Source organism: Caulobacter sp. GW821-FHT10F06 (assembly GCF_058809215.1).
Genome location: NZ_JBXASK010000004.1, coordinates 1 through 57,501 on the forward strand (window position 1 = coordinate 1; position 57,501 = coordinate 57,501).

Sequence of the window (57,501 nt, forward strand, 5' to 3'; positions counted from 1 at the left end):
CGGGCGGCGGCTTCGGCGGCCCCGGCGGGGGCGGCGCTTTCGGGGGTCCTGGCGGCGGCGGGTTTGGCGGCGGCGGCTTCGGCGGCGGTCGCGGCGGCTTCGGCGGCCCGCCGGCCGGCGGCACGACGTTCCAGATCGGCCTCTATCACACCGTCAAGTTCACCGACGAGATCGTCATCCGTCCGGGCCTGGCCCCGCTGGACCTGCTGGACGGCGCCTCGCTGGGCTCGGGCGGCGGCACGCCCAAGAACCAGATCGACCTGCAGTCCAACCTGTCGCGCAACGGCCTGGGCGCCAGCCTGAACGCCACCTGGAAGGAAGGCACCACCGTGCGCGGCTCCGGCTCGGCCGGCTCGCAGGACCTGGACTTCTCGTCGCTGACTACGGTCAACCTGCGCCTGTTCGCGGACCTTGGCCTGCAGCAGGCCCTGCGGAGCAAGCCGTTCTTCCGCGGCGCCCGGGTCAGCGCCTCGATCGACAACCTGTTCGACGCCAAGCAGAAGGTGCGCGCGCCCGACGGCACGACGCCGATCACCTATCAGGAAGACTATCTGGATCCGCGCGGTCGGGTGCTGCGGATCAGCTTCCGCAAGGTGTTCTTCCCGCCCCCGCCGGTGCGGACGGGCAATCCTCCAGCGGTGGCGCCGGGGTCGGTTCCGAACGCGCCTCGCCAGGAGGGGCAGCCGAGAACCTAGGCGTCTCGCGTTTGGACCTCGCCCTTCGACGAGCTCAGGGTGAGGTCCATTGCCGACGCATCAGTCGAAAACCTCATCCTGAGCCTGTCGAAGGACGAGGTTTTCGCCCCTACCGCCCCCCGCCCAGCGCGTGCAGCAGGAACGCCCGCACGTTGCGGGTCAGGATCAGCGACAGCGGACCCAGCACGCCCTGCATCTCCGGCGGCAGATGGTCGCCGGCCTCGGCGCCGTCGAACACGTAGTGGTCGAAGATCGCCCGCCAGGCCTGGCGCTGGGGCTCGGGCAGGTGCCGCAGGCTCATCATGGCGTGGATCAGCACCTCGAACGGCGAGCCGGCCTTGCCGGCCAGGTCGTTCCACCAGTAGTTCACCAGCACGTTCAGCGGCCCGGTCGAGCGCACATGGTGCCACCACAGGGTCGGGATGTAGATCGCGTCGCCGGGCTCCAGCTCGGCGCTGATCCCGTGCGGGATGGCGTCGGCGAACTTCGGATGCTTCTCGAGGTCCGGCGCGTCGAGATCGACGAAGCTGACCGGCTGGCCGGCGGGCGTGAAGTCCAGCGGGCCGACATAGAGGTTCCGGGTCTGGTCGGGCGGGAACAGCGTGAAGCGCCGGCGGCCGGCGCAGACCACGGCGATATTGTCCGACAGGTCGTAGTGCGGGGCGATGGTCGTCTCGCCGCCCACCCAGACGCGGGCCTCGATGTCGGGCGCCAGCAGGGGGTTGCGGTTGGCGGTCTGGAAGCCCGGCAGCGCCTGGGCGGCGGGGGTGGAGCCGACATAGATCGCCGCGCCATCCGTCGTCGCCAGGATCTGGTCGATGGCCGCCGACAGCCGGGTCTGCTGGCGCGCGAAGTTCACCGCCCGGCCCTGCGGGGCGTAGAAGAACTTCCCCGCGATCTGCGGCGGCCCGACGAAGGCCTGCACGGGCGCGCCGCTGTCGAGACCCTTCAGATAGGCGGCGACCTCCCCCGCCCGTCCCGCCGCCACCGCCGGCCAATCGGCCGCGAAGTCGCGCAGGACGATAGGCGCGTAGGCGGGGACGATCTCGCCGTGGAAGATCTCCGGCGTGACATCGGCGCGTTCGGGGATGGGAGGGAAGCTGGGGGTCATTGAACTCATCTACTACCTTGTCATCCCGGAAGCGCGTAGCGCTGTCCGGGACCCAGGGGCCAAGGCAATGCGGTGGCCCTGGGTCCCGGCTCTCCGCTGCGCTGCGGCCGGGATGACAAGCTATTTTACCGTCGCCGGCTCGAGATACCGCGCCGCGAAATCCAGGAAGTCCGGCCAGTTCGGACCCGCCGTGTGGCCGCCCTCGTGCTGGCGGAAGGCGAGATCCCCGGTCGCGACCAGCGTCCCCTGCGGCGGGAAGGCCGTCACGCCCAGGTCCTTGGCCCCCAGAAGCCGATAGACCGGACCAGCCGCCACCGCAGCCATGAACATCCCCCGGGCATCGACCCAGGCGTCGTCCTTGTCGTTGCCGGCGCTGATAAACAGCGGCCGGGGCGCGGCCAGGGCGATCAGCTCGTGGGCGTCGACCGGCAGATCGTCGGCGGTCAGCGGGCCGGCGTAGCGCAGGAAGTTTCCGGCCATCCAATGGTACTCGCCCGAGGCCGCCAGGTTCTCCAGCTGCTCGCCGCGCTTGCGCCGGAACAGCTTGGCTCCGCCCTCGCCGGACGAGGCGATGAAGCCGACCGCCAGGCGCGGCTCGTAGGCCATGGCCAGCAAGGCGGCCTTGCCGTAGCGCGACATGCCCTCGATCGCCACGCGCCTGGGATCGACGGAGGGATCCGTCTCAAAGCGGTCGATCACCCGCGACACGCCCCAGGCCCAGGCGCGCAGGGCGCCCCAGTCCTCGGGCGAGCGGGGCTTGCCCCGGTTCATCAGGCCGATGATCCCGCCGGTCAGGCCCTCGCCCTTGTCGGCCTGGATGCTGGTCGGATCGAGGATGGCGTAGGCCCAGCCCCTGGCGATCACCAGGTCGCGCCAATCCTGCACGGTGGGGGCTGGTCCAGGCGGAGCCGAACGCCCGCGCAGCCACGGCGCGCCGTCGGGGAAGCCCAGCTCCAGCACCACCGGGACCTTGGCGGCGTTTTCCGGCGTCACCAGCAGCAGGTCCAGCGTCACCGGGATCGACGGCGCCCGAGCGTTGTCGACCACACCCGACAGGCGCTTCTCGACCACCGCCACGCCGGCGCGGACAGCGCGGGTCTGGCTGACCACCGTCCAGGCGATGGCCGGCGTGCGGGCCGGGACATCGCCGTGGACCTCGTGGGCGAAGAGGTCGACCAGGCGCGGGCGTTGCACGGTCCACCACTCCTCGGCCCTGGTCACCGGCTTGCCGTCGGGCAGGACCAGCGGGTCGGGCAGCAGGCTGTAGGGCCCGGCCCTGGCCTCGTCATAGTTCACCGCGTTGGGCGCGGCGGGGTTCATGCCGTCGACGCCGGACCGCAGCGTCTTCAAGTGCAGGGCGTCCAGCATCCGCTGGTGATCGGCCGCCGTCGCCGGGCTGACCTGGGCCAGCGCGGGCGTCGCCGACAGCAAAGCGGTGGCCAGGGCGATCTTGGCGATTGATCTTACAATTTTCATGCGGTCATCTGACCACCGATGCGCACCCTGATCCAGACCCCCGCCCGCACCTTTCTCGCCGCCCTGTCGGCCGTCTTACTGTGCGCGCTGCCCGCCGCCGCCGAGGAGATCCCCCGCCTGACCCGCCACGGCGAGGCCACTCAGCTGCTGGTCGACGGCAAGCCGTTCCTGATCCTGGGCGGCGAGCTGGGCAATTCCACCGCCTCGAGCCCGCCCTATCTGCAAAAGCATTGGCAGGTCCTGAAGGCCCTGAATCTCAACACCGTGCTGGCCCCGGTGGAATGGGACCAGATCGAGCCGGTCGAGGGCCAGTTCGACTTCTCGGTCATCGACGGGGTGATCCAGCAGGCCCGCGCCCACGACACCCGGCTAGTGCTGCTGTGGTTCGGCAGCTGGAAGAACAGCATGTCGACCTATGTCCCGGCCTGGGTGAAGCGCGACGGCAAGCGCTTCCCGCTGGCGCGCTCGGCCGACGGCAAGGTCCAGGAGATCCTGTCGCCCGTCGCCCCGGCCACCATCGCCGCCGACGCCAAGGCCTTCGCCGCCCTGATGGCCCACCTGAAGGCCGTCGACGGCGAGCAGCGGACCGTCCTGATGATCCAGGTCGAAAACGAGATCGGCATGCTGCCCTCGGCCCGCGACCACTCGCCCCTGGCCGAGGCGGAGTTCCGCAAGCCCGTGCCGGCGGCGGTGCTGAAGGCGACCGGCAACACCGGTTCGGGAACCTGGGAGCAGGTGTTCGGCAAGGGCGAGGCCACCGACGAACTCTGGCAGGCCTGGGCGTTCGGCCGCTTCGTCGAGGCCGTCGCGTCGGCCGGACAAAAGGCCTATCCGCTGCCGATGTACGTCAACGCCGCGCTGAACAAGCCCGGCGCCGCGCCCGGCGGCTACCCCAGCGCCGGGCCCCTGCCCCATCTCTACGAGGTCTGGAAAGCGGCCGCGCCGTCGGTGTTCCAGGCCCCGGACATCTACTATCCCGACTTCACCCACTGGGCGGCGCAGTATGAGCGGCCGGGCAATCCGCTGTTCATTCCCGAAGCCGACCGCGCCGGCAAGGTCGAGGCCCCGGCCAACGCCTTCTGGGCGTTCGGCGAGCACGACGCCATCGGCTTCTCGCCCTTCTCGATCGAGAACGTCGACGACCCGGCCCGCAACCCGCTCTCGGGCGCCTACGCCCTGCTGCGCGACTTGGCGCCCGTGATCCTGGCCCACCAGGGCCAGGGCAGGATGCGCGGCTTCCGCCCGCCGGTGTCGTTCGACGGCGCCGTCGACGAGAAGCCCCAGACCCTGGCGGTGGGCGACTGGTCGGTGAAGGTGACCTTCGTCGATCCCTGGACCCCGAAGGACCAGCAGACCTTCGCCGCCCACGGCGGCCTGCTGATCCAGCTGTCGCCCGACGAGTTCCTGGTCGCCGGCTCCGGCGTCACCCTGACCTTCGGCGAGGGCGTGGGCCTGGAGAAGGTCGTCGAGGGCCATTACGTCGACGGGAAGTGGATCGAGGACCGCTGGCTCAACGGCGACCAGACCCACCAGGGTCGTCACGTACGGCTGGAGCCGGGGCGGTTCCAGGCGCAGCGAGTGAAGCTGTATCGGTATGGGTGAGGGCCGACGCCAAGGCTTACCGACGTCCAGCATTTCTCTTTATTTCGTCATTCCCGCCCTTGTGGCGGGAACCTCTTTATCCGCCGCAGGTGCGGGAGTGGCGGCGTGCTCAGCACGCCGCTTGCGGTTCACGTGACAGCTGAAAGAGGGGTTCCCGACACAAGGGCGGGAATGACGGAGCCATTGAGGGCTTTGACCGCCAACCGTCGCAATCAAAAACATATCGCGCGCGATTTATTTTCCGAGCTGCGCCTTGAAATCATATCGTGCACGATTAAATCGTTTCCATCATTCTTTCGCAATGGAGCGACCCCGATGACCATCCTCTACGAAGCCCGCGCCACCGTCGTTGGCGGCCGTGAAGGCCATGTGCGCAGCGACGACGGCCTGCTGGACCTGCAGCTGTCGATGCCCAAGGCGCTGGGCGGCAAGGAGACCGGCTCCAATCCCGAGCAGCTGTTCGCGGCCGGCTACGCCGCCTGCTTCCAGAGCGCCCTGGCCTTCGTGGCCGGCAAGCAGAAGATCGGCCTGACGGGCTCGCAGGTGACCGGCGTAGTCGGCCTTGCCCCGCAAGAGGTCGGCTTCAAGCTGGAAGTGGCGCTCGAGGTCGAAACCGAGGGTCTCTCGCAGGCCGACGCCGAAGCCCTGGTTGCGACGGCGCACCAGGTCTGTCCCTATTCGAACGCCACGCGCGGCAACGTCGATGTCGCCATCACCGTAAAGGCCAAATGAGCCAGTCCAAGGACATTCCCGTTTCGGCGCCGGTCGAGGTTCTCCGCCTCGACCGGCAACTGTGCTTCGCGCTCTACGGGGCGGCCCAGCGCGTCCAGCGCCTGTACCGTCCCCTGCTCGACGCCCTGGGCCTGACCTACCCGCAGTACCTGGCCATGCTGGCCCTGTGGGAGCGCAGCCCGCGCACCGTGGGCGAGATGGGCGACGCGCTGGACCTGGATTCCAGCACCCTGACCCCGCTGCTCAAGCGGCTGGAGGCCGGCGGCCTGCTGGCCCGCACCCGCGACCCGCGCGACGAGCGCCGGGTGATGGTGACCCTGACCGACGAAGGCCTGGCCCTCCGTGACAAGGCCCTGTCGATCCCCGAGCAGATCTTCTGCCAGGTCGGCCTGCCGTTCGACGAACTGATCGCCCTGCGCGACAAGCTCAAGACCGTGGCGGCTTAGGCGGCCACGGCCAGTGCCACGGCCGATAGGGCGCGGCCGGCGGCAGGTGGTCGATCAGCACGCGCGCCGTCAGGTCGACCTCGGCCGCGATCGGCGGCGGCTCGCCGAACACCGCTTCCCACAGGGCGGCCCATTCCCGGTCCTCACGATCGCTCACGACTCGGCTCCTTCGCCGAGTCAAATGTGTAATCCCGTCAAGGCGTTGCTGGTAAACGGCGCGGTAACCAAGCTTTCTTGTCAGGGCTGCCGGGCCAGGTCGTAGATCCGCTCGCAGGCCGTCCACTTCTCGCCCGGCGCCGCCCAGGGCAACGCCTTCTGGAAGGTCCACATCAGGGCCTCCCAGGCCTGGACCTCGGGATCGGTCGCGTCGGCCGCCGCCTTGGCCTCGGCGGAGAAGGTCTCGTCGACCTCCATGATCATGAAAAGCCGGTCGCCGGTGTTATAGATCTCCAGCGCCTGGATTCCCGCCGAGCGGATCGAGGCGTTGATCGCCGGCGGCGTCCGGCCGGGAGCGTGCCAGGCGCGATAGGCGGCGATGGTCTCGGGCTCGTCTTTCAGGTCCAGGGCGAAGCACAGACGGCGCATAACGGCTTCCTACTCGGTGTCGTTTTCATATTTGACGACGACATTCACATATGATGGGCTGCGAACACAAATACGGCCCGGCCAACGGGCGCGACGGTGAGGGAAACACCCATGCAAAGCGGCCGACAGCCGAAAACGGCGCTTCTGCCCCTGGTGCTGATCACGACGCTGTTCTTCCTGTGGGGCGTGGCCAACAACCTCAACGACGTGCTGATTCCGCAGTTCAAGAAGACCTTCATCCTCAACGACTGGCAATCGGGCCTGGTGCAGTCGGCCTTCTACATGGGCTATTTCGTGCTGGCCCTGCCGGCCGGGATGGTGATGCGGCGGTACGGCTACAAGCGCGCCGTCGTGTTGGGCCTGGTCCTCTACGGCGCCGGGGCGCTGCTGTTCTGGCCGGCCGCCCAGGCGCGGGAGTATTCCTGGTTCCTGGCGGCCCTGTTCGTGATCGCCAGCGGCCTGGCCTTCCTGGAGACCTCGGCCAACCCGCTGATGACGGTGCTGGGCGATCCGGATCGCGCCGAGCAGCGGCTGAACTTCGCCCAGGCCTTCAACCCGGCCGGCTCGATCGTCGGCGTGTTCATCGGCCGGCAGTTCATCCTGTCGGGGCATGAGCCCACCGCCGCCGACCTGGCGGCGATGTCCGACTGGGGCCGCGAGGAATTCCTGAGCCGCGAGGCCCTGGCCGTGCAGGGACCCTACCTGGCGCTGGCCGCGGTGGTGCTGGCCCTGGCCGCGATCGTCGCCCTCGTCCGCTTTCCCGTCCAGGCCGGCAAGCCGCCGGCCGACGCCGACCAGGGCTCGGTGCTGGGCGACTTTCCCCGGTTGCTGGCCCGCCCGCGCTTCGTGCTCGGGGTGGTCGCCCAGTTCTTCTATGTCGGGGCCCAGGTGGGGGTGTGGAGCTACATGATCCGCTACGCCCAGGCGGAAATCCCCGGCATGGGCGAGAAGGCCGCCGCCGCCGTGCTGATGGGCTCGCTATGGGCCCTGCTGGCCGGCCGCTTCATCGGCGCGGCCCTGATGAGCGCGGTCGCGCCGTGGAAGCTGATGGCGCTCTATGCGGCGACCAACGTCATCCTGGTCGGCGTCGGCGTCGCCGTCGGCGGGACCACCGGCCTCTACGCCCTGGCGGCGACCAGCTTCTTCATGTCGATCATGTTCCCGACCATCTTCGCCATCGCGGTCAAGGACCTGGGGCCGCTGACCAAGACCGGCTCGTCGTTCGTGGTCATGGCCATCATCGGCGGAGCGGTGATGACGCCGCTAATCGGCTGGGTGTCGCACCTGTCGTCGATGCGGATGGCGATGATCGTGCCGGGCGCCTGCTTCGCGGTGGTCGGGCTCTATGCGCTGTCGGCCGGCCGCACGGCCCTGGCCCGCCCCGTCGCCGCGACCGCACACTAGCCGATGCTGATCGACGCTCATCAGCATGTCTGGCGTCTCGGCCGCAACGACTGCCGCTGGCCCACGCCGGACCTGGCGGCCATTCATCGCGACTTCGACCTGGACGACCTGGAGGCCGCCGCCGCGCCCGTGGGGCTGACCGGCTCGGTGCTGGTGCAGTCCCAGCCCAGCGACGCCGACACCGACTGGCTCTTGGCCCTGGCCGAGACCTCGCCCCGGGTGCTGGGCGTCGTCGGCTGGGCCGATCTGGCCGCGCCGGACGCCCCCGCCCGCATCGCCGCCCTGGCCGCCCGTCCCAAGCTGAAGGGCCTGCGCCCGATGCTGCAGGACCTGGACGACGAGGCCTGGATTCTGCGCGACGCGCTGACGCCGGCGCTCACGGCCATGGTCGCCCACGGCCTGAGCCTGGACGCCCTGGTCCAGCCGCGCCACCTGCCCGCCCTGCGGATCCTGGCCCAACGCTGGCCGGGCCTGGCGATCGTCGTCGACCACGGCGCCAAGCCGCCGATCGCGGCGGGGGCGCTGGAGCCCTGGCGCGCCGACATCGCCGCCGTCGCCGAATGTCCCAACGTGTTCTGCAAGCTGTCGGGTCTGCTGACCGAGGCCGCGCCAGGGCAGTCGCCGGCCGCCCTGGAGCCCGTCGTCGCCCATCTGGTCACGGTCTTCGGACCCTCGCGGCTGATGTGGGGCAGCGACTGGCCGGTGCTGAATCTGGCCGGCGACTACGCGTCGTGGCGTCGCCTGGCGGAGACCTTGAGCAACCTTTCGCGCGCCGAAGACCTGGACGCACTGTTCAGCGAGACGGCGCGGCGATTCTATCGGTTATAAACGCCCATGGCCGAGTCCGAAGACGATCGCAAATATCGCGCGCCCGCCCTGGAAAAGGGCCTGGACGTGCTGGAGCTGCTGGCCTCCAGCGGCGAGCCCCTGACCCTGTCGCAGATTTCGGCGGCGCTGGACCGCTCGGTCAGCGAGCTGTTCCGCATGGTCCAGGTGCTGGAGTTCCGGGGCTATGTCGGCCCGGCCACGGCCGGCGACGGCCTGGTGCTGACCAACAAGCTGTTCGCCCTGGGCATCAGCCGCGCCCCGGCCAAGGCCCTGATGGAGGCGGCGATCCCCCGGATGCGCCAGCTCAGCGCCGCCATCGGCCAGTCGTGCCATCTGGCCGTGGCCAGCGGCGACCAGATGGTGGTGGTGGCCCGCATCGAGGCTCCGGCCGACCTGGGCTTCTCGGTCCGTGTCGGCTATCGCCGGCCGCTGGTCGAGGCGACCTCGGGCCTGGTGCTCTACGCCTTCCAACCCGAAGCCATCCGCGCCGAGTGGAAGGCCCGGCTAAAGCCCCTGGTCGGCGCCGAGCGCTGGAACGCTTTCGAGGCCCGCGCCAAGCAGGCCCGGGCCGCCGGCCACTTCAGCGCCGACAGCGCCGTGACCAAGCTGATCGTCGACCTGTCGGCCCCGGTCATGGCCCCCGACGGCGTCGCCGCGGCACTGACCAGCCCCTACCTCGAGAACCCCGCCGCCATCCCGATGGACCAGACGGTCGCCGCGATCCAGGCGACCGCGCGGGAGATCTCGGCGGAGCTGGGCGGGGCGGTTTAGAGGGCGGACGAGCCTCCCCCTACTCCACCACCAGCTCGAACGGCGTCGCCGGCAGGCGGTTCTGACCGTAGAGATTGAGGATCGGGCTCTCGGCCCAGGCGAAGCGCACCCGCGTCGGCGACAGCCCCGCCGGAACTGCGATCCGCACCGTCGCCCCCTCGACCAACGCCTCGACGAACCGGCAGGCCGCCGCGTCGCACAGCTCGAACCCGACCGGTCGCGCCGCGCCGAACACCGTCAGGGGCTGGTCGAAGGTCACGCTCACCGTCCCGCCCTGGCGACGGGCCGACAGCGGCGCGGGGCCGGCGGCGTTCAGGCTCGTCTCGCCATAGGCCAGCTTGCGGGCCAGCAGGGCCAGGCGCGCGCCGACCTGCTGCTTGTTGGTCGGGTGGATGTCGTAGATGTCGCCAAGATCGACCGCCGAAGCCATGCCGACCTTGGGATCGGCCGCCGCCGTGCGGCGCTGGACGTCGCGCAGGGCCGCCCAGCCGGACTCGGCCGGCATGGACTTGTAGGCTCCGAAACTGGCCAGTTGCACCAGCAGGAACGGCGCGTCGGGCGCGGCGAACGCGCGCCGCCAGTCGGCGATCAGGGTCGGCATGAGGCGAGCATATTCGGGCGCCTCGGTGACATTGGCCTCGCCCTGGTACCAGGCGAAACCCTTGACGCCATACGGCGCCAGCGGGGCGATCATGCCGTTGTGCAGAGTGGAAAGGCCGCTGGCTCCCAGCCATGGCGCATGCGGCGGCAGGCCGGTGGCGGCCAGATCGGTCGAGACCTTGTAGCGCCAGCTCGCGCCCAGCGGGACGAACGATCCGTCGTCCAGCTTCAGCCCCTTCTGCGCCGCCGGACCCCAGGCCCCGCCGCCGCCGCCGGTGTCGATGACCCGCACCGCCACGACATTGCGGCCGGCCTTCAGCGCGCCCCTGCCCAGGCGGTAGGCGCGCGGCGCGTCCCAGCCCTCTGTCGAGCCCACGGCCTTGCCGTTGACGAAGGTGGTGTCGATGTCGTCCACCGGGCCCAGGGCCAGGGTCGCGCCCTGCGTCGCCTGCTGGGCGGTGAGGGTGATCTCGGCGCGCAGCCAGATCACACCGTCGAAGGTCGCAAGGCCCGGCGCGGCTTCCCAGAAGTTCTCCGCCGGCAGGATGGCCCAGGCGCGATCGTCGAGGCCGGGGCTGGCCCAGCCCCTGGCGTGGGGCTCGACCCGCGCCGCCCAGCGATCCAGCATCGCGCCCCAGCGGGCCGCGCCGGCCTCGGGCGAGCGCGCGTAGTCGGCCAGCACCGACAGGCCCTCGTCATAGGTCTTCAGGGCGGTCAGGCCCTCGCGGCTGATCCAGTCCTGGATCACCGAGCCGCCCCAGGTGGCGTCGATCAGGCCGACGGGGACGCCGGTGGTCTTCTTGATGTCGCGGCCCATGAAGTAGCAGGCGGCGCTGAAATTGCCGGCCGTCTGCTGGGTGGCCACGCGCCAGACCGCGGCGTCGGCCAGGGTCGAGATCGGCGACGGCCGGCTGACCTTGCCGGTCTGCAGCAGGCGGATGTTCGGGTCGCTGGCGGCGGCCACCTCGTACTCGCCGCCCATGGTCCGGCGCAGCGGCAGCTCCATGTTCGACTGGCCCGAGCACAGCCAGACGTCGCCCATGACGAGGTCGGTCAGGGTCTGGGTCTCGTCGCCCGAGCGGGCGGTCAGGCTCAGCGGCGGGCCGGGCTCGCGGGCCGGCAGGGCGGCGGACCAGCGGCCCTGGGCGTCGGCGACGGCGCTCGCGCCCTGGCCGGAGAGGTCGAGGACGACGGCGGCGTTGGGCTGGGCCTGGCCCCAGACGCGGATCGGCTGGCCGCGTTGCAGGACGGCGTGGTCGGTGAACACCGGGGCCAGCAGCGGGGCGGCGCTGGCGGTGGCGGCCAGGGTCGACAGGGCGGCGGCGAGGAGGAGGCGCAGCATTATTCCAGCATCCCTTTGCTTGTCATCCCGGCCGCAGCGAAGCGGAGAGCCGGGACCCAGGGGCCACCGCACCGCCTTGGCCCCTGGGTCCCGGACAGCCTCTGCGAGGCTTCCGGGATGACAACGTGTTTTGAGCTTCGCTATTGACCCTTCGCCGGACATACGGCCCCAGCCGGATCGGTGGTCAGCTTCACGCCCTGCACGGTCACCGTCAGCGCCCCCGCCGTGCCCAGCAGGAACGGCTCGGCGACCTTGGTGACGTCGGTCCCGGCCGCCTGGAAGCACTTGAGCGGGACCTTCAGGCTGGTCCACGCCCCGACCGGCGCGGCGGTCAGGACCGGGGTGACGTCCAGCTTGCCCCAGCCGATCGACAGGCTGACCGGCGCGCTGGGCTTGGCGTCGAGGCGGTAGTCGACCAAGAGGGCGATGTCGGCATTGGTCTGGAACGACAGGTCGAGGGTCTCGTCGCCGGCGATGGCGGCCGTGGCCGGCCCGCCGCCCGGGAACACGATCTGGCGTCCGGCCTCCTGCACGCCCCCGGCGTCGACGGGGCGGATCTGCACCCCGGCCGAGGCCTTGAAGGTGAACGGCGCGGGCGTCTTGCCGGCCACGAAGTAGTTCGAGACGTTCAGCGACGCGGCCGTCACGCCCGAGACTTCCGACAGCTTTGGCAGTCGGACCTTGTCGCGATAGGTCAGGCCGTAGCCATAGGCGAACAGCGGGGCGTAGACCTTGTCGCCGCGATTGAGCGAGGTCTGGGCCGCCGACCTGGGCCAACTGAACGACAGCTTGCCGTGGAAGTCGGTGCGCGGCTTGCCGGTCTTGTCGCCGATGATGACGTCGGCGATCCCGCCCCCTTCCGAGCCCGGCAGCCAGGCGTCGACGAAGGCGTTGGAGGCGTTGAGTTCGGGGTTCACCCACAGCGGCCGGCCGGTCAGGAACACCGTCACCACCGGCACGCCGGCGGCCCTAAGGCGCTTGAGCAGGGCCAGGTCGGTCTTGTCGCCGGCCTGGTATTCCAGGGTCTTCAGGTCGCCGACGCCCTCGGCATAGGGAGTCTCGCCGATGACCACGATGGCGACGTCGGGCCTGGTCTCGAACCTGCCGTCGAGGTTCAGGGTCGCCTTGCCGCCGCCGGTCTCGACCGCCTCCTTCAGGCCCGACCAGATCGACTGGGCGTTGGGGAAGTCCGAATTCTTGTTGTCGGTGCCCTGCCACGACAGGGTCCAGCCGCCCGACTGGCGGCCGATGTCGTCGGCGCCCGAGCCGGCCACCAGCACGTTGGCGCTGCTCTTGATCGGCAGCACGCCGTCGTTCTTCAGCAGCACCAGCGACTTGCGCACCGCCTCGCGGGCCAGGGCGCGGTGCTCGGGGCTGCCCAGCACGCCGTCGCGGTCTTCCCACGGCCGGGCGGTCTTGAAGAGGCCCAGCCTGGCCTTGACCCGCAGGATGCGGCGCACCGCGTCGTCGACCCGGGCCTGCGGGATCTGGCCGGCCTTCACCTGGGCCACGGTGTTGTCGAACAGGCCCTTCCAGCTATCGGGGGCCATATACATGTCCAGACCCGCATTGGCGGCCTGCGGGCAGTTGGTCGGCACGCAGCCGGCCACCTGGCCGTGGCCGTTCCAGTCGCCGACCACGAAGCCGTCGAAGCCCATCCGCCCCTTCAGCACGTCGGTCAGCAGGCTCTGGTTGCCGTGCATCTTGACGCCGTTCCAGCTGTTGAACGAGGCCATGATGGTCAGGGTCCCGGCGTTGATGGCCGGCACATAGCCCTGGGCGTGCAGGCGCACGAGCTCGCCCTCGGACACCCGCGTGTCGCCCTGGTCGTGGCCCTCATGGGTGCCGCCGTCGCCCAGGAAGTGCTTGGCGCTGGCCGCGACATGGCCTTGCTGCAGCACCCCGCCCTGGCTGACCGCGCCCTGCAGGCCCAGGATCATCTGGCCGGCATATTGGCGGACGATCTCGGGATCTTCCGAATAGCCCTCGTAGGCCCGGCCCCAGCGGTCGTCGCGGGGCACGGTGAGGGTGGGTCCGAAGGCCCAGTCGAAACCTGACACCGCTGTCTCTTGGGCCGTGGCGATACCGATCCGGCGGATCAGATCAGGGTCCCGCGTCGCGCCCAGGGCGCTGTTGTGCGGGAAGAGGGTCGCGCCCACCACGTTGCCGTTGCCGTGCACGGCGTCGATTCCGAACATCAGCGGGATGTTGGTCCCGCCCCGCGTCGCGGCGGCCTCGCGGAAGGCCCGCACCGTGGCCACCCACGGTTCCTTGGGCGAGCGGTCGGGCGCGCCCAGCGGCGGCGAACTGCCCCCGGCCAGGATCGAGCCCAGCGGATAGGTCTTGACGTCTTCGGGCTTGATCGAGGCGGTGTCGGCCTGGATCATCTGGCCGACCTTCTCCTCCAGGGTCATCCTGGCGAGCAAACCGTCCACGAAGGCCTCGGTCGCCGGATCGACCAGCCCCTGGCTCTTGGCGACGGGCCAGGCGGCGGGGTGGGCGGTGGCCGCTCCGCTGGGAGCCAGGACCGGCTGGGCGGCGGCGAAACTGGTCGAAAGGGCGGTCGCCATCAGGGCGACACGGAGGGTCCTGGTGTTCATGCTCCCGTTTCTCTTCTTTCGACGGTTGTGCCGCCGTGTTGATGGTAGCGGTATCGCAAAGCTCGACGCCGATCCATACACGGTCTAATTAGTGCGACAAATAAAATGAAAATGGTTTCATGGGAGGAATCGATGGGGCGTTTCAGGCGGATCCTGCTGGCCGGCGCGGCGCTGGCGAGCCTGGCCGGCGGTCACGCCCTGGCCGCGGACCTGGTCCTGGCCTCGCCCGACGCGGATCTTTCCATCACCCTGTCGGACGCCGGCGGCCAGGCGCGCTACGCGGTGACCTACAAGGGCAAGGCCCTGCTGAAGCCCTCGCCCCTGGGTCTCGCGCTCGACAAGGGCGGGGCCCTGTCGCGGGGCCTGACGATCGCCGGCTCGAAGACCGCCAGCGTCGACCAGACCTATGACCTAGTGGTCGGCAAGACCCGCACCGTCCGCGACCGCTACAACGAACTGACCGTCGACTTCGCCGAGGCCGGGCCGACCGGGCGCAGGCTGCGGGTGATTGCCCGGGCCTATGACGACGGCGTGGCCTTCCGCTACGTGCTGCCCGACCAGCCGGGCCTGGCGGGCGTGGCCATTCGCGGCGAGGAGACCCGCTTCGACTTCGCGGGCGACGACGCCTGCTGGGCGCTCAATCTCGGCCGGTTCGGCACCTCGCACGAGGGGGAGTACGACCCCGTCCAGGCCTCGAAATTCCGCGCCTCGGCGCTCTACGAACTGCCGGTGGTGTGCCAGACGGCGGGCGGCGCGGCCTTCGCCTTGGCCGAGGCGGACCTTAAGGACTTTGCCGGCCTCTACCTGACGGGACGCGGCGACGGGGGCCTGGGCCTGCAGGCCCAGCTGTCGCCTCGGCTGGATGATCCGAAGATCGCCGTGAAGACCCGGATCGGGACCGACACCGTCTCGTCCTGGCGGGTGGTGATGGTCGGCGACAGCCCCGGCGATCTGGTCTCGTCAAACCTGATGACCAGCCTCAACCCGCCCACGGCCCTGGCCGACACCAGCTGGATCAAGCCCGGCAAGGCGGCGTGGGACTGGTGGAACGGCTCGGTCGCGGCGGGGGTCGACAAGCCCGGCATGGACACGGCGACGATGAAGGCCTTCATCGACTTCGCCGCCGCCCAGAAGCTGCAATACATGCTGATCGACGACGGCTGGTATGTCGGCTCGGGCCAGGCCCCGCAGGTGCTGCCGGGCACGGACGTCACCCGCCCGATCCCCGCGATCGACCTGCCCGCCCTGATCGCCTATGGCCGCGAGCGGGGCGTGGGCATCCTGATCTGGGTGCACTGGAAGGCGCTGGACGACCAGATGGACGCGGCCCTGGCGGCCTATGAAAAGTGGGGCGTGAAGGGGATCAAGGTCGACTTCATGGACCGCGACGACCAGCAGATCGTCGACTATTACCATCGCCTGCTGGAGAAGGCCGGGCAGCACCGCCTGATGGTCGATCTGCACGGCGCCTATCGGCCCACGGGCCTGGTGCGTCCCTATCCACACTTCGTCACCCAGGAGGGCGTGCTGGGAGCGGAGTACAACAAGTGGAGCGCGCGGATCACCGCCACCCACAACGTCACCCTGCCCTTCACGCGCATGCTGCTGGGGCCGATGGACTACACGCCGGGCGGGTTCAGGAACGTGCGGCCGGCGGACTTCGAGCACCAGTTCATCCTGCCCACGGTGCAGACTACGCGCGGCCAGGCCCTGGCGATGTACGTGGTCTATGACAGCCCGCTCAGCATGGTCTCCGACAGCCCGGTGACCTATGCCGCCTCGCCGGCGGGGCTGGACTTCATCAGCGCCGTCCCGACCAGCTGGGACGAGACCCGGGTGCTGTCCGGCGAGATCGGCCAGTCGATCGTCATGGCGCGCCGCAAGGGCGCGGACTGGTGGGTGGGGGCGATGACCAACGAGGCCGGGCGGACCGTGAAGGTCCCACTGGGCTTCCTGGGCGCGGGGGCGTTCAGCGCGGACATTCGGCAGGACGGAACGGAACCGACAGGGCTGGTGGCGACGTCGCGTGTGGTGTCGGCCAAGGACGCGATCACGCTGAAGCTGGCGCCGAGCGGTGGCGCGGTCGTGCGGATCAGTCCGAAATAGCCCTCCAACCTTGTCATCCCGGAAAGCCCGAAGGGCTTGTCCGGGACCCAGGGGTCGGCGCAGTGCGGTTGCCCCTGGGTCCCGGCTCTCCGCTGCGCTGCGGCCGGGATGACAAGCAAATTGCGTACTCATGAAGTTGGGCTCAGACCCGGGAAACGCTTCCTATGACCTTCACCCGACGCGACCTGATCGCCACGGGCGCCGCCCTGGCCGCCTCGCCTGCCCTGGCCGCCCAACGCTTCCAGCCAACCTGGAACTCCCTGACCGCCTACCAGACGCCCGACTGGTTCCGCGACGCCAAGCTCGGGATCTGGTCGCACTGGGGGCCGCAATGCGTGCCTGAGTTCGGCGACTGGTACGGCCGGCAGATGTACCAGCAGGGCAACCCCTTCTACGAACACCACCTGAAGACCTGGGGCCACCCGGCCGACTTCGGCTTCATGCAGTTCATCCCGCGCTGGAAGGCCGATCGCTGGGACCCCGAGGCGCTGATGAAGCGCTATGTGGCGGCCGGGGCAAAGTACTTCGTGTCGATGGCCAACCACCACGACAATCTCGACATGTTCGACAGCCGCCACCACGCCTGGAACACCACGCGCGTGGGGCCCCGGCGCGACATCGTCGGGACCTGGGAGAAGGTCGCCCGCGCCCATGGCCTGAGGTTCGGGGTCTCCAACCATGCCGCCCACGCCTGGCACTGGTGGCAGACGGCCTATGGCTATGACGCCGAGGGCCCGCGCAAGGGCCAGCGCTACGACGCCTTCCGGCTGACCAAGGCCGACGGCAAGGGCCAGTGGTGGCAGGGCCTGGATCCACAGCAGCTCTATGCCGGCCGCAACATGGTCATTCCCGACGGTATCGACACTATCAAGGCCGCCAACGCCTGGCACGACGCCCATGACGGCGAATGGCTGGAGACACCGCCGCCCAACAACCCGGCTTTCACCAGAAATTGGCTGCTGCGCCAGAACGACCTCGTAGACCGCTACAGGCCCGACCTCGTCTATTTCGACAATTACGGCCTGCCGCTGGGCCAGGCCGGGCTCGACGCCACGGCCCACTACTACAACGCCGCCGTCCGGCGCGGCGGCGCGACCGACGTGGTGGTGACCGGCAAGAAGCTGTCGGCCCTGCAACGCCAGGCCATCGTCGAGGACGTCGAGCGCGGCTTCTCGGACCGCCTGCGCGACCAGCCCTGGCAGACCGACACCTGCATCGGCAGCTGGCACTACGACCGGCCGCTGTACGAGCGCGGCGGCTACAAGAGCGGGCGTGAGGTGATTCAGCGGCTGATCGACGTGGTCAGCAAGAACGGCTGCCTGCTGCTGTCCATTCCCCAGCGCGGCGACGGCTCGATCGACGACAAGGAAGAGGCCGTGCTGGCCGACATGGCCGGCTGGATCGCGGTCAATGGCGCGGCGATCTACGCCAGCCGGCCCTGGCGGGTGTTCGGCGAGGGCCCGACCCGGCTGGTCGAGGGCATGCAGAACGAGGGCGGCGCCAAGCCGTTCGAGGCGGCCGACATCCGCTTCACGACGAAGGCGGGCGACCTCTACGCCCTGCCGATGGCCTGGCCGTCGGGACCGCTGACGATCACGAGCCTGGCGAGCGGCGTGGCGGGCGAGGTGGCGCGGGTAGAGCTGCTGGGCGGCGGCGATCCCCTGCCCTTCACGCGGACCGCTGACGGGCTGCAGGTGGACCTGCCGGAGCGGCGGCCGGCGTTCACCCCGGTGCTGAAGATCAGCGGGCGGGGGCTGGTTTAGACAAGGCCGAACGCCCCCTCCGTCGCGATGCGTATTCGCATCGCGCCACCTCCCCCGTTTCACGGGTGAGGAGAAGAGAGGCTTTCCTCCTCCCCTGCGCAGCGGGGGAGGTGGCGCGGCGCCGATAGGCGACGTGACGGAGGGGGCGTCCCAGCGCCAATCGCCCAAAGAAAAAGGGGACGGACACAAGGTCCGTCCCCTCTCAGGTCGCAGCCGTTGGCGCGTGCGGAACTCGAAGCGTTCCGCCGGTCCGGCTGTCGTCTTGGTTTAGCGGAACAGGCTCAGGATCGACGAGCTCGAGGAGTTCGCGATCGACAGGGCCTGGATGCCCAGCTGTTGCTTGGTTTGCAGCGACTGCAGCTTGGCGCTTTCCTTGGCCAGGTCGGCGTCCACCAGGTTGCCCACGCCGGCGTCGAGGCTGTCTTGCAGCTTGCCGACGAAGGTCAGGTGGGTGTCCAGGCCGGTCGAGTTGGTGCCCAGCGAGGCCAGCTTGTTGGTCGCGGTGCCCAGCGCGGTCGAGACCGTGGTGATCATGGTCTTGGCGGCGGCGGCGTCGGCGAAGGTCGACGACGACGACAGGCCGATGCCGGCCAGCGTCAGGGTCTGAGCGTTGACCGTGAAGCCCGAACCGTCCGAGTTGGCCAGGAAGGTCAGCTTGGCGGTCTTGCCGTCAGCGATGCTCACGCCGTTGAACTTGGCGTTGTCGGCGGCCTTGGTCACCTGATCGCGCAGGGATTCAAAGTCGGCCTTCAGAGCGTTGAAGCTGGCGGTGTTCAGCGAGGTGTCGGAAGCGGCCAGGGCCTTTTCCTTCATCTTGCCCAGCAGATCGGTGATCGTGTCGCCCGCGGCGAGAGCCACGTCGATGGTCGATTGACCGCGTTGCAGCGAATCCTTGACGGCGTTGATGCTGTTGGCGGTCGCCGACTGGTTCTTGGCCGTGGCCCAGATCGCGCCGTTGTCCTTGGCGCTGCCCACCTTCTTGCCGGTGGAGATGCGTTGTTGGACGGCGGCAGTTTCTTGATTGGTGGTGTTGAGGTTCTGCAGAGCGATCAGGGCGCCCTGGTTCGTGTTGATGCTGTTCAGCGCCATTACGAAGATTCCTTCTAGGAGGTCCCCGGCGTCGTTTTGACTACCGGCAGGCGTTTTGCCTACCGAACAGTATCAAGCAGCAGGATTTCTATTTCGTTTAAGACATAGTGTCGCATGCTTAATACATGCAAGATATTCGTTAATGCTAACAAGTCGAAAACCTGTCCCTCGAAGGGGCGATATGAGTCTAATTAGACTCATCGCAAAGCCCCGAACTGCGGGGACTCTGTCGACGGCATTAGGAATAGATTCACCAGAATCGACGGCTCAACTTGGCGCGCGGCAATGTTCAGAGATGAACGCCGCGTGGGTCGGCATTTGAGAAACCACGCGGGCGATGTGATTTTTCATTCCGGCCATGCGGCGCGCCACGTCGGCCGGATCGCGGGCGTCGGCCAGGGGCTCGTAGCCCGTCGGCGTCACCCCCTGCCCCAGCAGCACGGCGATCCAGCTGGCCTCGGCGAAGAGCTCGTCGGGCAGCTGCACCACCCGCCCGCGCGACCGGAAGACGGCCAGCTTGCGGTGCAGGCTTTCGGGGACCGACATCGCCCGGCAGGCCTCCCACAACGGCCCTGAACGGCCGTTGATGAAGTAGTGCAGGATGATGAAGTCGCGGATGTGCTCCATCTCCTGAACAGTCAGGCGGTTGTACTCATCGCGCGCGACGACGTCGTTCTGGTCCAGCGGCAGAAGATTGAGCAGACGGATGATCGCCGTCTGGATCAGGTGGATGCTGGTGCTCTCCAGCGGCTCCAGGAAACCGCTGGCCAGGCCCAGGGCCACGACGTTGCGGTTCCAGGGCTGCTTGCGCCGTCCGGTGGTGAAGCGCAGGAAGCGCGGATCGGCCTGGGCCTCGCCGTCCAGATTGGCCAGCAGCCGCGCGGCGGCGGCCTCGTCGTCGATATGACGGCTGGAATAGACATAGCCGTTGCCGATGCGGTGCTGCAGCGGGATCCGCCAGCGCCAGCCGGCCGCGTCGGCGGTCGAGCGGGTGTAGGGCGTGAAGTCCCCGCCGTTGGCGCAGGGCACGGCCACGGCGCGGTCGCAGGGCAGCCAGTGGGTCCAGTCGTCGTAACCGGTCTTAAGCGCGCCCTCGATCAACAGGCCCCGAAAGCCCGAGCAGTCGATGAAGAGGTCGCCCTCGACGCCTTGGCCGCTCTCCAGGGTGACGCCCGTGACGTCGCCGCTCGTCGCGTGCTGCTGGACCGAGGCGATCTTGCCCTCGACGCGGATGACGCCCCGCGCCTCGGCGTGGCCGCGCAGATGGCGAGCATAGAGGCCGGCGTCGAAATGGAAGGCGTAGCCGAAGGTGGAGAACACCGAGCGCGGATCGCCGTCGCCCCGGCTGAACCGCCCCTCGCGCGCCGCGACGGCGGCCACGCAGTAGTCGTCCAGATCGCTCGTGTCGCCCCGCGCCCTCTGGCTGAGCCAGTGCTGATGGAACGACAGGCCGTCGATCGACGCGCCATAGGTTCCGAACGGGTGCAGGTAGCGCCTGCCCTCGCCCGCCCAGCCGTCGAACTGGATGCCCAGCTTGAAGCTGCCTTGCGTGGCCTTCAGGAAGGCGTTCTCGTCGAGACCCAGGAGCTGGTTGAAGAAGCGGATCGGCGGCACGGTGGCCTCGCCCACGCCGACCGTGCCGATCTCCTCGGACTCGACCAGCGTGATGGGGCCGTAGGAGCCCTTCAGCAACGTGGCGAAGGCGGCGGCGGCCATCCAGCCGGCCGTGCCGCCGCCCACGATCACCACGCGACGCGGCGCGTCCTGGCCCATCCGATTCCCCCTCTGATCCCCGCGGCCATCAGGGGGCGGAGGACGGGGGCTGGCAAGAGGCTAGTAGCGCAGCAGGTGCGGGCGGCGCGAACCGAAGTGCTTGGCGATCAGGCGCAGGGTGAAGGCGAAGACCAGGAACTGCCAGAGTTGGGCGAAGGGATGATGGCGGCGGCGCATGACGCGCTCCTTTGGGACAGGATGAATGAGAAAGGGCCGACCGGCGCCCTGGGAGGAGACGCCGGTCGGCCCCGAGCGGCCGGTGGGAGGGGGAGACCCGGCCGTAAAGGCTTAGCCGTGCAGCTTGGTCGCGGTTTCGGCGATCTTGCGGCCTTGGTAGCGGGCGCCGGCCAGTTCGCCTTCCGACGGCTGACGCGAGCCGTCGCCGCCGGCGATGGTGGTGGCGCCGTACGGGCTGCCGCCGGTGACTTCGTCGATCTTCATCTGGTCGGCGTGACCGTAGTCCAGACCGACGATGACCATGCCGAAGTGCAGCAGGTTGGTGATCAGCGAGAACAGCGTGGTCTCCTGGCCGCCGTGCTGGGTGGCGGTCGAGGTGAAGGCGCCGCCGACCTTGCCGTTCAGCGCGCCACGGGCCCACAGGCCGCCGGCCTGGTCGAGGAACGCGGCCATCTGCGACGGCAGGCGGCCAAAGCGGGTGCCGGCGCCGATGATCACGGCGTCGTAGTTGGCCAGGTCCTCGACCGTGGCGACGGGCGCGGCTTGATCCAGCTTGAAGTGGGCGGCCTTGGCGACGGCTTCGGGCGCGGTCTCGGGAACGCGCTTGATGTCGACGGTCGCGCCGGCGTCGCGGGCGCCCTGGGCGACGGCCTGGGCCATCGTCTCGATGTGGCCGTACGAGGAGTAATAAAGAACCAGAACCTTGGCCACGATGGCCTCCTTGGAAGTGCGTGTCGCGGCCTCGCCGCGTTCGATGGCGCGGGTTTTCTCACCGACCGACCTCGCAAGATAGACGAATAAAATGTATCGTTATGTTCGATAAATTCGAACGATCGAGAGCACGATGTCCGAGCCCGGCACGCCCACCCTGGATCAGCTGAATGTCTTCGTGACCATCGTCGAGGCCGGCAGCTTCGCGGCGGCCGCCCGACGGCTGGGCCGGGCCGGGTCGGTGATCAGCTATACGATCGCCAATCTGGAAGCCCAGCTGGGCGTGTCGCTGTTCGACCGCGAGACCAGCAAGACCCCGCGACTGACCGAGGCCGGCCGCACGGTGCTGGCCGAGGCTCGCACCATCGCCGGCGGCGTCGGGGCCCTGCGCGCCAAGGTCAAGGGCCTGCTGCAGGGGCTGGAGGCGCAGGTCAACCTGGTGCTGGACGTCATGCTGCCCGCCGCCCGGGTGGTCGACGCCCTGAAGGCCTTCCGCGAGACCTATCCCACGGTCACCCTGCGGCTGAACGTCGAGGCGCTGGGGGCGGTGACCCAGATGGTGTTGGACGGCAGCGCCACCCTGGGGGTCAGCGGTCCGCTGGACGTGGTGGGCGGCGGCGACGCGCTGGACCGGATCGCCATCGGCTCCACCGAGCTGATCCCCGTCGCCGCCGCCAGCCATCCCCTGGCCCTGGCCGGCCGCAACCTGCCCGGCGCCGGCCGCGGCCACACCCAGCTGGTGCTCACCGACCGCTCGCGCCTGACCGAGGGCCACGACTTCGCGGTGCTCAGCGCCCACACCTGGCGGCTGGCCGACCTGGGCGCCAAGCACATGCTGCTGAAGGAAGGCATCGGCTGGGGCAACATGCCCGAGCCCATGGTCCGCGAGGACCTCGCCGCCGGTCGGCTGGTGCGACTGGACATGCCGGACCTCGTCGGCGCGACCTATCCGATGCAGGCGGTGTACCGGATGGACACCCCGCCGGGACCGGCGACGACGTTTTTGATCGAGCGGTTTCGGGGGCAGGCGGCTGTCTAGTTTCCCTCTCTCATAGAGAGAGGGAGGGGCCCACACGAAGTGTGGGAGGGTAAGAGGTTACACGCTCTCAGAATAAGGCGCTGTGGTCGTCAATTCGTTCGTGCAGACCCTTAGCGGACAAGACCCGGGGCTCGACGGCCAAAGGTGAAACCTCTCACCCTCCCACCGCTTCGCGGCGGGCCCCTCCCTCTCTCTATGAGAGAGGGGTTCCGTGCGCGCCGCCCCTACCGCTTGCGCGGCACCACCACCGGCTGGCCGGCGTATTCCACGCTGGCGTCGGCGACGTCGAAGTCGACCGGCTTCGCGCCGCCGCCGATGAACCGCACCTTGAACACCCGCTTGTCGACCATGCCGTTGAACGACCCCGAGCGCGCCCCGATCGTCACCCGGCCCGTCGCGTCGTCATAGGCGATCGGGATGCGGCTGTAGGCGCCGCGCTGGTAGCCGTAGGTCAGGCCGTCGTCCTCATAGAGCTCGAACTTGCCGTCCTTGCCCGTGTAGATGACCAGGGTGATCGGCGCGTCGGGCCTTTCGCCGATGTGCTGCTGCACCTCCGTCGTCGGCACGATCGAGCCGGCCTTCACATAGAGCGGCATGCGCGACAGCGGAGCCTCGGCCTTGATCGTCTGGCCGCCGGCGTGGGCCTTGCCGGTCTCGAAGTCGTACCAAGTGGCGCCGGCCGGCAGGTAGACCGAGCGCGAGCGCGCCTTGAACTCGGTGACCGGGGCCACGAGGAAGGCCGAGCCGTAGAGATACTCGTCGTCGACGTTGCGGGCCTTCAGGTCGCCGGGAAAGTCCATGACCAGGCCGCGCATGATGCTGGCGTCGCGGTGATAGACGTCGCCGGCCAGGGTCAGGGTGTAAGGCATCAGCCGGTAGCGAAGCTCGTCGTACCAGGCCAGGGCCTTGTAGACCTCGGTCCCCTCGTCGGCGAGGTTCCAGATCTCGCGGTACGGGAACTCGCCGTGGCTGCGGAACACCGGGCTGAAGGCGCCGAACTGGAACCAGCGCAGGTTCAGCTCCTGCCACTCGGCCCAGTGGGCGGGATCCTTGTTGGTGTAGCGGTCCTCGACCGAGAAGCCGCCGATGTCGGTGGTCCAGTTGGGCAGGCCCGACATGGAGAGGTTCACGCCGGCCGAGATCTGGTCGCGGAAGTCGTCCCAGCGCGCCACGACGTCGCCCGACCACACGCCCACGCCCTGGCGCTGGATGCCGCCGAAGGCCGAGCGCGAGAAGATGAACGAGCGCTTGTCCGGATGCTGCTCCCGCTCGCCGTCGAAGACGCTCTGAGTGTGCAGCAGCGGATATGAGTTGAAGAACGCCGCGCCCGGTCCCTGCGCCGTCGGCCCCATGCGCAGGGTGCGCTCGGGGATGTCGAGGTTGGAGTGCATGTCCGGCTCGTCGCTATCCATCCACCAGGCGTCGACGCCGATGCCGCCCAGCTTGTCCTTGACCTGGCGCCAGTAGATGTCGCGCGCGCCCTTGGAATAGGGGTCGTAGAACGAGTTCAGATAGCCCGGACCCACCCAGTCCAGCGCGCCCTGCTCGACATTGCGCCTGTACATGTAGCCCTTGGCGTCGAGCTCCTTGTAGTTGTCCGTGGTCGGATAGAACTTGGGCCAGATCGAGATCATGAAGTGGCCGTCCATCGCATGGATGTCGGCCAGCATCTTCTTGGGGTCGGAGAAGCGGGTGTCGTCGAAGACGTGGCTGCCCCAGCTGTCGTCCTTCCAGTAGCGCCAGTCCATCACGACGTTGTCGATCGGCAGCTTGCGAGCCCGGTACTCCTTGAGCACCCCGACGATCTGGTCCTGGGTCTCGTAGCGCTGGCGCGACTGCCAGAAGCCGTAGACCCACGAGGGCATGGCCAGGGCCTTGCCGGTCAGCTCGCGATAGCCGCCGACCACCTGGTCCAGATTGTCGCCGGCCACGAAATAGTAGTCGACCGCGTGGGCGACCTCGGAGGTCAGGGTCAGCGACTTCTGCTGGGCGGCCGGCAGCGGGTTGTTGTGCAGCAGGCCGATATAGCCGTCGTTGGGATCCCACTCGACGCGGATCTTGTGGCGCGTCCCGGCGGTCATCGGGGCGGTGAAGTTGTGGAACCACGGGTTCCAGTTCTGCCGCCAGCGGTCGATCTTCAGCTTTCCGTCGACAGAGAGCTTGGCGTAGCTGGACGAGTAGAGCTTGAACTTCTGCACGCCCGAGACCGACGGCTCGACCGCGCCTTCCCACACCACGGTGGCGCCGCGCAGCGGCTTCTTGTCCGGTCCCGTCAGCTCGGCCGGCCAGTTGGCCAGGTCCTTCAGGTAGCGGTAGTCGATGTCCTTCTCGACGCGGGTCAGCTTCAGCTCGCCCTTGACGTAGTATCTGGCGGTGAAGCCGCCGGGCTTGCCCGCAGCGTCGAAGATCTTCAGGTCGCGCGAGGCGACGTCATAGGGCGTGGGGTCGCCGAAGCGGGTGATGCCGTTGTTGTCCCACAGGACGCCGTAGTTGCGGCTGGACAGCAGGAAGGGGATGGCGATGTCGCGATTGTACTGCGCCAGCTCGACGTCCTGGCCATTGTAGTTCATCTGGCCGTTCTGGTGTTGGCCCAGGCCGTAGAAGGCCTCGTCCGTGTTCGGATTGAAGCGCTGGCTGATCCCGTAGAAGCCCTTGCCGTCCAGGGTCAGCGGCTTGAAGGCCTGGCGGGGCTGTTCGGCCAGCACGGTCTTGCCCGCCGCATCCTTGAACGACACCGCGCCGGTGGCCAGCACCACTTCCGCGCTCGCCTTGCCGGCCTTCAGCACCACCTTGCCGCCGGCCTGCTCGACCGTGAAGCCGGCCGCGCGCGGCTGGGCCACCACCATCAGGCTGGCGGGCGTGTCGAGGCTGTCGGTGGGCGTGGCGGTGACGTGAAAGGCGCGGTCGCTCATCACCTGCACCCGCACCTTCTTGGCGGGTCCCGAGGCGGGGGCGACGACGACGCCGTCGGCGGTCTTCTCGAACCCCGTCTCCAGCGCCAGGGCCGAGGTCGAGGCGGTCAGGGCCAGCGCCAGCCCAAGGGCCGTCGTCAGTCGGAATGCGCGCATCACTGGGTTTCCCGTGTTCTTGTCGTTGTGTTCAGTAGGTCGCCAGCTTGACCCGCAGGACCTGCGGGCCGCCGGCGAAGTTCAGGCCGTAGTCGATCTGGTCGCCGTTCCAGAGGCGCTCGAAGACCCACTTGCCGTCGTCGAAATGGCCTTCCTCGACCCGGGCCAGCAACATCGGCCTGCCGTCCCCCTTTCCATTGGGCGCGGCCCGGCCGAACTCGACGCGGGCGTTGTGGCCGGTGACCAGGAACTCGTCGGCCGACAGCTGGGCCACCACCGCCCCGCCGCTGGGACCCGTGGGGTCGACCGGGCGGTCTTTCAGGAAGGTCCAGTCCGAGCCGCCGAACTGCCACTTGCCGTAGCGCAGGGTGACCGACCAGGCGCCCATCGTCGTCGACTGGGGCGCGCGATCGTCCGGCTCGGCTCCGCCCCAGACGGGCTTGTCGAAGGCGATCCTGGCCCACTCGCGAGCCATGGGCGCGAAGATCCGATAGTTGGCGGCGAAGGCCTCGACCGTGGCCGGGTCCAGCTTCAGCGCGCCCAGCGGGTAGTTGGCGTAGCCGGTGAAATCCATGCCGAACGGCGAGAAGCCGATCCCGCCCTTGCCCAGGGTCGAGAACAGGTAGCGGGCATAGGGGATGGCGTTGCCGGTCTCGGCCACGAACAGCGCGTTGTCGGGGCGGCGATAGTGGTCCAGCACGGCGTCGTACTTGACCGACTCCGGCATGTAGATGTCCGGCGCGATCAGGTCGATCGACGGCGCGCCGGCCTTCCAGACGTCGAGCACATTGTGGGTGGGACCACCGGCCGAATAGGTCACCGGGTCCTGGTCCTTCAGCGGATCGCGCAGGGCGGCGTTGACGTACATCGGCAGGGGCTTGATCGCCTTGCCGGCCGCCGTCACCTGGTCGACGAAGCGCGAGATATACCAGGCGTGGAAGTACTCGTCGGCGTCCTTGCCGAAGGCCTGGCTCCACGTGCCGGGCCTGGCCTTCACGGCCTTGACCAGGGTGGCGGGCGCGGGGCTGTCGAACACCTTCTGGGCGGCGGGCGAGTAGTCGCGCACCGAGCCGTAGGTGCCGGTCTCGTTCTCGACCTGGATCATGATGACGGTGTTGTCGGGATCGGCCGACCTCAGGTGGGTCATCAGGGCGACGAAGGCCTTCTTGTCGGCCTCCAGCGTCGAGGTCGCCAGCGGCGACATCGAATAGGAGCGCGTCCCGTCCTTCTTCCACAGGCGCGGGAAGCGCTTGTCGTCCAGCTTGACCCATTCGGGCGCGTAGGACGGCGACGAATTCTTCCACGTGCCGAACCACAGCAGCACCAGCCGCACCCTGTTGTCGCGGGCCTGCTTCAGCAGCAGGTCGAGATAGGAAAAGTCGAACTTGCCCTCAGTGGGCTCGATCTGCTCCCAGGCGATCGGGACCTGCACGGTGTTGGCGCCCAGCTGCTGGATGGCCGGCCAGACCTTGTCCATCTGCGAGGGCCAGGCGCTGGAATTGTTGACCTGGCCGCCCAGGATCAGGAACGGCGCGCCGTCGACCAGCAGGGCGTGGCGACCGTCCTTCTCGACCAGCTTCGGAAGCTCGGCGGCCTGGGCCACACCGCCCACCAGCAGGGCGGCCGCGAGCGCGCAGCCGAGGGAGATCAACCGGGTCATCGTCTCGTCCCTAAAGGCCTGGAGGTCGCCCGACACGGTCGGTCGAACGCCACGCCATTGTTATCGCTACCAGTTTTATTTGTATGATGATTCAACGATCGCTCGCCGCAGGTCGACGGCGCGGATCGAAGGGGCCTTGTCCGGTGGCTCAAAAAATCCGCGCATCGCCGCAGGTGACGATGCGCGGGGAGACTATCGCGTATTCTCGGGGAGAGTGAGCCCACGCGAGCCGAACCTGAAACCGGCGCGAACGCCGCCGAGGCCTGTCCATTTATAATCATATGAATGGAGCCGCCAAGCGAAATTGACAGCGCTATCGAAACCATCTCAGGCCGCATCCTGAGCGGCCTGGCAGGTGGCCGCGATGAAGGCCTCGTGGGTCGGCAGACGCGAGGCCAGACGGTGGATCACCTCGCCGATGCCCCGCACCTTGGCGGCGACGTCGGCCAGGGGCGCGACGTCGGCGAGGTGGTCGTAGTCGCGCGGCTCGATCCCCTGCCCCAGGAACACCGACAGCCAGCTAGGCTCGGCGAACAGCTGGTCGTCGAAGCGGGCGATCTTGGCGCGGCTGCGGAAGAGCTCGATCTTGTGGGCCAGGCTGTCAGGGATGGCCATGTTGCGGCAGTAGGCCCACAGCGGTTCGTCGCGCTGGTTGGCGTGGTAGTGAAGCACCAGGAAGTCGCGGATCTGCTCGTATTCGATGTGGGTCAGGCGGTTGTATTCGTCGATCGAGGCCGGGTCGCAGTCGGTCAGCGGCAGCAGCGACAGCAGACGGAAGGCGCCGGTCTGGACCATGTGGATGCTGGTGCTCTCCAGCGGCTCCATGAAGCCGCCGGCCAGGCCCAGGGCGATGACGTTCTTGTTCCAGGCCTTCTTGCGGCGGCCGGTGGTGAAGCGCAGCGGGCGCGGATCGGCCTGGGGCTTGCCGTCCAGATTGGCCAGCAGGGTTTCGGCGGCCGCGTCGTCGTCGATGAAGCCGCTGGAATAGACATAGCCGTTGCCGATGCGGTGCTGCAGCGGGATGCGCCACTGCCAGCCGGCCGCCCTGGCCGTCGCGCGGGTGAAGGGCGTCAGGGGCGAGGCGCTGTCGCAGGGCGCGGCCAGGGCGCGATCGCACGGCAGCCAGTGTGACCAGTCCTCGTAGCCGGTCTTCAGCGCGCCCTCGATCAGCAGGCCCCGGAAGCCCGAGCAGTCGATGAAGACGTCGCCCTCGATCCGCCGGCCGTCCTCCAGCTCCAGCGCCTCGACGAAGCCGTCCTCGCCGCGCAGCCTGACCTGGGCGATCTTGCCCTCGGTGCGCGTGACGCCCCGCGCCTCGGAATAGGCCCGCAGGTACTGGGCGTAGAGGGCGGCGTCGAAGTGGTAGGCGTAGCCCAGGCCTGGCACACCGGGCGGCAGCTCCTTGGGCGGCACGGCGAACTTGCCCAGGCGCGCGGCGACGGCGGCCATCGAATAGTCGTCCAGCCGGCCGCCCTGCCCGTGCTCGCGCAGCCGCATCCAGTAGTGGTGGAAGGCCACCCCGTCGATCGACGTGCCGTGCGGACCGAAGGGGTGGAGATATTCCGAGCCCTCGCGGGTCCAGCCCCGGAACTGGATGCCCAGCTTGAAGGTCGCCTGGGTCTTGCGGATGAAGTCGAACTCGTCGATCCCCAGCAGGCTGTTGAGGAACTGGATCGGCGGGATCGTGGCCTCGCCGACCCCGACCGTGCCGATCGCCTCGGACTCGACCAGCTCGACCGAGGCCACCTTGCCCTTGACCGCCTGGATCAGCACCGCCGCCGCCATCCAGCCGGCCGTGCCGCCGCCGACCACGACGAATTTTCGGAGAGGTTGCTCGGCCATGGCTGTCTCGTCGTTCAAGAGCGAACCTTAGAAATCCCTGTCATCCCGGCCAAGCGCGCAGCGCGCCGAGCCGGGACCGCCGGAAGCGCATGAGCTTGCCGTGGTCCCGGCTCTCCGCCTCGCTGCGGCCGGGATGACAGGTTGGGAGCGTCCGCGCCCGCAGCTTAGAACGTCCCCCGCAGCACGATCGAATACCGCCGGTCGGCGTCGACCCAGTTGTGGGCCGTCAGGCCTTCCTCGGGCTTGCCGGGATAGCTGACCAGGATCTTGGTGCGGGTGTTGGTCAGGTTCACCGCTTGCAGACCCACCTTCAGCTGTTCGGAGAAGCTGTAGAAGATCGAGGCGTCCAGCTGGCCGTAGTCGTCGTACCAGGCGGGGATGTTGATATTGGCCGCCGTGGTGGTCAGCAGGTAGCGCTCACGCCAGTTGTAGGCCAGGCGCGCCGAAACCTTGCCCAGGTCGTAGAGCGCCGCGACATTGTAGCTGGTCTTCGACATGCCCTCGAGCGGCAGCGACCCCGTGGCGACATTGGCCAGTTGCGTGGTGTCGTACGGATTGACCGCCGCGTTCCGCGCGCCCTTGCTGTCGATATAGGTGAAGTTGGCTTGCGCCCCGAGGCCTTTGAACAGGCCCGGCAGGAAGTCGTAGTACTGGTTGTAGCCGACCTCGAAGCCCTTCACCGTGCCGTGGCCGCCGTTGTAGGGCTGGGTCACCTCGACCATGCGGGTCACGCCGTTGTTGGTGAACTGGACGTTCTGCGTGCCGTTGGTGACGAAGTCGTAGATGTCCTTGTGGAACACCGCCGCCGTCAGGCTGCCGGTCGGGGCGAAGTACCACTCGACCGAGGCGTCGAACTGGGTCGAGCGCACCGGCTTCAGGTTCGGGTTCCCGGACGTCGCCGTGTACTTGTAGACGCAGTTGGCCTGCAGGCCGGTCGGCACGCTGTTGGCGCAGGTCGCCGTGCTGCTCGTCTGATAACCCACCGTCTGCGAGATGGCGAAGATCGGCTCCATCTGGACCAGGTCCGGACGGACGATCGACTTGGCCGCCGCGAAGCGGACGAACAGATCCGGCGTCACCTTGAGGCGCACGTTCAGGCTGGGCAGGACGTTGGTGTAGTCACGCCCGCCGATGAAGTCGCTGCGCGCGCCGTTGGAGAACTTCAGGTCGTCGGCCGGCACGCTGGGCGAACCCGCCGGGTTGAACAGCTGCAGGCCGCGGGCCTCGGTCTTGGTCTTGACCACGCGCAGGCCGATATTGCCGTCCAGCTCGCGGTCCTCGCCGCCGATCGTCACGTCGTGGCCGAAGCGCAGCAGACCGTAGACCGCCTGGGTCTTCTCCTTCTGGCGGTTGATGCCGCCATTGCCGCCGCCGCCCGTGAAGCCGTCGTAGTTCTGGTTGAACTGCGCCCACCAGCCGCCGTACTTCGTGGCCATCTGGGCGATGGTGGGGGCCCACTTGCCGTAGTCCTGCACCAGCTCCTCGCCCGGCATCACGAAGGTGGCCGGCAGCTGCACGTCGCCGCGGAAGAAATTGTCGAAGGTGTAGAGGCCGTAGTGGCCTGAATATTCCGGCAGCTTGTCGATCGTCGGCGCCGACCAGCTGGGGGCCACGGCCGCCCAGTTGTAGTTGGTCTCGCGGGTGGTGGCCTCGCGGAAGGTGTTGCGCACCCCGAACCGGAACGACTTCAGCCAGCTTCCGTCATCGAAGGTGTAGGCGCCGTCCAGACGCTCGGCCCACTCGCGCGCCTCGTTGCGGTCGTGGTGGTCCATGGCCGCGATCAGGTAGTAGCTGGCCGGGTTGGACGTATAGGCCTTGTCGTTGTTCATCGTGATCACCGGCGTGCTGCCGGTGACGTCCAGGCTGGCCGGCGAGGCGTCGCCGCTCAGCGCGTTGAACAGGGTGAAGTCGACGGTCTTGGTCTTGGCGTAGACGTGCTGGACGTCGGCGCTGAACGACCACTTGTCGCTGGGATTGTACTTCAGATTGAAGGCGTAGTCCGAGGTCACCGAGCTGCGCTCGGCATAGCGGGTGTCGATCGTCGACGAGCCCAGGCTGGTCCCGCCCGGCGAGCCCGCCAGCGTGCCCTTCAGGAAGTGGCCGCCGGTGTCATAGGTGAAGGTGGTGCCCGCCGCCGGGCCGTTACTGGAGCCCGGATTGAAGCCCACCGCGTGTTCGGTCGAGGCCTGCGAGGCCGATGAGCGCAGGAACTGCAAGCTGGCTTCCAGCTTGTCATTGGCCCGCCACTGCACGGCGCCGGCGATGCCCTTGCGCTCGCGATCGAAGTCCAGGCTGCGATAGCCGAAGCCGCCGGGGACATAGACCGTCTTGCCGGGCACGAGATCGGTGCGGGCGTAATAGGGATCGACCGAGATGGTGTCGGTGCGGCTCTTGAGCTTGGAGTCCGACAGGTCGACCAGGAAGCCCAGCTCGCCGATCGGGGTCTCCCAGCGGTCGCTGTAGAGCACCGAGCCGCTCGGCTTCCATTCCTTGGCGAGATCGCCGTACGAGCCGTCGATCGAATAGGCCAGGATGCGCTTGGCGCTGTCGAACGGCAGGCGGGTGCGCAGGTTGACCGTGCCGCCCAGGCCGCCCTCGACGATGTCGGCCGAGGGGTTCTTGTAGACGTCGATGCCGGCCATCAGCTCGGGCGGGATGTCTTCGAAGGACAGCGAGCGACCGCTCTTGGCCGAGAAGTTGTCGCGGCCGTTCAGTTCGCCGCGCACCCAGCTCAAGCCGCGCACCTGCACGCCCGAGCCCTCGACCGACAGGCGGTCGGCGTCGCGGCCGTCCGAGGTCCGGCCGATGGTCACGCCGGTGACACGCTGCAGGGCTTCCGTCACCGACCGGTCCGGCAGGGCGCCGATGTCGGTGGCGGTGATCGAGTCGACCAGCTGTTCGGCGTTCTGCTTGAGCTTCTGCGAGGACTGGATCGAGGCCCGCTGGCCCGTGACGACCACCTCCTCGACGGTGGTGTCCTTGACCGCCTCTTGCGCGAAGGCCGACGGCGCGGCCGCGCAGACGACCAGCGCCGAAGCGCCCGCCAGCATGAGCTTACGATACGACTGAGTGTGGCTTTGCATGCCTGTTTCCTTCCCCCGTTTCCTCGATCCGCCCCGGCCTTCTATTGCGCCGGTGACGTGCCCTTCCCGCTCGGGGAGGCACGATCTGTCGTTGTGTATAATCGTATAATTAGCGCCTTCAAGCGGAACTTGATAGCGCTATCATTTCATGGGTGAACGAGCTTTCTATGTCACAGGCGCTAAACCCAATGGGACCGGTCACATGGTCGGACCGAGATCAAATCCCCGCCCTGTCTCGGATTTGCGCTGATCCAAATAATATTATAAATGGCCGGCAAGGCGTTCAAAGGCCGGATCCAGCCGGCGATAGGGATGGTTATGAGTGACGGAAACGCGGGCAAGCGCCTGCGCAGCGGCGGGACCTACGGCAAGCTGGATCGTGACGGCTTCATCCATCGCAGCTGGATGAAGAGCCAGGGCCTCCCCGACGACGTCTTTGACGGCCGCCCGGTGATCGGCATCTGCAACACCTGGTCCGAGATCACCCCCTGCAACGCCGGCCTGCGCGACATCGCCGAGCACGTGAAGCGCGGCGTCTGGGAAGCCGGCGGCCTGCCGCTGGAATTCCCGGCCATCTCGCTGGGCGAGACCCAGATGCGGCCGACGGCGATGCTGTTCCGCAACCTGCTGGCCATGGACGTCGAGGAGTCCATTCGCGGCAATCCGATCGACGGCGTCGTGCTGCTGGGCGGCTGCGACAAGACCACGCCGGGCCAGATGATGGGCGCGGCCAGCGTCGACCTGCCCACCATCGTCGTCTCGTCGGGTCCGATGCTGAACGGCAAGTTCCGGGGCAAGGACATCGGCTCGGGCACCGACGTGTGGAAGTTCTCCGAGGCCGTCCGCGCCGGCGAGATGAGCCTGCCCGACTTCATGTCGGCCGAGAGCGGCATGAGCCGTTCGCCCGGCACCTGCATGACCATGGGCACCGCCTCGACCATGGCCGCCATCGTCGAAGCCATGGGCATGAGCCTGCCCTACAACGCCTCGATCCCCGCCGTGGACGCCCGCCGCGCGGCCATGGCCCACCAGACCGGCCGGACGATCGTCAAGATGGTCCACGACGGCCTCGTCATGTCGAAGGTCGCCACCCGCGCCGCCTTCGAGAACGCCCTGCGCGTCCACGCCGCCATCGGCGGGTCGACCAACGCCGTCGTCCACCTGCTGGCCCTGGCCGGTCGCCTGGGCGTCGAGCTGTCCCTGGAAGATTTCGACCACCTGTCGCGCGACGTCCCGCTGCTGGTCGACCTGCAGCCTTCGGGCCGCTTCCTGATGGAAGACCTGCACTATGCCGGCGGGCTGCCGGCGGTGATGAAGTCGATGGAAGCCTTCCTGACCCCCTCGGCCCTGACCGTCAGCGGCGTCCCGATCGGCGAACAGTACGACAAGGCGGAAGTCTGGAACGCCGAGGTGATCCGCACCCTGGAAAACCCCGTGAAGCCCGACAGCGGCATCTGGGTGCTGCGCGGCAACCTCGCGCCCGGCGGCGCGGTGATGAAGCCCAGCGCGGCCAGCCCCGAACTCTGCTCGCACACCGGCAAGGCCGTGGTGTTCGAGACCATCGAGGACTTCCGCGCCCGCATCGACGACCCCGAACTCGACGTCGACGAGACCTCGATCCTGGTCCTCAAGGGCTGCGGTCCCAAGGGCTATCCGGGCATGCCCGAAGTCGGCAACATGCCGCTTCCCCGCAAGATCCTGGAGAAGGGCGTGAAAGACATGGTCCGCATCAGCGACGCGCGGATGAGCGGCACGGCGTTCGGCACCGTCATCCTGCACGTCTCGCCCGAGTCTGACGCTGGCGGTCCGCTGGCCATCGTGCGCAACGGCGACCTGATCACGCTGGACGGCCCGACCCGTTCCCTGAGCCTCGCCATCTCCGACGAAGAGATGGAGACCCGCCTGGCCGCCTGGCGCGCCGATCCGCCGGCGCCCAAGGCCACGCGCGGCTATGCCAAGCTCTACATCGATCACGTGCTGGGCGCCGACAAGGGCGCGGACCTGGACTTCCTGGTCGGGTCGTCCGGCTCGGTCGTCACCCGCGAAAGCCACTGATGGACCAGGACGTCGTCATCGTCGGGGACTGGGGCACCTCGCGCCTGCGCCTGTGGCTGCGCCAGGGCAAGAGCGTCATCCATCGCCGCGACGGCCCGGGAGTCTCGGCCCTAGCCGACACGCCGGAGAAGACCTTCCTGGACCTGATCGGCGACTGGCGCGAGGCCAAGCCGGCCGGCGCGCTGCTGTGCGGCATGGTCGGCTCGCGGATCGGCTGGCGCGAAGCGCCCTACGCCGCCTGTCCGGCCGGCCCCGCCGACGTGGCCGACAAGGCCCTGCGCTTTGACGCCGTGGGCCTGCCGGTGACCCTGGTCCCGGGCCTGTCCTGCGTGAACCCGCTGGGCGGCCCGGACGTGATGCGCGGCGAGGAGACCCAGATCTTCGGCGCCCTGGCCTTGGACGGGACCTTGCGCGTCGGCCGCCACCTGCTGGTCCTGCCCGGCACCCACAACAAGTGGACGGTGGTCGAGGACGGCCGGATCATGGGTTTCGTCACCGCGCCGGTCGGCGAGACCTTCGCCCTGCTCAAGCAGCACTCCACCCTCGCGGCGGGCGGCGGCGCTCAGGCCGACGGCTCGCCGGAAGGCTTCGCGACGGGCCTGTCGCGCATCGCCGAGCACGGCGCGGCGCGCCTGCCCCACCTGATGTTCGAGACCCGGTCGCGACAGCTGCTCGACGGCCTCAGCCCCGCCGACGCCATGGGCTATCTGTCGGGCCTGCTGATCGGCGCGGACGTCGCCTCGGCCCGCGACTGGTTCGGCCCGATGGACGCCGTCACCGTGATCGGCGCGGGGGCCCTCAGCGATCTCTATGTCGAGGCCCTGGCCAAGATCGGCGTCGGCGCGTCCGTCGTCGATGGCGACGCGGCCGTTCTCGCCGGACTTTCGGCGATCTCCAGATCCCAGGAACAGTAGCTTATGACCCACGCCGCCCCTCCTCCCATCGTGGCCATCCTGCGGGGCGTGAAGCCCGACGAGATCGTCGCCATCGCCCAGGCCCTGGTCGACGCCGGGATCCGCGCCATCGAGGTGCCGCTGAACTCGCCCGAGCCGCTGGAGAGCATCCGCCGCCTGTGCGAGGCGTTCGGCGACACGGCCCTGTGCGGGGCCGGCACCGTGCTGACGCCCCAGGCGGTCGACGACGTCGCCGCGGCCGGCGGCAAGCTGATCGTCACCCCCAACACCGACCCGGAAGTGATCGCCCGCGCCGTGGAATTGGGCCTGACCGTCATGCCCGGCTTCGCTACGCCGTCGGAGGCCTTCGCCGCCGTGAAGGCCGGCGCCAAGGCGCTGAAACTCTATCCGGCCAGCAGCTTTGGCCCCAGCCACATCAAGGCGGTCAAGGACGTGCTGCCCAAGGACATCCTGGTCTACGCCGTCGGCGGCGTGGGCGCGGCCAATCTGGAGCCCTGGCTGAAGGCCGGCGTGGCCGGGATCGGCGTGGGCGGCGAACTCTATCGTCCGGGCTACACCGCCGAGCAGGTCGGCGAGAAGGCCGCCGCCCTGATCGCCGCCTGGACTTCGCAGACCTGATCGCGATGCGAAAACCTCGTCCTCGACAAGCTCAGGCTGAGGTTTTCGACTGACGCGGTCTTTCAGCGGACCTCACCCTGAGCCTGTCGAAGGGCGAGGTCCGAACAACAACAGTCCCTCGGGGGGAAACACGTGCAGACCATCGATTTCGTCATCCTGGCGATCTACGCCGTCGCCATCTTCGGCCTGGCCCAGTGGGTTTCCCGCGACAAGGGCGGCAAGCAGAAGGATTCCAACGACTACTTCCTGGCCGGCAAGGCCCTGCCCTGGTGGGCGATCGGCGCCTCGCTGATCGCCGCCAACATCTCGGCCGAGCAGATCATCGGCATGAGCGGCTCGGGCTACGCCCTGGGCCTGGCCATCGCGTCCTATGAGTGGATGGCGGCGCTGACCCTGTTGATCGTCGGCAAGTTCTTCCTGCCGATCTTCCTGAAGAACAACATCAGCACCATGCCGCAGTTCCTGGAGCAGCGGTACGGGCCCAGCGTCCGCAACGTGATGGCGGTGTTCTGGCTGATCCTCTACGTGTTCGTGAACCTGACCTCGATCCTGTGGCTGGGCTCGATCGCCATCCACACCGTGGCCGGCATCGACCAGATGACCGCCCTGGTGATCATCGGCGTCTTCGCCCTGGCCTATCAGCTGTGGGGCGGTCTGAAGGCCGTGGCCCTGACCGACATCGTCCAGGTGGCCCTGCTGATCACCGGCGGCCTGATCATCGTCTTCCTGTCGCTGACCAAGATCGGCCACGGCGACCTGATGGCCGGCTTCCACCAGCTGACCACCCAGTTCCCCGACAAGTTCGACATGATCCTGTCGCGCGACAATCCGCACTACAAGGACCTGCCCGGCCTGTCCGTGCTGTTCGGCGGCCTGTGGGTGATGAACGTCAGCTACTGGGGCTTCAACCAGTACATCATCCAGCGCGCCCTCGGCGCCAAGGACATCGCCGAGGCCCAGAAGGGCATCGCGCTCGCCGCTTATCTCAAGCTGTTGATGCCGGTGATCGTTGTGCTGCCGGGCATCGCCGCCCTGGTGCTGGTCCCTGGCCTGGCCAAGCCTGACCAAGCCTATCCGGAGATGATGAAGCTCCTGCCGCCCGGCCTGCTGGGCCTGGTGTTCGCCGCCCTGGTGGCCGCGATCGTCGCGTCGCTGGCCGCCAAGATCAACTCGATCGCCACCATCTTCACGCTCGACATCTACGCCAAGGTCAAGACCGGCTCGACCGAGCAGCACCTGGTCACCGTCGGCCGCATCACCGCCGTGGTCGCCGTGATCATCGGCATCCTGATGGCCAAGCCGCTGCTGGGCAAGGCCGAGCAGGCCTTCCAGTTCATCCAGGACTTCACCGGCTTCTTCACCCCGGGCATCGTGGTGATCTTCATGCTGGGCCTGTTCTGGAAGCGCGCCACCACCGCCTCGGCCCTGGTCGCGGCCATCGGCGGCGCGGCCCTGTCGGGCGCCTTCTTCGTGGCCGACAAGCTGGGCGTGTTCGTGATCCCGTTCATGAACCGCGTGGGCCTGGTGTTCCTGCTGACCCTGGCCGCCGCGGTCCTGGTCTCGCTGGTCGCGCCGCAGAAGAAAGAGGTCAATGTCGTGAGCCTGGAGGGGGTCAGCTACAAGACCACGGGCGGCTTCAACATCGCCGGTCTCGGCGTGATCGTGATCCTGGTCGCCCTCTACGCCGTCTGGTGGTGATCAAGCCGAAGGCCGGTCGCGAAGCTCGCGGCCGGCCGTCTGGTCAGCCGCCTTTTCCGCGACGGCCGAATATGCGCCAGCGGTTCCGGGTCAAGGCGAACCGCGCTACACAAGACGACAAGAGCGATTCAAGCTGCGCCGATTGCCGAGGAAAGAAGACTTGCGGATGCGCACCCAGCCCGGCCTCAGTTTGACCTACGGGCTTGTCGAGGCGCTGGGTCAGGCCATTGTCACCGGCGAGTACGTCCAGATCGGCTTCCCCACCGAGGGTGAGCTTTCCAAGCAGTTCGGCGCCAGCCGCACCGTCACCCGCGAGGCGGTCAAGATGCTGACCGCCAAGGGCCTGCTCAGCGCTCGCCCCCGCCACGGCACCGTGGTCGAGCCCGAGGCCGAGTGGAACCTGCTGGACCCCGACGTCCTGCGCTGGCTGCTGGAGCGCAAGTTCTCCTTACGCCTGCTGGCCGAGTTCACCGAGATGCGGCTGGGGATCGAGCCCGCCGCCGCGGCTCTCGCCGCCCGCAACGCCGACGAGGCCGGGCTGGAGGAGATCCGCAAGGGCCTGCGCCGGATGAAGGCCGCCGCCCAGGGCGAGGACGACGCCCTGTCGGCCGACATCGCCTTCCACATCGCCATCCTCAACGCGACCAAGAACCCGTTCTATCGCGAGCTGCACGAGCTGGTGAACACCGCCCTGCGCATCTCGATCCGCTTCACCAACCGCATCAAGGGCCGCACGGCGTCCATCCCCTCGCACGAGGACGTGGCCGAGGCGATCATCGCTCGCGACGCCGACAAGGCCTCCAAGGCCATGCGCGAGATCATCGTCGACGTGCTGGAACTGATCCGCGCCGCCTCGCCGTCGACGGAGAGCGAAGCGGCCCGCCGCGAGGCGTGATCCGTGGTCCGAGACCCTCGTCCTTCGACAAGCTCAGGATGAGGATCTCGACTAGACGCCGAAATAGCCCTCATCCTGAGCTTGTCGAAGGACGAGGGCGGTCCGCTTTGCACAGCCAGGAGCCCCCTCCATGCAGCCGCCCTACGTCGCCGCCGCCGATCGCTACGCCGCCATGCCCTACCGCCGCAGCGGCCGCAGCGGGCTGGACCTGCCGGCGATCTCGCTGGGCCTGTGGCAGAACTTCGGGGGCGAGGACGTGTTCGAGACCGGGCGCGCCATCCTGCGCCGGGCCTTCGACCTGGGCGTCACCCACTTCGACCTGGCCAACAATTACGGCCCGCCCTACGGCTCGGCGGAGGAGAACTTCGGCAAGGTGATGGCTGGCGACTTCAAGGCCCATCGCGACGAGCTGGTGATCTCCACCAAGGCCGGCTGGGACATGTGGCCGGGCCCCTATGGCGGCGTCGGCGGCTCGCGGAAGTACCTGATCGCCAGCTGCGACCAGAGCCTCAAGCGCATGGGCCTGGACTATGTCGACATCTTCTACTCGCACCGCGTCGATCCCAAGACGCCGCTGGAAGAGACCATGGGCGCGCTGGCCCGGCTGCATCGGCAGGGCAAGGCGCTGTACGTCGGCATCTCGTCCTACTCGCCCGAGCTGACCCGCCAGGCCCACGCGATCCTCAAGAGCGAGGGCGTGCCGCTGCTGATCCACCAGCCGTCCTATTCGATGCTCAACCGCTGGATCGAGGACGCCCTGCTGGCCGAGCTGGAGACCCTGGGCGTCGGCTGCATCGCCTTCTCGCCCCTGGCCCAGGGCCTGCTGAGCAACAAGTACCTGAACGGCGTGCCCAGCGACTCTCGGGTGGCCAAGGAAGGCTCGTTCGGCGGCCACCTGCTGAGCGCCGACAACCTGGAGCGCATCAAGGCCCTGAACGCCATCGCCCAGGCCCGCGGCCAGACCCTGGCCCAGATGGCGATCGCCTGGGTGTTGCGCGATCCGCGCGTGACGTCCGCCCTGATCGGCGCGCGCACCGTGGCCCAGCTGGAAGACTCGCTGGCGGCGCTGGACAATCTGGCCTTCTCGGCCGAGGAGCTGGCCCAGATCGACCGCCATGCCTCCGAAGGCGGCGTGGATCTGTGGAAGGTGTCTTCGGGTTTGGAGTCCGTCGGCTAATCGACGGACCGTTCGGTCACTTCTCTTGCTCAGCTTCTCGCCTCGCCTAAGATCGTAACCATGGACAATCAGGCGGGCCATCCGGCCAAGACGTCCACCGGCCTTGATCGTCTCACCGAGCGTGAGCGCGAATGCCTCCGCCTTGTCGATCGTCACCTCAGCTCCAAGGAGATCGCCCGTGAGCTGGGCCTCTCCAAGCACACCGTCGACTGGCACCTCGACAAGGCCCGCAAGCGGCTGGGCGCGCCTGATCGCTACGCCGCCGCGCGGCTGGCCTTCGACCGCGCCGACGCCCTGGCCCCCTCCGACGACAGGGGCCTCTCCCCCCCTCCGATCGGATCGGGGTCCGACGCGGCCCGGCTAGGCGCGCCCTCATCCTCGCGGTCACCTGACCGTGTTGATGAAGGAGCGTTTGGTGACCGAGTTGAACCCAAGCCAGAAGGACGCGATCGGCCGGGCGGCCTCCCTGCAGGAGGACGTCCAGAGGTTCCAGCGCGACTGGCCGACGCTGAGCTCGATCCACGACCAGCTTCCCCAGTTCACCTGGAGCCAGGTGGAGCGCCAGCTGATCAGCCTGTCGGCGACGCCGGCGGCGGCGGCGCTCGTCCGCGACCTGGTGAGCGCGACCCGCAAGCAGGCGCCGTTCAAGCCGACGGAGATGCTGCTGCGGGAGATCCTGTGCATCGCCAGCGCGGTGATGGACGAGACCTTCCCGGGGACCTCGGATCCCGAGGAATCCTCCTGTTCGGATTCGGAGGAGGGCCCAATGCGCTAAGCCCCCTCCAACGTCTGGTCTTCATCGTGGCCGTGATGCTGCTGACCGCCTTCGCGTTCGGTTCGATCCTGGCCGGGCTGCAAGCCCTGGAAGACCTCTTCCCCTCAAGACCCTAGGCCCGTTCAGGGCCTCTCACCCGACAATCCGAACACAGCAACGCCCCGACTCCGTCGGCGCGAGGAGACCGCTCATGCTCAAGCAACGCCGCCAAGCCGCCGACACCGTGGCCGAAGCCCTGTTCGCCGCCGAAAAGGCGATCGACGCCGCCATCTCCACCACCGCCAACCTGGCCGGCCTGATGCCCTCGACCCGCCAGGACGCCAAGCTCTCGGCGATGATCGGCCAGGACGCCCTGATGGCCGCGATCCAGACGATGCACGCCCTGGGCCAGGCCCGCGAGGGCATCGTCGACACCCACAAGCGCCTGACCGTCGCCCAGCGCGACATCGGCCTGTCGACGGTCTCGTTCGGCGGCGGCGGCGACAAGCCCCCGAGCCCCGAGGAAGTCACGCGCGGCTTCTCGATCGCCGCCGTGGCCCGCGACGCGGCCTGACCGGACGGGTCTCCGCCGACGCTCCGGCGGAGACCCTTTGCTTTTGGAGATCGGTGGCGTCACCTTGGGCGCGATGATCTTCCACTCGCTCTACCAATGGGCCAGCCTGATCGCCCTGGTGCTGGCGACCGGCGCCGGCCTCTGGCGCGGCCGCTGGCCCGAGCGCGCCGCCGCCGTGGCCATGATCGTCGCGTGGATGGCCACGGCCCTGTTCCTGAACGGCATGCAGCTGCTGGGCGTGCAGACCGGCGTCCTGATCATCGACACCCTGCTGCTGCTGACCCTGCTGACCATCGCCCTGACCTCCGACCGCTGGTGGCCGATGTGGGCCTGCGGCTTCCACGCCCTCAGCGTGATCCTCAACGTCGCCATGGTGGCCGATCCGGAGATCTGGACCCGGGCCTATTTCATCGCCGGCAACACCTTCAGCTACATGACCATGGCCGCCCTGTTCGTGGGGGCGATGAGCGCCCGCCGCGCGCCTCGCCCCGCCTGACGCCGCGTCACGGCAGACAGGCCGCGGGATTTCTGGTCCGCTCGGGGCATGCTGACCCTCCATCACTGCCGCGACGCCCGCTCGTTTCGCCCGCTGTGGGCGCTGGAGGAGCTGGGCCTGGCCTACGAGCTGAAGCTGCTGCCGTTCCCGCCGCGCTTCCTGGCCCGCGAGTTCCTGGACGAGAACCCGCTGGGCACCATCCCGCTGCTGGTCGACGGCGACACGCGGATGACCGAGTCCGCGGCGATGATCGAATATCTGTCGATGCGCCATGGCGGCGGCGCGCTGTCTGTGCGGCCCGACGAGCCCGGCTACGGCGCCTATCTGAACGGCCTGCTGTTCGGCGAGGCCACCCTGACCTTTCCCCAGACCCTGGTGCTGCGCTATGCGCGGCTCGAGCCCGAGGAACGCCGCCAGCCGCAAGTGGCCGCCGACTACGCCCGCTGGTTCCTGTCGCGGCTGAAGGGCCTGGACCTGATCCTGCGCGACCACGACTTCGCCGCCGCCGACCGCTTCACCGGCGCCGACATCTCGATCGCCTACGCCCTGCTGCTGGCCACCTCGCTGGGCCTGGCCAGCGACTTCCCGCCCGCCGTCGCCGCCTACTGGGCGCGGATGCGCGAGCGCGAGGGCTTCCAGCGCGCCCAGGCCGCCCAGGCCGATGGTCAGCCATCGCTCTGATAAGGCGGCGCTTTATCGTCTTACGATGATTTAACTCAGCGACCGCGGGTTTGTCGTCTAGAAGGCCCAATAGGGCTTTCAGGGACAACGGGGACAGTCGTGAACAACGGGATCATCAAGAAGCGCATCTTGCGTTCGAGCGCGGTATTGGTGGTTCTGAGCGTCGGCGCGATCGCCCTCGCCGGCTGCCAGGGCGGCGCGAAGAAGGCCAAGAAGGCCAAGAAGCCCGCCGGCGCCGTGGCCGCCCAGACGGTCGGCGTCGCCGTGGTCGCCTCCCAGGCCGTGCCCCGTCAGATCAACGCCACCGGCACCATCTCGCCCTGGGAAGAGGTCGTGGTCGGCGCCGAGACCGGCGGCCTGACCGCCGTGGGCGTCAGCGCCGAGGAAGGCCAGACCGTCCAGGCCGGCCAGGTTCTGGTCAAGCTCAACGACACCCTGCTCTCGGCCCAGCTGCGCCAGCAGGACGCCAGCGTCGCCAGCGCCAAGGCCACCCTGGCCGAGGCCGAGGCCGCCCTGCGCCGTTCGCGCGAGCTGCAAGCCAAGGGCTATCTGTCGCAAGCCTCGCTCGACACCAGCCTGGCGCGCCAACAGACCGCCTCGGCCCAGGTGGCCGCCGCTCAGGCCGCCCGCGGCGAGACCGCAGCCCGCCTGGCCCAGACCGCCATCCGCGCGCCCGTCGGCGGGCTGATCAGCCGTCGCAACGTCACCAAGGGCCAGATCGTCAGCACCGGCGCGGAGGTCTTCCGCATCGTCCGCGACAGCCGTCTGGAGCTGGACGCAGAGATCCCCGAGACCGACCTGCTGCTGGTCAAGCCGGGCATGCCGGCCACGATCGTCTCCGACAAGGTGGGCCAGGCTCAGGGCCGCGTCCGCATCGTCACCCCCGAGGTCAATGGCCAGACCCGCCTGGGCGTGGCCCGCGTGGCCCTGTCGACCATGGGAGGCTTCCGCCCGGGGATGTTCGCCCGCGCCACCATCCAGGCCGGCGACCAGCCCGCCCTGACCGTGCCCGCCGCCTCGGTGCTGTACCGCGAGAACCGCCCCGGCGTGTTCGTGGTCGACGCCAAGAACCACGTCCACTTCCGCCGCATCGCCATCCTGGCCAACACCGCCGACAGCATCGCCGCCAGCGGCCTGACCGCCGGCGAGCGCGTGGTGGTCGAGGGGGCCGGCTTCCTGGGCGAAGGCGACGCCGTGCGGATCGGCGCCGCCGCCCGCCAAGGCGCCGCCCAATGAACGGCATGTCTTCCTGGGCGATCAAGAACCCGATCCCCGTCATCCTGCTGTTCGTCCTGCTGACCATCGCGGGTCTGCAGGGCTTCGCCAGCATGCGGATCAACAACCGACCGGACGTCGATCTTCCCCTGGTGGTGGTGTCGGCCGCGCGCCCCGGCGCCGCGCCCAGCGAGCTTGAGACCCAGGTCACCCGCCTGATCGAGGACTCGGTCGCGGGCCTGGGCCAGGTGCGCCACATCAACTCCACCGTCACCGACGGCGTCTCCACGACCCTGATCGAATTCGAGCTGGGCGTCGACCTGGAGCAGGTGACCAACGACGTTCGCAACGCCATGTCCGGCCTGCGCGGCTCGCTGCCCCAGGACATGCAGGAGCCCAACGTCCAGCGCATCGACATCTCGGGCGATCCGCTGATCACCTATGTCGTCCGCGCGCCGACCCTGACGCCGGAGCAGCGCAGCTGGTTCGTCGACAACGACGTCAGCCGCGCGCTGCTGGCCCTCAAGGGCGTCGGCGAGGTCAATCGCCGAGGCGGCGTCAATCGCGAGATCGAGGTCGCGCTCGACCCCGATCGCCTGGCCGCGCGCGGCGTCACCGCCGCCGCCGTCAGCCAGGCCCTGGTGTCGTCCAACGCCGACCTGCCCGGCGGCCGCGTGACCATTTCCGGCTCCGAGCGCGCCATCCGCACCCTGGGCGCGGCCGGCTCGATCGAACAGTTGCGCGAGACCCGCATCCCCCTGGGTTCGGGCCAGAGCGTACGCCTGGGCGACCTGGGCGCCGTGACGGATCGCTGGGCCGAGCCGCGCTCACGGGCCCGCTACGACGGCCAGGAAGTCGTGACCTTCAGCATGGTCCGTTCGCGCGGGGCCAGCGAGGTCAAGACCGCCGAGAAGGTGCGCAAGGCCGTCGAGGCCCTCGACAAGGCCCACCCCGAGGTGACCATCGAGGAAATCACCTCCAGCGTCCGCTATGTCGAGGACAGCTACGTGGCCTCGATGGAGGCCCTGGTGCTGGGCGCGGTGCTGGCGGTGCTGGTGGTGCTGCTGTTCCTGCGCGACTGGCGCGCCACCCTGCTGGCGGCGGTGGCCATCCCGCTGTCGCTGTTCCCGACCTTCGCCGTCATGGCGCCGTTGGGCCAGTCGCTGAACGGCATCACCTTGCTGGCCCTGTCGCTGACCGTCGGCATCCTGGTCGACGACGCCATCGTCGAGATCGAGAACATCGTGCGCCACATGCGCGGCGGCAAGACGCCCTACGCCGCCGCCATGGAGGCCGCCGACGAGATCGGCCTGGCCGTGGTGGCCACCACCTTCACCATCGTGGCGGTGTTCGCGCCCGTCGGCTTCATGCCCGGCATCATCGGCCAGTTCTTCAAGGCCTTCGCCCTGGCCGCCTGCGTCTCGGTGCTGTTCTCGCTGGTCGTGGCCCGCCTGCTGACGCCGCTGATGGGCGCCTACATGCTCAAGTCGCACGGCGTGGAGGACAAGGATCCGGCCTGGATGCCGCCCTATCTGCGCAGCCTGAACTGGGCGCTGAACAATCGCTGGAAGGTCCTGTGGCTGGGCCTGCCGCTGTTCGTCGTCTCCATCCTGCTGGCCCGCGCCATTCCGTTCGAGTTCCAGCCCGCGGCCGATCGCGGCCAGGCGCCGTTCTCGGTGTCGTTGCCGCCCGGCGCGACGCTGGACGAGACCGACGCCATCGTCCAACGCATGACCAAGACCCTGCTTGCCCGCAAGGAAGTGGTCGGCGTCTACGCGTCGGTGGGCAGCGGCGGCGCGGTCAATACCGCCAGCCTCACGGCCGACCTGATCGACAAGCGCGAGCGCATGGGCCAGCAAGCCTTCAGCCGCATGATGGTCGACCAGTTCTCGGCCATTCCCGGCGCGCGTATCGGCGCGGGTTCGAACGGCGGCGGCGGTCCCAGCGACGGCAGCAGCTACACCCTGCGCCTGCTCAGCGACAACGGCCCCGCCCTCGAGGCCGCCGCCCGCAAGGTGGAAGCCGAGATGCGCAACGTCCCGGGCTTGGCGCACGTGGTCAACACCGCCGCCATCGCCCGGCCGGAGATCGTGGTCTCGCCGCGTCCCGACCAGGCCGCCCGCGCGGGCGTCTCGGCCGGCGCTATCTCGCAGGCGGTCCGCGTGGCCACCATCGGCGACGTCGACCAATCCCTGCCCAAGTACAATCTGGGCGACCGCCAGGTGCCGATCCGCCTGCGCCTGACCCAGGACGCGCGCCAGGACATGGCCGTGCTGCAGACCCTGAAGGTGCCCAGCGCCAGCGGGGCCGTGCCGCTGAACGCCGTGGCCGACGTGCGCTTCGGCGCCGGTCCCTCGCAGATCAGCCGCCAGGAACGCTCGCGCGTCGCCACCATCACCGCCGAGCTCGACGGCATCGTGGTGGGCGAGGCCAGCAAGCGCGTCCACGCCCTGCCGTCGGTCAAGAACCTGCCCGCCGGCGTCAAGGAAGTGCCGGCCGGCGACGCCGAGTTCATCAAGGAGATGGTCAGCGGTTTCGCGGGCGCCCTGATCACCGGCATCCTGCTGATGTACATGGTGCTGGTGCTGCTGTTCCGCAGCTTCGCCCACCCGATCACCATCATGGTGGCCTTGCCGCTGGCCATCGGCGGGGCGTTCGCCCTGCTGGTGCTGGCCAAGTCCAGCTTCTCGATCTCGACCTTGATCGGCATCCTGATGCTGATGGGCATCGCGGCCAAGAACTCGATCCTGCTGGTCGAGTACGCGATCATGGCCATGAAGAACGGCATGACCAAGCGCGAGGCGATCCTGGACGCCGCCCACAAGCGGGCGCGGCCCATCCTGATGACCACCGTCGCCATGGGCGCGGGGATGCTCCCCGTCGCGGTCGGGTTCGGCGGCGACGTCGAGTTCCGGGGACCGATGGCCATCGCCGTCATCGGCGGCCTGATCACCTCGACCCTGCTGTCGCTGCTCTACATCCCGGTGGTGTTCGTGCTGATGGACGGCCTGCGCACCCGCCTGCACAAGCGGATGGGCCGCAAGCCCGAGCATGGCCACGCCACGCCGACGCCGGCGACCTCCGCGCCGCTGATCGACGGGTAAGGCCATCCAAAAGCTGTCATCCCGGGCGAAGACCCGGGACCGCAGGACGCTCAGCGCTTGCCGCGGTCCCGGGTCTTCGCTTCGCTACGCCCGGGATGACAGCTTTCCGCGCTCAGGCCATCGTCCGCAACGCCGTGACCACGGTGGGCGCCAGGCGCTCGGCGACGATCCTGGCCCCGGCCGCGTTGGGGTGGATGCCGTCGCGCTGCATCAGCCGCGCCACGCCGACCACGCCGGTGACGAAGTCGGGGTGATAGGTCACGCCCATCTCGCGGGCCAGGTCCGGATAAAGGTTGGTGAATTCGCGTGCATAGGACGCGCCGATCAGCGGCGGAGCCCGTACGCCGGCCAGGACCACGCGGATCTTGCGGGCCTTCAGCTTGTCGATGATCCGGCGCAGATTGGCCTTGGTGGTCTTCGGATCGGCGCCCTGCAGCAAGTCGTTGCCGCCCAGGGCCACCACGCAGACGGTGGTGTCGGGCGAGACGCTGAAGTCGACGCGGGCCAGGCCGCCGCCGGTGGTGTCGCCCGAGACGCCCGCCCCGCGCACGCTCGCCTTGACGCCCAGACGCTCGAGCGCCGCCTGAAGTTGGGCGGGCAGGGCGTCGCGCGCCGGCAGGCCGAGGCCGGCGGTGATCGAGTCGCCCAGCACCGTGACGACCGGCGGCTTTGCCAGCGGCGGCGGCGGCTTTTGGGCCGACCACGCGCTGGAGGCGAACGCGCCCGCGCAAAATCCGAGAATAAGACCGCGTCTGTGCGGTCGCCGTTCTTTGATCGCCGTCATGGGTCTCTATCTAGGGATTGGGGCTGCAAGCTTAACGCACGAAACAAGGAAACTTCATGTCCGACGCCATCGCGCCGCTCGCCCTGTCGTCGGTGACCCTGACGCTGCCGTCAACGGCAGGTCCCGTGAACATCCTGCGCGGGGTCGACCTGGAGGTTTCCGCCGGTGAGCGCGTGGCGATCATCGGCCCGTCGGGCTCGGGCAAGTCGTCGCTGATCTCGGTCGCCGCCGGGCTGGAGCGGCCGACCTCGGGCGTGGTCAGCCTGTTTGGCCAAGACCTTTCCAAGCTGGACGAGGACGGCCGGGCCCGCCTGCGCCGAGGCCGCGCGGCGCTGGTGTTCCAGAGCTTCCACCTGCTGCCCAACATGACGGCGGAAGAGAACGTCTCGGCCCCGCTGGAGATCGCCCGCGCGCCCAACGCCCTGCCGACCGCTCGCGACTGGCTGGGCAAGGTGGGGCTGTCGGCTCGCCTGACCCACTATCCGCACCAGCTGTCGGGCGGCGAGCAGCAACGGGTGGCGCTTGCGCGCGCTCTGGCCGCGCGGCCCACCCTGCTGTTCGCCGACGAACCCACCGGTAATCTCGACAGCCGCAACGCCGGCTCCGTCGTCGACCTGATGTTCGACCTGCTGGCCGAGTGCGGCGCGGCCCTGGTGATGGTCACCCACGATCCCATCCTGGCCGAACGCGCCGACCGCATCGTGCGCATGGCCGACGGCAAGGTGGTCGAAAGCGTGGTGGGGGCGTGAGCGCGCTTTCCTTCCGCCTGGCCGCCCGCGAGCTGCGCTCGGGCATCCGGGGCTTCGGCATCTTCCTGGCCTGTCTGGCCCTGGGCGTCGCGGCCATTGCGGCGGCCAGCTCGACGGCGGAAGCCTTCCGCCGGGGCCTGGCCTCGCAGGCCCGCGAGATCCTGGGCGGCGACCTGTCGGTCTCGATCGAGAACCGCGCCTTCAGCCCCGAGGAGCGCGCCGCCTTCGCCAAGCTGGGCCAGGTGTCCTACACCGCCCGCGTGCGGGTGATGGCCCAGGCGCCGTCGGGCGACCGACGGCTGGTGGACCTGCGCGGCGCCGACGCGCTCTATCCCCTGGCCGGCAAGGTCGAGCTGCAGGGCGCGGCCTCCCTCGCTGACGCCCTGGCTACGCGCGACGGCCTGCCCGGCGCGGCGGTCGAGCCGGCCCTGCTGGACCGCCTGGGCCTGAAGATCGGCGACCGCATCGAGGCCGGGCCCCTGACCCTGGTCGTTCGCGCCGCCATGATCCGCCAGCCTGACAGCGTGGCGCGCGGCTTCGTGCTGGGTCCGCGCGTGCTGGTGCGTCGCGAGTTGTTGGATCAAGCGGGACTTCTGACGCACGGCCTGCCTTCGGCCCAGACCGCCCGCATCGCCCTGCCCCCGGGCCAGGACCCGGCCGCGGCCGGCAAGGCGCTCAAGACGCGCTTCGGCGAGCTCTATGTCCGCGACCGCTCCGACGCCGCGCCCGGCGCGCGCAAGCTGATCGACCAGCTGGAATACTTCCTGGGCTTCATCGGCCTGGCCTCGCTGGTGGCCGGCGGCCTGGGCGTGGCCGGCGCGGTGTCGGCCTATCTGGCGACGCGCGAGCCCTCGATCGCGGTGTTGAAGGCGCTGGGCGCGGACGGCGCGCTGATCCGCAACACCTACCTGATCCAGATCGGCCTGCTGGCCGGGCTGGGCGTGGCCATCGGCCTGATCATCGGCGCGATCGTGCCGCTGATCCTGGGCCAGATCGCCGGAAACGCCCTGCCGATCCCGGCTCTGTTCGCGGTCTATCCTCTGCCCCTGGTCAAGGCCGGAGCCTTCGGCCTGCTGGCGGCGGCGGCGTTCTCGCTTGTTCCGTTGGCGAGAGCGCGGGCCACCCCGCCCTCGGCCCTGTTCCGCCGCGCCCTGGGCGTGCGCGCGCCGTTCGGGCTGGAGACGATCCTGGCCGCCGTCGCGGGCCTGGGCCTGGCCGCCCTGGCCATCGTCACCGCCCCCACACCGATCGCGGCCGGGATCATGATCGCCGGCGTCGCCGTGGCCTTCGTGGCTCTGTGGGCGCTGGGCCTACTGGCCGCCTGGCTGGCGGGCAAGGTCCGGGGCCTGGCGCGCGGCGCGGTGCGGATCGGCCTGGCCAACCTGGCCGGCCCCCGCTCGGCGGCGCGGACGGCGACCCCGGCCATCGGCCTGGGCGTGGCCCTGCTGGCCTGCGTGGTGCTGATCCAGTCGGCCCTGCTGGCCCAGGTCCGCGAGGTCGCCCCCAAGAGCGCCCCGGCCATGGTCTTCACCGAGATCCCCGGCGACCAGGTCGCGGCCTTCGACGCCGAGGTCGCCAAGGCCGCCGGCCCGATGACCGCGGACACCTATCTGCGCGTCCCCTTCGCCACAGGCCGGATCATCGCCCTGAAAGGCCAGCCGGTCGACGTGAAGGCCATCAAGCCGTCCGAGCGCTGGGCCTTCGACAGCGACGTCAATCTGTCGGTGCTCGACGCCGAGCCCAAGGGCTCCAACATCGTCGACGGCCACTGGTGGCCCGCCGGCTATGCGGGTCCGCCGCAGGTGGCGCTGGAACAGACCCTGGCCGAGGGCGCGGGCCTGAAGGCCGGCGACAGCATCACCATTTCGGTGCTCGGCCGCGACCTGGAGGCCAAGGTCGCCGTGCTGCGCAAGGTCGAGTTCGGCGGCTTTGGCCCCAACTTCGCGATCATCCTGGACCCCAAGAGCCTGGAGGGCGCGGTGCTGCGCAACATCGCCATCGCCAAGATGGACCGCGCCGCCGAAAGCCGCCTGACCCGCGCCCTGGGCCAGAGCTTCCCGGCGGTGAACGTGATCAGCGTGCGCGAGCAGCTGGAGTCCGCCGCCGGCCTCTTCGACCGCCTGGCCCTGGCCATTCGCGGCGCGGCGGCGGTGGCGGGCCTGGCGGGGCTGCTGGTGCTGGCTGGGGCCATCGCGGCCGGGGCCCGGGCCCGGGCGCGCGAGGCGGCGACGCTGAAGGTGCTGGGCGGCACGCGGGCCCAGATCCTGTCGGCCTATGTGGTCGAGTACGGCGCGGTCGGCCTGATCGCCGGCGCGGCCGGAGTGCTGCTGGGCCTGGCGGCGGCCTGGCCTGTCGTGGTGCTGGTGTTCAAGGCCCAATGGAGCATCGACTGGGCGGGCGTCCTGGCCCTGCTGGCCGGGGCGGCGGGCCTGTCGGCGGTCGGCGGCCTGCTGGCGGCGGCCCAGGCGCTGTCGCGGCGGCCGGCGCCGGTGCTTAGGGCGGACTAGATCCCATTGTCATCCCGGGCGAAGACCCGGGACCGCCGGAAACGCGGCGCTTGTCGCGGTCCCGGGTCTCCGCTGCGCTACGCCCGGGATGACAAATGGGAGGTGCGGCCGCGCTCGAAAGCTCTACCTTGGCCTCCAAACCGCATCCGCCACAGAACAAGGAGCGGTTTGGAGCGTTAGAGGCGCACCTTCAGGGAGAAGCTCAAAATGCCGCGTCGTCACCATCCCCTCGCCATGACCGCCGTCGCCGTTCTGGCGCTGGCCGCCTGCGGCAAGAGCGAGTCCCAGACCAACAGCTCGGTGGGCTACGGCTTCAACCCCGCCCTGCCGTCGCCGACCAAGACGCTGCTGCCGACCGTCAAGGTGGCGCCGGTCAACCGCTGGCCCGCCGGCGTCACGCCCACGGCCGCCGCCGGCCTGCAGGTCAAGGCCTTCGCCTCGGGCCTGGACCATCCGCGCTGGCTGCTGGTCCTGCCCAACGGCGACGTGCTGGTGGCCGAGAGCAACGGCCCCGGCGAAAAGAAGAAGGGCTTCAATCTCAAGGATTGGATCCAGGGCAAGCTGATGGCCAAGGCCGGCGCCAAGACGCCCAGCGCCAACCGCATCAGCCTGCTGCGCGACGCCGACGGCGACGGCGTGGCCGAGACCAAGACCGCTTTCCTGACGGGCCTCTATTCGCCGTTCGGCATGGCCCTGGTCGGCGACACCCTCTACGTGGCCAACGCCGACTCCATCGTCGCCTTCCCCTACCAGACCGGCGCGACCAGCATTACCGCTGCGCCGCGCAAGATCGCCGACCTGCCGGGCGGGCCGATCAACCACCACTGGACCAAGAACATCATCGCCAGCCAGGACGGCTCCAAGCTCTACGCGACCGTCGGCTCCAACTCGAACGTCGGCGAGAACGGCATCGAGGCTGAAGAGCGCCGGGCCGCGATCCTGGAGGTCGAGCTGGCCACCGGCTCCAGCCGCGTCTTCGCCTCGGGCATCCGCAATCCCAACGGCATGGGTTGGAACCCGGTGACCGGCGAGCTGTGGACCACGGTCAACGAGCGCGACGAACTGGGCAACGACCTGGTGCCCGACTACATGACCTCGGTGAAGGACGGCGGCTTCTATGGCTGGCCCTACAGCTATTACGGCCAGCACGTCGACACGCGGGTGAAGCCCCAGCGGCCGGACCTGGTGGCCAAGGCCATCGTCCCCGACTACGCCCTTGGCGCCCACACCGCCTCGCTGGGCCTGACCTTCTACGAAGGCGCCGGCCTGCCGGCCCAGTACAACGGCGGCGTCTTCATCGGTCAGCACGGCTCGTGGAACCGCAAGCCGCCGGCCGGCTACAAGGTGGTGTTCATCCCGTTCGCGGGCGGCAAGCCCGCCGGCCCGACCCAGGACGTCCTGACCGGCTTCCTCAACGCCAAGGGCGAGGCGCAAGGCCGTCCCGTCGGCGTCACGGTCGACAGGGCCGGCGCGCTGCTGGTGGCCGACGACGTGGGCAATGTGATCTGGCGGGTCACGGCGGCGAAATAGCGTCCAGCCCTGCTGGTGCGAAACCTCGTCCTTCGACAAGCTCAGGATGAGGTTTTGGCGAATTCGGCGCCAGATCGAACCTCACCCTGAGCCTGTCGAAGGGCGAGGTTCGACAGCGCCGGTATTGGAAGTCAGGCGCGCGACAACCGCGCCTCGGCGCCCAGGATCAGCAGATCCAGGCCCGCCTCGAACATCGGCGCGAAGCCGCTGTCGCGATAGTGGCTGAGCGCCTGGGACAACAGCGGATAGGCCTGGGCCGCCTCGTCGAGGGCTTCGGCCTCGATGGTCTCCTCGCCGGCTTCGGGCGGTGAGGCCTGCTCCTCCAGCACGCAGCCGACGACATAGCGGCTGATCGCCACCAGCGTCTCCATGGCGTGCGTCACCGGGAAACCCGCCGCGACCACGAAGGCGACCTGGGCCTCGACATCGTCGAGGTTCTGCGGATCGGCCTCGGTGCCCGCATGCACCCGGGCCGCGTCGCGGTAGGCCAGCAGCGCGCGCCGGAAACTGCGGGCGTTCTCGCGCAGGAAGTCGCGCCAGTCCTCGCCCAGCAGCGGCCGCGAGCGGGTGTGGCCCCGGGCCAGGATCTCGAAGTTCAGGGCGTCCAGCAGGGCCCGGCGATTCCTGAAGTGCCAGTAGAGCGCCGGCTGCCTGACGCCCAGCCGGTCGGCCAGCAGCCGCGTGCTCAACGCGTCGACGCCGACCTCGTTGAGCAGGTCCAACGCGACTTCGACGATACGCTGGCGGTCGACCTTCATGACGCTCCGGACTGAATCAGGCTTGACGGCGTGAGCCTACAAGACTTTATCGACGATAAGTAACTTTATCGATAATAAATTTCAGAGCGACGCGATGAAGAAGGCCTTCGGGATCATCCTGGCGACCGTGACGCTGGACGCGGTGGGCATCGGCCTGGTCATGCCGATCATTCCGCGCCTGCTGCGCGAGGTGGGCCACACCGGCGAACTGGGCTGGCGGTTCGGTGCGTTCCTGGGCCTCTACGCCCTGATGCAGTTCCTGTGCGCGCCGCTGCTGGGGGCGATCAGCGACAAGGTCGGGCGTCGGCCCGTGCTGCTGGTGTCGCTGGCCGGGGCGGCGATCGACTATGTGTTCATGGCCCTGGCCCCTTCCCTGGCCTGGCTGTTCGTAGGCCGGGCCATCGCCGGGATCACCGGGGCCAACATGGCCGTGGCCTCGGCCTATATCGCCGACATCACGCCCGAGGATCAGCGCGCCCGGCGCTATGGCCTGTTCAGCGCCGTGTTCGGGGTCGGCTTCATCGCCGGGCCGGTGATCGGCGGCCTGCTGGGCGAGGTCTGGGTGCGCGCGCCGTTCCTGGCCGCCGCCGCCCTGAACGGCGTCAACTTCGCCATGGCGCTGTTCGTGCTGCCGGAGTCGCACGAGGGCCGGGGCGGCCCGATCGACCGCACGGCCTTCAACCCGTTCGGCTCGCTGCGCTGGGCTTCAGCCTTCCCCGCCCTGATCCCGCTGCTGCTGACCTTCGTGGTGCTGGCCTTGGTCGGCGAGGTCGGCGGCACGGTCTGGGTGCTGTATGGCGAGGACAGGTTCGGCTGGAGCGGCTGGACGATCGGCCTGTCCCTGGCGGGGTTTGGCCTGTTCCACGCCCTGGCCCAGGCCTTCGTGGCCGGCCCCGCCGCCGAAAAGTTCGGCGAGCGGCGGGCCCTGCTGATCGGCATGGTCGCCGACGCCAGCGCCTATGTCGCCATCGCCCTGGCCACCCGGGGCTGGATGGCCTTCGCGCTGTTGCCGGTGTTCTGCCTGGGCGGCATCGGCCAGCCGGCCCTGCAGGCCCTGGTCTCGGGCCAGGTCGGCGAGGACCAGCAAGGGCGGCTGCAGGGCGTGATGGCCAGCATGGCGAGCCTGGCCTCGATCCTGGGTCCGGTTGCGATCAGCCAGATCTATTTCGCCTCGCGCGGCGCGTTCCCGGGCCTGGTCTGGGTGATCGGCGCGGCCCTGCTGCTGCTGTGCCTGCCGGTGGCCCTGGGGCGGGATCGACAGAAACTTGCACAACAAGACTGACCAGCCGTAAGCTGGCGCGCTCTCAACGAGGTGACGCCATGAAAGTCGAACGCCTGCCGCCGGTGCGCACCTCGCTCTCGCCGACCAACCACCCCTACATGACCGGGGCCTGGACCCCGCTGCACGAGGAGGTCGACGCCTGGGACCTCACCGTGCTGGAAGGCGCGATCCCGGCCGACCTGGACGGCGTCTATCTGCGCAACACCGAAAACCCCGTCCACGACCCGCTGGGCCGCTACCACCCGTTCGACGGCGACGGCATGGTTCACCAGATCGACTTCCGCAACGGCCGGGCGACCTATCGCAACCGCTTTATCCGCACGCGCGGTTTCGAGGCCGAGCAGGAGGCCGGGGAAAGCCTGTGGGGCGGGCTGGCCGACGGTCCCGGCACGTCCAAGCGCCCGGGCTTTGGCGCGCATGGAAGCCTGAAGGACACCGCCAGCACCGACATCGTCGTCCACGCCGGCGAGGCGATCGCCACCTTCTATCAGTGCGGCGAGGCCTATCGGCTGGACCCGCTGACCCTGGAGAACCTCGGCGTGGCGTCCTGGGCGCCGCTGGACGGCGTCTCGGCCCATCCCAAGGTCGACGAGGAAACCGGGGAGTTGCTCTTCTTCAACTACTCCAAGTCCGCGCCCTACATGCACTACGGCGTGGTCGACGCGTCGGGGAAGCGCACCGTCTACCAGGCTATCGACCTGCCGGGCCCGCGCCTGCCGCACGACATGGCCTTCACGAAGACCTATTCGATCCTCAATGACCTGCCGGTGTTCTGGGACCAGCGCCTGCTGGAGCGCAACATCCACGCCGTGCGCCTGCACGAGGGCGTGCCCTCGCGGTTCGGGATCGTGCCGCGCCACGGCGGCGCGGTGCGCTGGTTCGAGGCGGCGCCGACCTACGTCCTGCATTGGCTCAATGCGTACGAGGACGGCGACGAGATCGTGCTGGACGGCTACTTCCAGGAGAACCCCATCCCGCGCCCGCTGGAGGACGCGCCCGAAGGCCACGGCCACCTGATGGCCTATCTGGACGAGCACAGCTTCCGGCCGAAACTGCATCGCTGGCGCTTCAACCTGGCGACCGGCGAGACCACCGAAAGCCATCTGGACGAGCGCATCCTGGAGTTCGGGATGTTCAACCAGGCCTATGCCGGCAAGCCCTATCGCTACGCCTATTCGACGACGTCAAAGCCCGGCTGGTTCCTGTTCAACGGCTTCGTCAAGCACGACCTGGAGACCGGCCAGAGCTGGTCGATCCAGCTGCCCGAGGGCCGCTACGCCAGCGAGGCCCCGTTCGCGCCGCGCGTGGGGGCCACGTCCGAGGACGACGGCTATCTGGTCAGCTTCATCATTGACGAGGTCCGCGGGACGTCGGAGTGCCTGATCGTCGACGCCCAGCGCTTCGAGACCGTCTGCCGCGTGGCCCTGCCGCACAAGATCAGCAGCGGGACGCATTCTGTGTGGGCGGGGCGGGAGCGGTTGAAGACCTAACCCTTCTTCGGGAACCACGGCACGAAGGCCGGGGTGCGGGCGACATAGTCCTCGTAGCCCTTGCGCTTGCGGCGCATGCGGCCCTCGACGGTCGGCACGCCGCTCCACTTGGTCAGCAGGACGGTCAGCAGCACCGGGCCCGGCAGCGCCCAGGCGCCCAGGCCGGTCTCGACGGCGATCAGATAGAGGCCCCACCACACGCAGGCGTCGCCGAAATAGTTGGGGTGGCGGGTGTAGCGCCACAGGCCGGTGTCCAGCACCACGCCGGCGTTGTCGCGGTTGGCCTTGAAGGCCGCCAGCTGGGCGTCGCCGATGGTCTCGAACAGCACGCCGATCACCGCCAGCCCCGCGCCGGCGAAGGCCAGGGCTCCCAGCGGCGCGGCAGAGCCGTGGCCCAGCTGCACCGGCAGGGCGACGATCAACTGCAGCCCATATTGCAACGAGAACACCAGCAGGAAGGTCGACTTGGCCAGGCTCCAGCCGCGCGTCTCCTTGGCGTGGTTGAGCATGGTGACATAGCGCCGGTCCGCGCCATGCTTGCGCCAGCGGATCAGCAGGTGGACGCCCAGCCTCAGCCCCCACAGGGTACACAGCCCGATCAGCAGCAGGCCGTGCGGCGTCGGTCCCGCCTGCAGCAGCGACAGCCAGCCGACCAGCACCATGCCCAGCGCCCACCAGGCGTCGATGAAGCTGACGTCCTTCAGCTTCAGGCCGATCCGCCACAGCACGACGAAGACGGCGGCCGAAACGGCGGCGTTGACGAGGAGGAGCTGGACGAGAGGCGGCATGGGCGGTCCGAGGGGTTGTTATGGTTCAGCTACGAGGGAAGGTGGAAAAAAGATCTTCTCTCTGAAGGGAGAGGATTCGATCTAGATCCCCACCACCAGGCTCACCGTCGTGGTCGTCGAGCCGCCGATGTTCAGCGTCTGCACCGTCTTGGCCCCCTCGACCTGATAGTCGCCAGCCGTTCCGGTGACCTGCTTGAAGGCGTCCAGGGTCATGCGCACACCGGTGGCCCCCACGGGGTGGCCCGAACCGATCAGGCCGCCTGACGGATTGATCGGCAGGCGTCCTCCCATGGCGATGTCGCCGGCCTCGATCGCCTTCCAGCTCTCGCCGGGCGCGGTCAGGCCCAGATGGTCGATGGCCATGTATTCGGTGGCGGTGAAGCAGTCGTGGGTCTCGACGGTGTGGATCTGCGTCAGGTTGTCGATCCCGGCCCGGGCGCGGGCGTCCAGGATCGCGCGGCGCACCTGCGGGAAGACGTAGGGCTGGTCGCGGCTGTCCTCGATCTTGCGGGCATAGCTGATCGGGGCCGAGCGATGGCCCCAGCCCTGGATGCGCGGCAGGCTGTCCAGCGCGATCCCGCGCTTGTCGGCATAGGCTTTCGCGCGCTCGGTCGAGGCCAGGAACACCACCGCCGTTCCGTCGGTGACCTGGCCGCAGTCCTGCTTGCGGGTGCGGCCTTCGACCACCGGATTGGCCTCGTCGCTGTCGGTGAAGGCGTCCGGGCCAAACCGCCAGTCGCGGGTCTGGGCGTTGGGATTGCGCCGGCCGTTGGCGAAGTTGATCTCGGCGATGGCCATCAGGTGCTGATAGTCCAGGCCATAGCGGCGGTCATATTCGTCGGCGAGATCGGAGAAGGCCCTGGGCCACAGGAACTTGGCGTCCTGGAATTCGTGTCCGGCCCAGGCGGCGCTGCCCAGGTTCTCGGCCG

Annotated in this window: 42 protein-coding genes and 4 pseudogenes (1 of these 46 only partly in view); 28 read left to right on the forward strand and 18 right to left on the reverse strand. The window is 68.9% G+C overall.

Annotation, left to right across the window (positions count from 1 at the left end; translation table 11 throughout):
- Positions 1-695, forward strand: a pseudogene (locus AC1RUS_RS09385) (Plug domain-containing protein); the annotation flags it as partial.
- Positions 696-804: 109 nt separating this feature from the next.
- On the opposite strand, the gene AC1RUS_RS09390 reads toward AC1RUS_RS09385, so the two are convergent.
- Positions 805-1,806 carry a cupin-like domain-containing protein gene (locus AC1RUS_RS09390; protein ID WP_492915336.1) on the reverse strand — a complete coding sequence of 334 codons (1,002 nt, stop codon included), beginning with the start codon at positions 1,804-1,806 and terminating at the stop codon, positions 805-807.
- Between the two features lie 120 nt (positions 1,807-1,926).
- On the reverse strand, positions 1,927-3,282 hold the full coding sequence (locus AC1RUS_RS09395; RefSeq protein WP_492915338.1) for an alpha/beta hydrolase family protein: 1,356 nt from the start codon (positions 3,280-3,282) through the stop codon (positions 1,927-1,929).
- Between the two features lie 18 nt (positions 3,283-3,300).
- Here AC1RUS_RS09395 and AC1RUS_RS09400 point away from each other — a divergent pair, with 18 nt between their 5' ends.
- From AC1RUS_RS09400 to AC1RUS_RS09410, 3 genes are all read left to right on the forward strand, one after another.
- A complete protein-coding gene (locus AC1RUS_RS09400; RefSeq protein WP_492915340.1) occupies positions 3,301-4,884 on the forward strand; it encodes a GH35 family beta-galactosidase in 1,584 nt (527 codons plus the stop codon).
- Positions 4,885-5,199: 315 nt separating this feature from the next.
- Complete coding sequence (locus tag AC1RUS_RS09405) at positions 5,200-5,616, forward strand: organic hydroperoxide resistance protein (RefSeq protein ID WP_492915343.1); 417 nt, start codon at positions 5,200-5,202, stop codon at positions 5,614-5,616.
- Positions 5,613-6,062, forward strand: coding sequence for a MarR family winged helix-turn-helix transcriptional regulator (locus AC1RUS_RS09410; protein ID WP_492915345.1), 450 nt, complete (start codon positions 5,613-5,615; stop codon positions 6,060-6,062). The genes AC1RUS_RS09405 and AC1RUS_RS09410 overlap by 4 nt, the downstream gene beginning before the upstream one ends.
- Here the strand turns inward: AC1RUS_RS09410 and AC1RUS_RS09415 are convergent.
- Together AC1RUS_RS09415 and AC1RUS_RS09420 are read right to left on the reverse strand one after the other, a co-directional pair.
- Positions 6,043-6,219 (reverse strand): hypothetical protein, encoded by a 177-nt coding sequence (locus tag AC1RUS_RS09415; RefSeq protein WP_492915348.1) that lies wholly within the window; start codon positions 6,217-6,219, stop codon positions 6,043-6,045. The genes AC1RUS_RS09410 and AC1RUS_RS09415 overlap by 20 nt on opposite strands.
- Before the next feature lie 80 nt (positions 6,220-6,299).
- A complete protein-coding gene (locus tag AC1RUS_RS09420) occupies positions 6,300-6,647 on the reverse strand; it encodes an L-rhamnose mutarotase (protein WP_492915350.1) in 348 nt (115 codons plus the stop codon).
- Positions 6,648-6,758: 111 nt separating this feature from the next.
- On the opposite strand from AC1RUS_RS09420, the gene fucP reads away from it, so the two are divergent.
- The 3 genes from fucP to AC1RUS_RS09435 are packed head-to-tail and all read left to right on the forward strand — an operon-like array spanning position 6,759 to position 9,650.
- Entirely contained in the window at positions 6,759-8,051 is a 1,293-nt protein-coding gene (fucP, locus tag AC1RUS_RS09425; protein ID WP_492915352.1) for an L-fucose:H+ symporter permease, read from the forward strand.
- Positions 8,052-8,054: 3 nt separating this feature from the next.
- Entirely contained in the window at positions 8,055-8,879 is an 825-nt protein-coding gene (locus AC1RUS_RS09430) for an amidohydrolase family protein (RefSeq protein WP_492915355.1), read from the forward strand.
- A 6-nt stretch (positions 8,880-8,885) separates the two neighbouring features.
- Positions 8,886-9,650: an IclR family transcriptional regulator gene (locus tag AC1RUS_RS09435; protein WP_492915357.1), complete on the forward strand. Its 765-nt coding sequence runs from the start codon at positions 8,886-8,888 to the stop codon at positions 9,648-9,650.
- 19 nt (positions 9,651-9,669) lie between these two features.
- Here the strand turns inward: AC1RUS_RS09435 and AC1RUS_RS09440 are convergent, their stop codons facing one another.
- Positions 9,670-11,592, reverse strand: coding sequence for a sialate O-acetylesterase (locus AC1RUS_RS09440; RefSeq protein ID WP_492915359.1), 1,923 nt, complete (start codon positions 11,590-11,592; stop codon positions 9,670-9,672).
- A gap of 140 nt (positions 11,593-11,732) precedes the next feature.
- On the reverse strand, positions 11,733-14,192 hold the full coding sequence (locus AC1RUS_RS09445) for a glycoside hydrolase family 3 protein (protein ID WP_492915362.1): 2,460 nt from the start codon (positions 14,190-14,192) through the stop codon (positions 11,733-11,735).
- Positions 14,193-14,324: 132 nt separating this feature from the next.
- Between AC1RUS_RS09445 and AC1RUS_RS09450 the strand changes: the two genes are divergently transcribed.
- Positions 14,325-16,298, forward strand: a complete 1,974-nt coding sequence (locus AC1RUS_RS09450; RefSeq protein ID WP_492915364.1) for a glycoside hydrolase family 97 protein — start codon at positions 14,325-14,327, stop codon at positions 16,296-16,298.
- Between the two features lie 6 nt (positions 16,299-16,304).
- Here the strand turns inward: AC1RUS_RS09450 and AC1RUS_RS09455 are convergent.
- Positions 16,305-16,430: pseudogene (locus tag AC1RUS_RS09455) on the reverse strand (hypothetical protein); the annotation flags it as partial.
- A 32-nt stretch (positions 16,431-16,462) separates the two neighbouring features.
- Between AC1RUS_RS09455 and AC1RUS_RS09460 the strand changes: the two are divergent.
- Positions 16,463-18,061 carry an alpha-L-fucosidase gene (locus tag AC1RUS_RS09460; protein ID WP_492915366.1) on the forward strand — a complete coding sequence of 533 codons (1,599 nt, stop codon included), beginning with the start codon at positions 16,463-16,465 and terminating at the stop codon, positions 18,059-18,061.
- Between the two features lie 267 nt (positions 18,062-18,328).
- Here AC1RUS_RS09460 and AC1RUS_RS09465 read toward each other — a convergent pair whose 3' ends face one another.
- From AC1RUS_RS09465 to wrbA, 3 genes are all read right to left on the reverse strand, one after another.
- On the reverse strand, positions 18,329-19,150 hold the full coding sequence (locus AC1RUS_RS09465) for a flagellin (protein ID WP_492915368.1): 822 nt from the start codon (positions 19,148-19,150) through the stop codon (positions 18,329-18,331).
- 267 nt (positions 19,151-19,417) lie between these two features.
- The gene (locus AC1RUS_RS09470) at positions 19,418-20,923 is read right to left on the reverse strand and encodes a tryptophan halogenase family protein (RefSeq protein ID WP_492915370.1); all 1,506 of its coding nucleotides are present in this window, start codon (positions 20,921-20,923) and stop codon (positions 19,418-19,420) included.
- A 288-nt stretch (positions 20,924-21,211) separates the two neighbouring features.
- Positions 21,212-21,811 (reverse strand): NAD(P)H:quinone oxidoreductase, encoded by a 600-nt coding sequence (gene wrbA / locus AC1RUS_RS09475; RefSeq protein ID WP_492915373.1) that lies wholly within the window; start codon positions 21,809-21,811, stop codon positions 21,212-21,214.
- 133 nt (positions 21,812-21,944) lie between these two features.
- Between wrbA and AC1RUS_RS09480 the strand changes: the two genes are divergently transcribed.
- Positions 21,945-22,850, forward strand: coding sequence for a LysR family transcriptional regulator (locus tag AC1RUS_RS09480; RefSeq protein ID WP_492915375.1), 906 nt, complete (start codon positions 21,945-21,947; stop codon positions 22,848-22,850).
- 224 nt (positions 22,851-23,074) lie between these two features.
- Here AC1RUS_RS09480 and AC1RUS_RS09485 read toward each other — a convergent pair.
- The 4 genes and pseudogenes from AC1RUS_RS09485 to AC1RUS_RS09500 form a co-directional block, all read right to left on the reverse strand.
- A pseudogene (locus AC1RUS_RS09485) lies at positions 23,075-26,049 on the reverse strand (glycoside hydrolase family 31 protein).
- Positions 25,950-27,578, reverse strand: coding sequence for a DUF5597 domain-containing protein (locus AC1RUS_RS09490; RefSeq protein ID WP_492915377.1), 1,629 nt, complete (start codon positions 27,576-27,578; stop codon positions 25,950-25,952). Before AC1RUS_RS09490 ends, AC1RUS_RS09485 begins: the two are co-directional and overlap by 100 nt.
- 327 nt (positions 27,579-27,905) lie before the next feature.
- Positions 27,906-29,420, reverse strand: a complete 1,515-nt coding sequence (locus AC1RUS_RS09495; RefSeq protein ID WP_492915379.1) for a tryptophan halogenase family protein — start codon at positions 29,418-29,420, stop codon at positions 27,906-27,908.
- A gap of 164 nt (positions 29,421-29,584) precedes the next feature.
- Positions 29,585-32,503, reverse strand: a complete 2,919-nt coding sequence (locus tag AC1RUS_RS09500) for a TonB-dependent receptor (RefSeq protein ID WP_492915382.1) — start codon at positions 32,501-32,503, stop codon at positions 29,585-29,587.
- Between the two features lie 318 nt (positions 32,504-32,821).
- Between AC1RUS_RS09500 and AC1RUS_RS09505 the strand changes: the two genes are divergently transcribed.
- The 13 genes and pseudogenes from AC1RUS_RS09505 to AC1RUS_RS09565 all read left to right on the forward strand — a co-directional run bounded on the left by AC1RUS_RS09505 (position 32,822) and on the right by AC1RUS_RS09565 (position 46,684).
- On the forward strand, positions 32,822-34,558 hold the full coding sequence (locus AC1RUS_RS09505; protein WP_492915384.1) for an IlvD/Edd family dehydratase: 1,737 nt from the start codon (positions 32,822-32,824) through the stop codon (positions 34,556-34,558).
- Positions 34,558-35,472 (forward strand): 2-dehydro-3-deoxygalactonokinase, encoded by a 915-nt coding sequence (locus AC1RUS_RS09510; protein ID WP_492915386.1) that lies wholly within the window; start codon positions 34,558-34,560, stop codon positions 35,470-35,472. The genes AC1RUS_RS09505 and AC1RUS_RS09510 overlap by 1 nt, the downstream gene beginning before the upstream one ends.
- 3 nt (positions 35,473-35,475) lie before the next feature.
- Entirely contained in the window at positions 35,476-36,090 is a 615-nt protein-coding gene (locus AC1RUS_RS09515) for a 2-dehydro-3-deoxy-6-phosphogalactonate aldolase (protein ID WP_492915388.1), read from the forward strand.
- 132 nt (positions 36,091-36,222) lie between these two features.
- Positions 36,223-37,788 (forward strand): sodium/sugar symporter, encoded by a 1,566-nt coding sequence (locus AC1RUS_RS09520; protein ID WP_492915390.1) that lies wholly within the window; start codon positions 36,223-36,225, stop codon positions 37,786-37,788.
- A 166-nt stretch (positions 37,789-37,954) separates the two neighbouring features.
- Positions 37,955-38,683, forward strand: coding sequence for a FadR/GntR family transcriptional regulator (locus AC1RUS_RS09525; protein ID WP_492915392.1), 729 nt, complete (start codon positions 37,955-37,957; stop codon positions 38,681-38,683).
- A 130-nt stretch (positions 38,684-38,813) separates the two neighbouring features.
- Entirely contained in the window at positions 38,814-39,860 is a 1,047-nt protein-coding gene (gene mgrA / locus AC1RUS_RS09530) for an L-glyceraldehyde 3-phosphate reductase (RefSeq protein ID WP_492915394.1), read from the forward strand.
- Positions 39,861-39,920: 60 nt separating this feature from the next.
- Positions 39,921-40,124 (forward strand): annotated as a pseudogene (locus tag AC1RUS_RS09535) (helix-turn-helix domain-containing protein); the annotation flags it as partial.
- A gap of 151 nt (positions 40,125-40,275) precedes the next feature.
- Positions 40,276-40,635: a hypothetical protein gene (locus AC1RUS_RS09540; protein WP_492915396.1), complete on the forward strand. Its 360-nt coding sequence runs from the start codon at positions 40,276-40,278 to the stop codon at positions 40,633-40,635.
- A gap of 190 nt (positions 40,636-40,825) precedes the next feature.
- The gene (locus tag AC1RUS_RS09545) at positions 40,826-41,188 is read left to right on the forward strand and encodes a hypothetical protein (RefSeq protein WP_492915398.1); all 363 of its coding nucleotides are present in this window, start codon (positions 40,826-40,828) and stop codon (positions 41,186-41,188) included.
- Between the two features lie 37 nt (positions 41,189-41,225).
- The gene (locus AC1RUS_RS09550) at positions 41,226-41,684 is read left to right on the forward strand and encodes a hypothetical protein (protein WP_492915400.1); all 459 of its coding nucleotides are present in this window, start codon (positions 41,226-41,228) and stop codon (positions 41,682-41,684) included.
- Positions 41,685-41,732: 48 nt separating this feature from the next.
- Positions 41,733-42,365 carry a glutathione S-transferase family protein gene (locus tag AC1RUS_RS09555; protein ID WP_492915402.1) on the forward strand — a complete coding sequence of 211 codons (633 nt, stop codon included), beginning with the start codon at positions 41,733-41,735 and terminating at the stop codon, positions 42,363-42,365.
- Between the two features lie 99 nt (positions 42,366-42,464).
- Positions 42,465-43,601 (forward strand): efflux RND transporter periplasmic adaptor subunit, encoded by a 1,137-nt coding sequence (locus AC1RUS_RS09560; protein WP_492915404.1) that lies wholly within the window; start codon positions 42,465-42,467, stop codon positions 43,599-43,601.
- On the forward strand, positions 43,598-46,684 hold the full coding sequence (locus AC1RUS_RS09565; protein WP_492915406.1) for an efflux RND transporter permease subunit: 3,087 nt from the start codon (positions 43,598-43,600) through the stop codon (positions 46,682-46,684). Before AC1RUS_RS09560 ends, AC1RUS_RS09565 begins: the two co-directional genes overlap by 4 nt.
- Before the next feature lie 112 nt (positions 46,685-46,796).
- On the opposite strand, the gene AC1RUS_RS09570 is transcribed toward AC1RUS_RS09565, so the two are convergent.
- Positions 46,797-47,468, reverse strand: a complete 672-nt coding sequence (locus AC1RUS_RS09570) for an arylesterase (RefSeq protein WP_492915408.1) — start codon at positions 47,466-47,468, stop codon at positions 46,797-46,799.
- 56 nt (positions 47,469-47,524) lie between these two features.
- Here AC1RUS_RS09570 and AC1RUS_RS09575 point away from each other — a divergent pair, with 56 nt between their 5' ends.
- From AC1RUS_RS09575 to AC1RUS_RS09585, 3 genes are all read left to right on the forward strand, one after another.
- A complete protein-coding gene (locus AC1RUS_RS09575) occupies positions 47,525-48,217 on the forward strand; it encodes an ABC transporter ATP-binding protein (RefSeq protein ID WP_492915410.1) in 693 nt (230 codons plus the stop codon).
- Positions 48,214-50,724, forward strand: a complete 2,511-nt coding sequence (locus tag AC1RUS_RS09580; RefSeq protein ID WP_492915412.1) for an ABC transporter permease — start codon at positions 48,214-48,216, stop codon at positions 50,722-50,724. Before AC1RUS_RS09575 ends, AC1RUS_RS09580 begins: the two co-directional genes overlap by 4 nt.
- 207 nt (positions 50,725-50,931) lie before the next feature.
- Positions 50,932-52,254: a PQQ-dependent sugar dehydrogenase gene (locus AC1RUS_RS09585; RefSeq protein WP_492915414.1), complete on the forward strand. Its 1,323-nt coding sequence runs from the start codon at positions 50,932-50,934 to the stop codon at positions 52,252-52,254.
- A gap of 131 nt (positions 52,255-52,385) precedes the next feature.
- On the opposite strand, the gene AC1RUS_RS09590 is transcribed toward AC1RUS_RS09585, so the two are convergent.
- A complete protein-coding gene (locus AC1RUS_RS09590; RefSeq protein ID WP_492915416.1) occupies positions 52,386-53,012 on the reverse strand; it encodes a TetR/AcrR family transcriptional regulator C-terminal domain-containing protein in 627 nt (208 codons plus the stop codon).
- A gap of 94 nt (positions 53,013-53,106) precedes the next feature.
- On the opposite strand from AC1RUS_RS09590, the gene tet reads away from it, so the two are divergent.
- Together tet and AC1RUS_RS09600 are read left to right on the forward strand one after the other, a co-directional pair.
- Entirely contained in the window at positions 53,107-54,294 is a 1,188-nt protein-coding gene (gene tet / locus AC1RUS_RS09595) for a Tet(A)/Tet(B)/Tet(C) family tetracycline efflux MFS transporter (RefSeq protein WP_492915418.1), read from the forward strand.
- 38 nt (positions 54,295-54,332) lie between these two features.
- Positions 54,333-55,784, forward strand: coding sequence for a carotenoid oxygenase family protein (locus AC1RUS_RS09600; RefSeq protein WP_492915420.1), 1,452 nt, complete (start codon positions 54,333-54,335; stop codon positions 55,782-55,784).
- Here AC1RUS_RS09600 and AC1RUS_RS09605 read toward each other — a convergent pair.
- Both AC1RUS_RS09605 and AC1RUS_RS09610 read right to left on the reverse strand, forming a co-directional pair.
- Positions 55,781-56,572, reverse strand: a complete 792-nt coding sequence (locus AC1RUS_RS09605) for a DUF1295 domain-containing protein (protein WP_492915422.1) — start codon at positions 56,570-56,572, stop codon at positions 55,781-55,783. The genes AC1RUS_RS09600 and AC1RUS_RS09605 overlap by 4 nt on opposite strands.
- An 81-nt stretch (positions 56,573-56,653) precedes the next feature.
- Positions 56,654-57,501: the 3' portion of an acetyl-CoA acetyltransferase gene (locus AC1RUS_RS09610; RefSeq protein ID WP_492915424.1), read on the reverse strand. 373 nt of this gene lie beyond the right edge of the window; only the last 848 of its 1,221 coding nucleotides appear in the window; its start codon lies beyond the right edge, outside the window; the stop codon is at positions 56,654-56,656.

What these genes read in the sequence shown, in the direction of transcription:
- AC1RUS_RS09410 (WP_492915345.1), top strand. Translation starts at nt 5,613, where the DNA reads ATGAGCCAGTCCAAGGACATTCCCGTTTCGGCGCCGGTCGAGGTTCTC.
- AC1RUS_RS09445 (WP_492915362.1), bottom strand. Translation starts at nt 14,192, where the DNA reads ATGAACACCAGGACCCTCCGTGTCGCCCTGATGGCGACCGCCCTTTCG.
- AC1RUS_RS09460 (WP_492915366.1), top strand. Translation starts at nt 16,463, where the DNA reads ATGACCTTCACCCGACGCGACCTGATCGCCACGGGCGCCGCCCTGGCC.
- AC1RUS_RS09390 (WP_492915336.1), bottom strand. Translation starts at nt 1,806, where the DNA reads ATGACCCCCAGCTTCCCTCCCATCCCCGAACGCGCCGATGTCACGCCG.
- AC1RUS_RS09420 (WP_492915350.1), bottom strand. Translation starts at nt 6,647, where the DNA reads ATGCGCCGTCTGTGCTTCGCCCTGGACCTGAAAGACGAGCCCGAGACC.
- AC1RUS_RS09480 (WP_492915375.1), top strand. Translation starts at nt 21,945, where the DNA reads ATGTCCGAGCCCGGCACGCCCACCCTGGATCAGCTGAATGTCTTCGTG.
- AC1RUS_RS09565 (WP_492915406.1), top strand. Translation starts at nt 43,598, where the DNA reads ATGAACGGCATGTCTTCCTGGGCGATCAAGAACCCGATCCCCGTCATC.
- AC1RUS_RS09440 (WP_492915359.1), bottom strand. Translation starts at nt 11,592, where the DNA reads ATGCTGCGCCTCCTCCTCGCCGCCGCCCTGTCGACCCTGGCCGCCACC.
- AC1RUS_RS09500 (WP_492915382.1), bottom strand. Translation starts at nt 32,503, where the DNA reads ATGCAAAGCCACACTCAGTCGTATCGTAAGCTCATGCTGGCGGGCGCT.
- AC1RUS_RS09605 (WP_492915422.1), bottom strand. Translation starts at nt 56,572, where the DNA reads ATGCCGCCTCTCGTCCAGCTCCTCCTCGTCAACGCCGCCGTTTCGGCC.
- AC1RUS_RS09555 (WP_492915402.1), top strand. Translation starts at nt 41,733, where the DNA reads ATGCTGACCCTCCATCACTGCCGCGACGCCCGCTCGTTTCGCCCGCTG.
- AC1RUS_RS09395 (WP_492915338.1), bottom strand. Translation starts at nt 3,282, where the DNA reads ATGAAAATTGTAAGATCAATCGCCAAGATCGCCCTGGCCACCGCTTTG.
- AC1RUS_RS09545 (WP_492915398.1), top strand. Translation starts at nt 40,826, where the DNA reads ATGCTCAAGCAACGCCGCCAAGCCGCCGACACCGTGGCCGAAGCCCTG.
- mgrA (WP_492915394.1), top strand. Translation starts at nt 38,814, where the DNA reads ATGCAGCCGCCCTACGTCGCCGCCGCCGATCGCTACGCCGCCATGCCC.
- AC1RUS_RS09590 (WP_492915416.1), bottom strand. Translation starts at nt 53,012, where the DNA reads ATGAAGGTCGACCGCCAGCGTATCGTCGAAGTCGCGTTGGACCTGCTC.
- AC1RUS_RS09575 (WP_492915410.1), top strand. Translation starts at nt 47,525, where the DNA reads ATGTCCGACGCCATCGCGCCGCTCGCCCTGTCGTCGGTGACCCTGACG.
- AC1RUS_RS09490 (WP_492915377.1), bottom strand. Translation starts at nt 27,578, where the DNA reads ATGACCCGGTTGATCTCCCTCGGCTGCGCGCTCGCGGCCGCCCTGCTG.
- AC1RUS_RS09435 (WP_492915357.1), top strand. Translation starts at nt 8,886, where the DNA reads ATGGCCGAGTCCGAAGACGATCGCAAATATCGCGCGCCCGCCCTGGAA.
- AC1RUS_RS09465 (WP_492915368.1), bottom strand. Translation starts at nt 19,150, where the DNA reads ATGGCGCTGAACAGCATCAACACGAACCAGGGCGCCCTGATCGCTCTG.
- AC1RUS_RS09600 (WP_492915420.1), top strand. Translation starts at nt 54,333, where the DNA reads ATGAAAGTCGAACGCCTGCCGCCGGTGCGCACCTCGCTCTCGCCGACC.
- AC1RUS_RS09470 (WP_492915370.1), bottom strand. Translation starts at nt 20,923, where the DNA reads ATGGGCCAGGACGCGCCGCGTCGCGTGGTGATCGTGGGCGGCGGCACG.
- AC1RUS_RS09505 (WP_492915384.1), top strand. Translation starts at nt 32,822, where the DNA reads ATGAGTGACGGAAACGCGGGCAAGCGCCTGCGCAGCGGCGGGACCTAC.
- tet (WP_492915418.1), top strand. Translation starts at nt 53,107, where the DNA reads ATGAAGAAGGCCTTCGGGATCATCCTGGCGACCGTGACGCTGGACGCG.
- AC1RUS_RS09510 (WP_492915386.1), top strand. Translation starts at nt 34,558, where the DNA reads ATGGACCAGGACGTCGTCATCGTCGGGGACTGGGGCACCTCGCGCCTG.
- AC1RUS_RS09570 (WP_492915408.1), bottom strand. Translation starts at nt 47,468, where the DNA reads ATGACGGCGATCAAAGAACGGCGACCGCACAGACGCGGTCTTATTCTC.
- fucP (WP_492915352.1), top strand. Translation starts at nt 6,759, where the DNA reads ATGCAAAGCGGCCGACAGCCGAAAACGGCGCTTCTGCCCCTGGTGCTG.
- AC1RUS_RS09495 (WP_492915379.1), bottom strand. Translation starts at nt 29,420, where the DNA reads ATGGCCGAGCAACCTCTCCGAAAATTCGTCGTGGTCGGCGGCGGCACG.
- AC1RUS_RS09400 (WP_492915340.1), top strand. Translation starts at nt 3,301, where the DNA reads ATGCGCACCCTGATCCAGACCCCCGCCCGCACCTTTCTCGCCGCCCTG.
- AC1RUS_RS09430 (WP_492915355.1), top strand. Translation starts at nt 8,055, where the DNA reads ATGCTGATCGACGCTCATCAGCATGTCTGGCGTCTCGGCCGCAACGAC.
- AC1RUS_RS09585 (WP_492915414.1), top strand. Translation starts at nt 50,932, where the DNA reads ATGCCGCGTCGTCACCATCCCCTCGCCATGACCGCCGTCGCCGTTCTG.
- AC1RUS_RS09450 (WP_492915364.1), top strand. Translation starts at nt 14,325, where the DNA reads ATGGGGCGTTTCAGGCGGATCCTGCTGGCCGGCGCGGCGCTGGCGAGC.
- AC1RUS_RS09405 (WP_492915343.1), top strand. Translation starts at nt 5,200, where the DNA reads ATGACCATCCTCTACGAAGCCCGCGCCACCGTCGTTGGCGGCCGTGAA.
- AC1RUS_RS09525 (WP_492915392.1), top strand. Translation starts at nt 37,955, where the DNA reads ATGCGCACCCAGCCCGGCCTCAGTTTGACCTACGGGCTTGTCGAGGCG.
- AC1RUS_RS09515 (WP_492915388.1), top strand. Translation starts at nt 35,476, where the DNA reads ATGACCCACGCCGCCCCTCCTCCCATCGTGGCCATCCTGCGGGGCGTG.